The organism is candidate division WOR-3 bacterium, from assembly GCA_011052815.1.
GTDB lineage: Bacteria > Hydrothermota > Tepidihabitantia > SM23-42 > SM23-42 > DRIG01.
Map to the genome: position 1 here is coordinate 1 of DRIG01000085.1, position 57671 is coordinate 57671.

Below are 57671 nucleotides of genomic sequence, written 5' to 3' on the forward strand. Positions count from 1 at the left end.
ATCGACTTATCGTTTATTGTATTAGTAATATCAGGCGCTATGCATCGGAGGGGTTAAGGGGCGGAGGGGAAAGGGGCAAACGTTAGAAGCGTTTGGAGCGTTTAGAGCGTTTGGAGCGTTGGGAGCGTTAGGAGAAACGGGGAGCGATGCTGGAAGGGATGCACTTCGTGCATGGAAGGGAGCGGTGCTGGAAGAAAGAGAGATTCTTCGTCCGCCTGCGGCGGACTCAGAATGACAGAAGACAAAGCGTTTAGAGCGTTTAGATCGTTGAGATCGTTTGGAGCGGGGGAAACGGTAGGCGATGTGGGGTCAGATCTTCACACTTCACAAATCCGAAAATTGGGGTTATCTGCAATGCAGGAGTGTCAATGTGGAGTCGCCTATGGAAAAATCACAGAACGAATTACTCGGAAACAGTTCTGAGAAAACCAGGAGTGTGGGCAATGAGTCTGAAACTTTCATTTCAATTTGTAATTAGATGCAAAAATTATGTTACGATGTAGAAATTCATTTGTCAAAATCCGTATAGAGACTAAATACCTTACGGAATTGGAACCACGCTTGGGTTTTGTACCTCTTACGGAATTTTCCGGATTTCATGATATTATAATATGAACATTGAACTTCGAATTACAAACATAAATCCTTCAAGTCATTTTTTGCAGTCTATTGAAAAACTTTTGGGTTACTGTATATAAAAAATGATTATGTTCCACTGGCTCCGCATCTTTTATTGCCTCATTATCTGAATGAAGAGACAGAACGGGACCTTGCTTTATTACATGGACTGGTACTGCTTCGAGGAACTGATGAGCTATGGATTGTCTCTGATGTTATCAGTGAAGGGATGCAGGGAGAAATTGAAGAGGCAAAGAGACTGGGAATTCCGGTTCGCAGAGTTGATCCGCTCAGTCTCAAGGTATTAGAAGTTTTGTGAGGTTTATTGGATGGTCTCCAATTATTGCAATAAAATCTCTAATAAGAAGGGCTTTTATTATATTTGGAATGCAAATCGTGTCTCAAGAGGACACAAAATGCAATTTAAATATAATTTTCCTCTTGACAATGTTATATTATTAATGTAGAATGTGTCTTAGGAGAACACGAAATGCATTATAAAAATAACAAATTAAAAACATTGGGAACTCAGGCTGCTCATTTAGTTACCACACTTTATGAGCAAAATAGACCTATATTTTGCCTGAAGGAAGTGCAGAAGATTCTTCGTTTAGATGAAGTCTCTTCACGTAATTTCGTTCGCAAGCTTGTGAACAGAGGAGTTGTTACGCGCTTAAAGCCAGGACTTTTTATATTGGTCCCATTTGAACTGGGGAAAGAAGCTGAATATATAGGAAACCCCTTCGTTGTAGCCCGAGAGATTGTGGGTGGAAAAGATTACTATCTTTCCCATGTCACAGCTATGGAAATTCATGGAATGATTACTCAACCTCAATTAGTTGTTTATATCACAACTTTGAAACCGCGCAGGTCTATTACTGCACTGGGTATAGAATTTCGATTCATTCATAGCCAGAAGAGATATTTCTTTGGTTTGAGCGATCACTGGGTAACAAAACAAGAAAAAGTAAGAGTTAGTGATTTGGAGCGAACAATTATTGATGGTCTTAAGCAACCAGAATATTGTGGTGGTCTAACAGAAGTAGCTAAAGGGCTTTGGATGCGCTACCAAGATGTAAATATAAACCGACTTACCAGGTATGCAATAAGGATTGGTGTAGGTGCTGTTATCCGTAGACTCGGATTTTTACTTGAACTTTATAAGATTGGTAATTCTGAAGATTGGGAGATTCTTCGTTCACATTTAACAGAGACTTATGTGCGATTAGACCCGCTTTTGCCGTCTGAGGGGAAATTCCTGCGAAAGTGGAGAATCCAACTTAATGTATCTCCTGAAGAACTTCTATCTGTAGTGAGGACATAGCCAATGATACCCCAACGAAATCTTTCATTACTTTCTAATCGACTCGCCAGAGGAGGAGGGCGACGTATCCCAGAAACAGTCCTTGAGCGTGACTATTGTCTTTCCTGGTTTTTGATAGGATTATCTTATAGCCCTCTTAAGGATATTCTCCTATTCAAAGGTGGTACATGTATCAAGAAGTGTTACATACCCGACTATCGTTTTTCAGAAGATCTTGATTTTACCTTAGCAGAAGAATGTACTTTTGAGGATATCCAGAAGCATCTTGATATTGCCTTTAAGCACACACATTTATCCTCAGGCGTCAAACTGTATTTTAGCCATTACGATCGTCATACCCATGAAAATACTTATACCTTTTTCTTGGGATATGAGGGTCCCTTACCCGCTGTTTCTGGTAAGGAAGTTAAGGTGGATATTACAATAAGGGAAAAAATTGTTTATCCTGTTGAAGAGAAAATAATTCTTAGAGGATATGAAGGATATGAAGATTTACCTGAGGATGCAGCGATTCGTACTTACTCTATTGACGAGATAGCTGTAGAGAAGGTTGTTGCTTTATTAGATAGAGCACGTAACGAACCACGAGACCTATATGATATATGGTATCTGACTTCTAATCAACATGTGAATCTTGCTGAGTTAATCGAAGCTGTTGAAGAGAAGTGGAAATTCCGGGGCAAAAAATTAACTGATGTAAGGGAAGAATTTCTGCGTAAAGAAGCCCGCCTTAAAAAACTCTGGAAAATGCGTCTTTCCTCTCAAGTTGCTTTACTACCTGAATTCGGCCAAGTTTATCGAATAGTACAGCGAGAGCTTAGACAGGCAGGTATGCTGAAGCAAAGAAAAATCTGATTTTGTTATGTTAACTTCCTGCCCCTAATTTTAGGATATTGTTGTAACAAATATTAGTACAGAGTTCTTCTTTTGCCAGAGGCAAAAGAGGGGAGAGTGGGCGATGTGTGGTCAAATCTTCACACTTCACAAATCCTAAAAATGAACCCTCCGTTCAACTTCCACTTCGTAAGTGGAAGTAAAGATTGCCTGATTTATCCATTATGGTTAAATATCTATTGGCATATTATCTATTATAGATAAAATATAGAATTAAGGAGGAAAGATGCCAAGCTTAGGTGAAAGGTTGTGCAAAAAACGTGAGTCACTGGGATTAACCAGAGCCCAAGCCGCACGGATTACGGGTCTTGAAAACCAGCAGACTTTATACAAAATTGAAAAAGGGCTGCGAAAAGTTCAAATTGATGAACTTATAGCACTCTCCAAAGCCTATGCATTTGATGTGAATCTATTTTTGCTATCAGATCAGCCAACACAAAATGCAAATATATTCTGGAGGGCCGAAAAAAAACCGTCTAAACCAGTAAAGAAAAAATTCGAGTTAAAGTTAAAAATGTTTTTAGATAGGTTTATTCACTTACAGAAAATACTGGGTAAAGAGAAAATAGGAACAAAGTTATCAAATATTACGCTACAGTTATCTTCATTGGATGATGCTGCAGAAACAGGAGAACAGTATAGCAAAATGTTAAATCTTGGAGACCGGCCGGCATTGGTTTTCAAAGAGATTCTTGAGGAAGAATATAATTTACCCATCTTCTTCCTTGATATGCCTGATAGAACGTCTGCGATTTCGATAATAACATCTGAATATGCTGCAATATGTGTAAACAAAAGAGAGGTTGCCTGGCGAAGAAATTTTGATATTGCTCATGAATTGTTTCACATATTATATAAACAATTTCCGCCAAAAAATTGCGGCGGTCTTAATAAAGATACTCAGGAAATTTTTGCAAATGTTTTTGCCTCGGCCTTTTTACTGCCTCGTGTATCTATTGAGAAAGAGATTAAAAGACGCAAAGGGAAAACAAGATTAAGTATTATTGATTTAGTAGTTATGGCCTGCGATTATGATGTTTCATTAGATGCCCTACTCTGGCGGTTAGTAAATTTGGGATATTTAAAAAGAGATAAGGCAGAGGCAATAATGGAGTGCGATGCACTGAAACAATATTATAAAAATATTAGGAGATCCGGATTGGAAAAAATACCTTATATATCTAAAAAATATGTATGTTTGGTATTTGATGCATTCCGACGAGGATTAATCTCTGAAATGAGAGCTGCTGAATATCTTAATGTGACAGTTAACAAAATAAATAAAATATTTGCGGACATAGGACTTATGTGGAAGGACGATTCGGATTTTGAAATTACTATGTGATGCGGTTATTGTAATTGAGTCCCATAATTTAAAAATCTGGCAATACCTGCAGAATCGTCATGAAATTTTCATCAGTTCAGTCGTAAAAGATGAATGCCTTCATTGTTTCACCCAGGGAAAAAGACAGTTTATAGATATGGAAAAAGATATAAAGCGAGGATCAATAAAGATATTAACCCTTGAAAACTCCAGGAGAATAAGATTACCCTATAAATGTACTGAAAAGGCTCTAAGAGAATTTGAACGCGAGGCACTGCAAAATTTCGGCACCACAAGAGAATGTTAGAGGAGGAACAATTTACCAAATAATACTTGACAATGCTAAAAATATATATACAATTTTTATATGCCACAATGGATTAAAGCAAAGCGGATGAGCGCATTCACCTCACTGCCGTATGCGGGCAACCCGGCGTGGGTTGTTCTGGGCGCTGAAAACCTGTCAGAGCGTCAGATGCAGAAATTAGCCTATGATCTGAATCCGCTCTCTGATACTGCATTCGTGCTTCCCGAATCGACGAAAGAGGCTGATGTTTTCCTGCGTTTCTTTACCGGCTCCGGTGAGGTGAATTTTTCCGGACATGCAGCAGTGGCGACCTACTTTGCATTGAGTGGAGAAAAGATTCTTCCGATTCAGGAGCCCAAGACAACGATAAGGATGCGCACCAAGGCAGGTATTCAACAGGTGGAAGTGAGGGTGAAAGGTGATAAGATTACACGCACCACGGTTCTGCTCTCAAAACCCAATTATATGACCATCGACATCAATCCTGTAGCGGTCGCCAAATTCCTGGGTCTTACCCCAAGCGACCTTGCCGCCACCGGCCTGCCGTTCGATATAATATCCGTGGGTTTCTTTGATTTAATCGTACCCCTGAAAAGACTGGATGATTTGAGGAACATCCAGCCCAATTTTTCTTTAATGGACAGTTTCTGCACGAGATTGGGAATCCAGGGGGTAGTGGTATTCTGTATGGAGACGTTTGAAGCCGGGGACACCGCGTTTATGAGACATTTTGCTCCTTCACTCGGTGTTAATGAAGATCCCATATCCGGCGCATCTGCAGGAAGTCTTGGATGTTATTTAATCAGGAATAAATTGATTGAGCCGTCCAATTTTTCACGGATAATGATCGAACAGGGTTATCTCCAGGAACGGCAGGGCCGGGTCTATGTTCATATCGAATGCACCAGAGATCAGATCTTAAGGGTGAAGGTCGGCGGTAATGCGGTCCTCACCTTTACCGGCTATATCCTTACTCCAGAACCATAAATTACACAGAATAGAAATCTAATTTAAAATAAAATTAAAGGGGATTTTTCAGTTTTTTTTTGAATTTTTCTCTTGTTCGCTGATCAGGTGTTTAACGAATATCTTGACGATGGCGGGATCGAATTGATGACCGGCGTTTCTTTTTAATTCCTCGATTGCTTCTTTTTTTGTCATTGCTTTGCGGTACGGCCTTTTTGAGGTCATCGCATCATAGGCGTCTGCAACAGCGATTATTCTGCCGATGAGGGGAATTTCTCCTTTCATCAGTCCTTCTGGATAGCCCGAGCCGTCATAATATTCGTGGTGGGTCTTTATTCCTTTGAGTGCTTCAATCAATTCACTGAAGCCAGCCAGCATATAATAGCCGCGCATCACATGCATTGTTACTTCATTCTTTTCCTGACGCGTTAATTTTCTCGGTTTCAAGAGGATCTGTTCGTCGATACCGATCTTCCCAAAATCATGCAACAAAGCAGCGACTTCAAGAATAACCTTTTCGCGTTCGGAAAAACCCAGGTCATCGGCGATCTTGAGACAGTAGTCGGTCACCCTGAGGCTGTGTCCGTCACGGTAAGGAACCTTACTGTCGATCTCAGCTCCGATTTGTCTCAGGTCTTTTAATGCTTCCCTGGGGTTCTCCTGGAGAGTGGTGGCGACAACACTGAGGCAGCGGATTATTTCGTCGAGGTTAATGCTTTTATCGCTTTTTGGGTCCATACTTAAGTATAATAAATTTTTATTGATTGTCAAGTATTGCTTGACTTACTTCAAAAATTGGCTATACTAACTACCATGTTTACGGGATTTTCCGGTGGAGTCCATCCCCCAGAAAATAAAGACACTGAGAATTTAGCCATTGAAGTAATGCCCGTTCCCAAGAGGGTTTATATTCCTTTTTCACAGCATGCTGGTAAACCCGCAAAGCCATTGGTCGAAAAAGGGGATGAAGTGAAGATCGGAACCAAGATCGGAGAAGCTGATGGATTTATTTCGTCAGCGGTACATGCCAGTATTTCAGGCAGGGTTGTTGATGTCAGGTCCCACCCTCATCCGGTGCTCGGTTCTTCGCTTTGCTGTATCATTGAATCGACCGACGGCGAGGAATGGGAAAGTGGAGTGAAAGAAAAGAGTGATTACGAAAATTTATCGAAAGAAGAGCTTATTCAAATCGTCAGGGACGCCGGAATCGTGGGACTCGGCGGCGCCGCTTTTCCGACCCATGTGAAGTTATCACCTCCCGAGGACAAAAAGATCGACACCCTTATTATCAATGGTTGTGAGTGTGAGCCCATGCTCACTGCTGACCATCGATTGATGCTTGAATACCCGATCGGCATTATTGAAGGTGCACGTATTTTTCAAAAGGTTGTTGGAGCGGAAAAATTGATCTTCGGTATCGAAGATAATAAGAAAAATGCAGCGGAGATTTTAAAGAAAGAAGGTGTGGAGGTCCGGCTTTTGAAGACGAAATATCCTCAGGGTGCGGAGAAACAGCTGATTAAGGCGTTGTTGAATCGTACGGTACCAAGGGGTGGATTGCCGATGGATGTGGGTTGTCTTGTGCAGAACGTCGGCACCTGTTATGCAGCGTTTCAGGCGGCGAAGTTCCGCAAACCGCTTATTGACCGGGTCGTCACGGTGACCGGAGACGGTGTTAAGGAATCAAAAGTTCTCCTGGTGAGGATCGGCACCCGGATGATTGATATAATCAATTTCTGCGGCGGATATGTCAGTCAGCCCAAAAAAGTTATTTTCGGCGGTCCTATGATGGGTATTGCCCAGTATTCCGAGGAAGTGCCGATTATTAAAGGAACCTCAGGAATTCTTGTCTGGCTGGATGCTTACGAAGAAGAAGAAGGACCCTGTGTGCGGTGTGCGGCATGCGTTGATGTATGTCCTATGGGGTTGATGCCCACGGAGATTTATAAATATGTGAAGAACAAGAATTTCGACGCTGCCAGGGATTACGGGGTCCTTGATTGTATTGAGTGCGGTTGTTGCGCCTATGCCTGTCCGGCGAAGATAAAGCTTGTCCACTACATAAAATTCGGTAAGAGTGAAGTCTGGAGAAAGATGAAGAAATGAAAGAACTGTTCGTTGTTTCCGCATCTCCTCATATTAGGGGCAAAGGCAGTATAGACAGAGCAATGAAGCTCGTCATCCTCGCCTTGATGCCGGCTTTTGCTTTCAGTGTTTATCTGTTCGGCATACGGGCCCTTTTGATAACCCTCGTCAGTATTATCGTATGCCTTTTAAGTGAAGCGGTAATGCAGAAATTGCTTGGCAAAAATATTACAATAACCGACGGCAGTGCATTGCTCACCGGTCTCCTGCTGTCTTTTAACCTTCCACCCGGTGTTCCTCTGTGGCTGCCCGCGGTGGGAAGCATCTTTGCGATAGTCTTTGCAAAACAGTTATTCGGCGGCCTTGGTTATAATTTCATTAACCCGGCGCTCGCCGGCAGGGCGTTTTTGATGGCATCCTGGCCGTCGCTCATGACCAAGGAATGGCTTGCTCCCACAGGCGGTTCAATATCAGGCATTGACGGAGTTACAAGTGCCACTCCTTTGACCCTGCTCAAGAATCCGGCGAATTTCGGTTCTCCTGAGGTGATTATTAAACAGTTGAATGACATTACCACGATAAAGAATCTTTTTATCGGAAAAGTGGGTGGTTGTATCGGCGAGACTTCAGCTCTGTTCCTCTTAGTGGGAGGAATATTTTTACTTATTATCGGAATCATTGATTATCGGATAGTGGCGGGATATCTGGGAAGCTTTTTCCTGCTGGCACTGGTGCTGCCGACAAAGGCGAATATCTTCTTCCATCTCTTCTCGGGCGGACTTTTCCTGGGTGCCTTTTTTATGGCGACTGACTGGGTGACTTCACCGGTGACAAAGAAGGGGAGGTGGATTTTCGGTGTCGGTTGCGGAGTTCTCACCGTCATCATACGAATCTGGGGTGGTTATCCCGAAGGTGTATCATATTCAATCCTTCTTATGAATGTTTTCACGCCGGTTATCGACCGCTTCACCAGAGAAAAAGTATTCGGCACTTTGCGGTCAAAGAAGGAGGCTGTTAAATGACCAGTACAAAACAGATGATAATAATGCTTTTTGTCGTTGCAGCCGTTTGTTCCATAGTACTTTCTTTTGTTTATTCATATACGGAGCCGCGTATTGAAGAGACCAAAAAAGAGATGACGCTCGCCGGTCTCAGAGAGGTGATTGAAGCACAGGAATTTGTTGAGGTGCTGCCGGACACCCTGTGGCGGGCTCTGGACAGCAATGGTGAGTTTACCGGTATCGTCTTCAGGGTTTTTCCTCAGGGGTATGGCGGTCCGATTCCCATTACTGTGGGGCTTGACCGCAACGGTATCATCACCGGGATAAGAATCGCCAGTGCCGCCGAAGGTTTAAAAGAAACCCCGGGTCTGGGAGCGAAGATAACCGAACCTGCTTTTACCGGACAGTTTATCGGTAAGTGCGCCGCAGCGATCCAGATTAAAAAAGACGGGGGCGAGATTGATGCAATTACGGCGGCGACGATTTCCTCGCGGGCAGTGTGCAATGGAGTCAAAAACGGCATCGAAACCTATAAAAATTATCTGGGAACTCCAATCGATAAAAAATGTGTTTTTCGTGACGCCCGGGAATTCATTGAAATAATCAAAGATACACTCTGGTTTGCAACAGCCGATTCCGATACCCTGGGTATTGTGTTTATCGGCGTCACTCAGGGGTATGCGGATGATATTAAATTCATCGTCGGTCTGGACAGGAAAGGTAAGATCACCGGTGTTGAAATCCTCTACTCGAATGAGACGCCGGGGTACGGAGAAAGGATAAAAGAGAAAGATTTCCTCGATCGTTTCAAAGAAGGGATTCCTGAAGCGATAACCGGTGCGACGATATCATCACAGGCACTTATCAATGCGGTCAAAGAGAATATTGAAAGGTTCAAGGAGTATCTCAAATGAACAGATGGAAAGTTTTTACAAGAGGCCTGGTGAAAGAGAACGCCGTGCTCATTCTGATGATCGGCCTGTGTCCCGCCCTTGCCACCTCAGCGACTGTGCGTGATGGTTTCGGTATGGGAATCGCCGCCACTTTTGTGCTGCTCTTTTCCAATCTTATTATTTCAATAATGAGAAAAACGATACCGAATGAGGTGCGGATTCCCATATTCATTCTGATTATTTCCACTTTCGTGACGATCATCGATTACTTTATGCAGGCGTTTCAGCCTGATCTCTATCGCGCCCTCGGTGTTTTCGTTCCTTTGATCGTCGTGAACTGTATGATTCTGGGAAGGGCAGAGGCGTTTGCGTCGAAAAGTTCTGTTATCGATTCGGTCCTCGACGGTCTTGGCGTCGGCCTGGGATTCACTCTCGCCCTGACTGTTATGGGCACAATCAGAGAGATTCTCGGTAACGGCACATTTCTGGGGATGACGGTCTTTGGTGACGGTTTCAGAAAATCACCGGTGATATTTATGATTCTATCACCGGGCGCGTTTCTTGTGATAGGAATTCTGAAGGCGCTCATAAACAAATATATCAAAAAGGAGAATCAATGAAGAATCCGGCATTGATATTCTTAAGCGCCTTTCTCGTGAACAACATCGTACTGATGCGTTTTCTCGGATTGTGTCCTTTTTTCGGCGTTTCGACGGCTGTGGAGACGGCGACCGGTATGGGAATGGCGGTCATCTTTGTTATGACCCTCGCCGCCTGGATCACCTGGTTTATTTTCCATGCAGTGCTTCTGCCGCTCAATCTGGTCTTTTTGAGAACCGCGACGTTCATTCTTACGATCGCTTCTTTGGTCCAGCTCGTTGAGATGTTTTTGAAGAAATATTACAGGACATTATACAGCGCGATGGGTATTTATCTTCCATTGATCACCACGAACTGCGCGATTCTCGGTATTACCTTTCTCAATATCGACAATAAATTCAATTTCCTGAACGGGACGATATTTGCGATCGGTACAGGACTTGGATTTTCGTTGGTGATAATCACCTTCGCCGCAATCAGGGAACGGCTTGATCTTGCTCCCATCAATCCTTCATTACGCGGCTATCCGATTTCTTTCATTGCAGCTGCATTAATGGCGCTTGCCTTTCTGGGGTTTTCCGGCCTCTTTGGATTGACTTAAATCCAGCTGATGAATGTTTTTGAAGCGATAAAATGGCGCCGCAGTGTGCGCAGGTTCGCCGCCAGGAAGATCGAACGGCCGAAGATCCTGCGGCTCATGGAGGCGGCGCGTCTTGCTCCGTCTTCAAGCAATCGCCAGGCATGGCACTTTGTGGTTGTTGACGACCCCTCAATCATCGCCCGGATTCCAAAGCAGGTGACACCCGGAACAAAGGGAATAATCGATTGGATGGAACAGGCGCCGCTGGTCATTGTCGGCTGCTACACAAAAGCACTCACTCATTATGTGGCGCAACTGTTCGGCCATCAGAATCATCTGATCGACGTCTCGATCGCCATGACCCAGATATGTCTCAGTGCAACTGAACTGGGTATCGGCTCATGCTTTGTGGGCTGGTTTAATGAGAAAGAGCTTAAGAAACTTCTCGGTATACCCCGTAGATACCGGGTTGCACTTCTTCTCGCTCTGGGTTACCCTCTTGATGAATCCAGTGAAGAGGGGATCGCCGGTATCGCTCCGCGACCTCGCAAAACACTGGACGAAATCGTTTCATATAATAGATTCGGTGAAAAATTTTAATCCGTCTCGACTATAGAACAGGCAGATATTTTTCTATTTCATAATCAGTAATTACCTTGCGGTAATTATCCCATTCGATTTTTTTATTTCCGATGAATTCTTTGAATGCATGCTGGCCGAGCACCTCTTTCACAACTTCACTCTTTTCCGTTATCTGGATTGCTTCGATCAGACTGCCCGGCAGGGACCTGATACCTCTCTCTTCACGTTCCTGGTCGGTCATCTGATAGATATTGTCTTCAATCGGTTCCGGAGGTGTAAGTTTTTCTTCGATGCCCTTGAGTCCGGCGCGCAGTAAACAGGAGAAGGTCAGATACGGATTGCATGCAGGGTCAGGCGCACGATATTCAATACGGGTCGCTTCTTCTTTACCCGGTTTATACATCGGAACACGAATCAGGTCTGATCGATTCTTTTGTGCCCAGGAAATATAAACGGGTGCTTCATATCCCGGGATGAGTCGCTTGTAGGAATTCACCCATTGTGCAATGATGGAACAGATGTCCGGGCTGTACTTTAATAAACCGGCGATGAACTGAAGGGCTTGCTGTGAGAGAAAATACTTTCCTTCTTTAGCCCAGAAGATATTCTCTTTTTCCTTAAATAACGACATATGAGTATGCATTCCCGAGCCGTTCTGGCCGAAGAGCGGTTTCGGCATAAAGGTTGCGAACACTCCATTTCTGAATGCAATCTCTTTGACGGTAAGACGATGGGTCATCACGATGTCAGCCATTGTCAGGGCGTCCTGGAAATGGAGATCGATTTCATGCTGGGACGGCGCGACTTCATGGTGGGAGTACTCGACCTTGATTCCCATCTCTTCCAGGGTGAGGACTGTTTCTCTTCGTAAATCGATTGCTTCATCCCGGGGGATTAAATCAAAATAACCGCCGGAATCAAGGGTTTCCGGTCTTTCCGAATTTTTGAAATAGAAGAATTCCAGTTCAGGTCCGATAAAGAAGTTATATCCGAATTTTTCCTTAGCATAGGCGAGATTCCTTTTAAGGATATATCTGGGGTCTCCGGCAAAAGGTGTTCGGTCGGGATTAAGAATGTCGCAGAACATACGAGCCGTTCCTCTTTCCTTGGGGCGCCAGGGAAGCACAGTGAAAGTGTTGGGTTCGGGAACCGCAATCATATCACTTTCGTCGATTCTGACAAATCCCTCGATTGAGGAGCCGTCAAAACCAACCCCTTCTTCAAATGCTTTTTTCAATTCTTCTTTGGGGATTGTGAAACTTTTAAGATATCCCAGGATATCAGTAAACCAGAGTTCGATGAACTTTATGTTGTTCTTTTCAACAAATTCTTCTACAGCCCGTGCATCCATTCCATTCATTTCAACTCCCTATTTTTTTCTCTTTTTACTCTTTTTCTTTTTTGAGCCCTTTCTTTTCTTTTTGCCGATATATTCACAGATTGATTTGGCCTGGGTGAAGAGAAGGAGATAATCAGGACCTCCTGCCTTTGAGTCGGTACCTGACATATTGAAGCCACCGAATGGCTGGACTCCGACAAGGGCACCGGTGCATTTTCGATTGAAATAGAGATTACCGACATGTACTTCTCTCTTTGCCTTTTCTATCTTCTTTCTGTTCTTTGTATAGACGGCGCCTGTTAAGCCGTATTCAGTGTCATTCGCCAGTTCTATCGCATGTTCAAAGTTCCTGGCGCGGGTTACGGCAAGAACCGGTCCGAATATCTCTTCCTGGAATATCCGGTGTTGCGGCTCAATGTCGACAATCACCGTAGGTTTGATGAACCAACCGTCACCCGGCGCAGGTTCACCTCCACAGATGCAGTTGCCTTCGGATTTGCCGATCTTGATGTATTCCAGTATGGAGTTGTAGGCGGTCTCGTTTATAACCGGACCCAGCCAGTTTTCGTAATCTTTGACCGGCCCGATCTTTATCGCCTCGACTGTGGGAATGAATTTCTTCATAAATTTATCGTATATCTTATCATCGAGGATCAAACGGGAACAGGCAGAACATTTCTGTCCCTGGAACCCGAACGCCGACGTTCTTACACCGGCGACGGCACTGTCGATATCGGCTTCAGAATCGACGATGATCAAATCCTTACCACCCATTTCAGCAATCACCCGTTTTATCCACTTCTGACCTGGCCTTGTTTTGCCTGCCTGCTCGACAATATAGAGTCCCACTGCCTTTGACCCTGTGAAACAGATGAATCGGGTCTTTGGATGTTTGACCAGATGGTCTGCTGCCGGTTTGCCATGGCCGGTCATAAAATTAACAACACCTACGGGTACCTTTGCTTCTTCAATTATTTCCATAAACTTCGCTGCAATAGTAGGGGAATCTTCTGATGGTTTCATAATGACAGTATTACCGGCTGCAAAGGATGCCGTGGTCATACCGCATAAAATCGCAAGAGGAAAATTCCATGGTGCAAGTACAAGTCCTACACCAAGAGGTATATAGATTTGTTCATTCCGCTCGCCCGGGTACTGGATAACCTTTGCTCCTTTGTCATATCGTAATGCTTCACGTGCATAATATTCGCAAAAATCAATCGCTTCGGCGACGTCGGCGTCTGCTTCCAGCCAATTTTTGCCCGATTCAAAAACCATCCAGGCGGCTAATTCAAGACGCCTTTTACGCATAATTTTAGCAATTTTAAGAAGATAGTTTGCCCGTATTTTCGCCGGCGTAAAGCGCCATGATTTAAATGTTTCCAGGGCGACCTCCATTGCTTTTTCAGCAGTAGATATATCGGCTTCTTGAAAAGTTCCAACAATTTCACCCTTTTTTGAAGGGTTGTATGAATGAAATTTATTATCTAATCTAATCCTTTCACCACCTATTATGATACTGTATTCTTTCCCGAACTGGGCTTCTACTTCTTTTATTGCTTTTTCCATCTTTTTCCTGATTGACGGTTTGGTGAAATCATTATATTTTTCGTTTCTGAACGGTTTCATTTGACCTCCTTCTGGCTCATTATAGTCAGAAAATTATTCAAGTCAAGGAGATGATTCTTGACTTTATCCGCATTATGGGTATAGTTTTTTATGAAGAAAAAAGTATTTATTTTCATAATCGTCATCCTTCTGATTTCGTGTTCGGCGATTAAAGAACGCCTGGCAGTCAAAGAGTGCAAATTTTCTCTTCAATCAGTGGCGCCCCACAGTTTCACCTTTAAGAACCTGAAACTCGATTTCAAGATCAAAGGTGAGAATCCCAATAAGGTTGATGCGGTTCTGGACAGGCTTACCTACACATTCTTCGTCAATGATCAGGATGTTTTTTCCGGCACGACAGGGAAAGGGATCAAGATACCATCAGGCAAGTCCACGAGTTTCCTGACCACGATCACCTTAGAATACAGTAAGATAGGCGAAGCATTGAGTACAGCGATTAAACTTCAAAAGGCTTCCTATAAAATAAAAGCAAAGGCATACATCAATACAATTATTGGTGAAATAAGTTATCCGATTGAACTTGAGTTAAAAAAGTAGAATAAAAAGCCGGTCCACGGATTATCGGTCTTATTCACCTCCCTGGTTTTGCACATTTTTTGTGCAAAAAACCACAAATTTTGTGCTTTATTCAATTTTTCCCCTGAAATTTCGAGATATTTTTCTGGCACAGAAATTGCACTATAATCCAGCAGAGGTGAATTATGAAAAACTATAAACTCCTTTTTTACCTTCTTTTGCTTACCAGTCTGTTCCTGCTTGCGGGCTGCTGTTATGATGGAGCAGACAATGAACCGCCTTCTGTTCCGGTCGGGCTGCGGTCGATCACCGGTGACGGCGAGGTGCTGCTTGTGTGGTATGAAAACACCGAGCCGGATCTCGCCGGGTATCGCATCTACCGTAGTTTGACGCCGGGCGGTTATTACTATGAGATAGGAGAAACAAATCTTGATTACTTTCTGGACTTCGGACTTGTCAACGGTGAAACCTATTATTACGCGATAACCGCTTTTGATATTCATGGAAACGAGAGTGACCTTTCTTACGAAATAGTATATGATACACCGCGTCCTGAGGGGTATGACGAAAAACTTTTTGACTACACAGAATATCCAGACTACGCGGGCTGGAATTTCAGCGCTTATTCAATCGTCGGATACGACCATCCTGCCTGTGATTTTTATTTCGGGTATGACGATTATAATGAAGCATTTTACTTTTATGTCGCAAGACCAGGAGGGTTGATTCAGGATTTCGGTTATACCGAATCTCTGGATGAGATAACCTATGCTCCGGAAAACGGTTGGTCATCAACCGGCATAGTTGAGGCGATCCTGGGCCACACATATGTATTCTGGACATGGGATAATCATTTTGCGAAATTTCGGGTAACTGCAATCGGGTCGGATTATGTGGTCTTTGACTGGGCGTATCAGATCGACCCGGGTAATCCCGAGTTGGTGATTAATAAATAAGAGGAGGTCAAGATGAAACGTCTATTATTATTATTATTAGCCGCCATACCGTTATTCGGTTTCAGTGTCAATTTCATATTTTGTGATTATGACTATTATGAAGATGAATACTGGTATGACGAGTACTGGGATGATTACTACTGGTATGACGGTTACTGGGTGTATTATCCACATGGATACTACTGTGTACATTATGTCTGGTGGTATCCCTGGTGGTGGGATTATTATTGGTGGAGGGCACATTGGTGCCATCACTTCCACTGGGATTTCTTCTACGGTGGATTTTATGTGGTATGGTATGAAAACGGCTGCTGGTGGTTCAGGCCCAGATACGGCAGATGGGTGAAGTATAAACTGCCCTATTCATATTATGAAATAAGACACCGTGCCAGAAAACATGGTATCTATCTACCGGAAAAACCGCCGCGCGAATTGAATATACCGTACAAAGAGCACGAAATAAAGAAGCTCATTAAACAGAAAGATCCTGAGTTGTTCAAGAAGGTAGAGAAGAAACATAAAGACGGCACCCTTGAGAAAATGAGAAAAGAATATGATACCAGGGTAAAGCAGGAGATTGTGAAGAAAAATATCGAATACAAGAAGACAGTTAAGAAAGGAAATTATACAAAGGATTTTGAGAAAAAGGGGTATGATGTTAATAAATGGCAGAAATCTTCTGAGGATAAACATACCAAAGATTTGTATTATAAAAGCTCGTATGATGACGATGAGCGCAAGTCGCACATCGTGAAAGAGAAGAAGAGTAAGCCGACGCTCCGGAAAAAGGGTTCGTCCGATGAACACGATGATCAAGAGTATTATAAAAAGAAGAAGCCCAAGAAATTCGTCTACGAGAGTTATGAAGAGAAGAGAAGCCATAAATCGGATGGTGATGCCGGTCCTTCGAAATATAAGAAGAGTAAATCTTCCTATAACGACAGGAACGATCGGGGATATAATTCCGATCATCATAAAAAGAAGAGGTAAGTCATGTTACTCACGACTTTACTTGCATTACTCACTTTATACAATGGTGCGCCGGACATCGAGATATGGGTTGATCGGGACGAACCCGTTTATCAGGCGGGTGAAAATTTGAAAATCTTTTTCCGCGTTGACCAGGACTGCTATGTCGCGATCTATGATATTGAGGTCGGGGGGAGGGAGACTCTTCTCTTTCCCCCTGAACAGGAGGACGGCTGGGTGGAGGCAGGTCATATTTATGAGCTGCCTCCTGAGAACGCCGATTATGACTATGTCATAAGCGGTCCTGAAGGGGTCGAAACGGTCATCGCACTGGCTTCGACCGAGCATCCACCTGTACTGGACGATGAAGAAGAGAACATCAGCCGGATGAGTTTAAGTATTCATATTGAAGAACCGGAACCGGCAAAGCTGCGCATTGTCTCGACTCCGACATACGCTCGAATTTATCTGACCAATGTAGAAACCGGCGAAAAAGAATATATCGGCAGAACACCGCGCACCATGGTTATAAGACCGGGTGAATATATCGTGAAAATCAAAAAGCCGGGTTTTCATTCATTGACGCGCAGGATCTGGCTCGAACCGGGCGATCGACGCAGGGTTTTTGTCAAACTGATTCCCTATTGACATGAGCAGCAGGTTCATTATAATCAAGGAGTAAATTATGAAGAGATTGATGATATTGATATTGATCGCGGGTTTAATGTTTGCGGTAAAACCGGTGCCGCGGAAAGACCATAACAAAGAAAGCAAACAGAAGTCCAAATTCAGTATCGAATCAGTTATAAAAGAACTCAAAAAGATCGTCGACAAGAAAGGCGATAAAGAAAAGGATGATCACTTTCAGGACGCCGATTCCAATGGAGTAAACGACCAGCGTGAAGATGATTTTCAGAAGATAAAGCAGTTGAAGACGAAACATAAGGACAAGGACTCCAGGGGGACCCAGAAGAAGACCGTGAAAAAGAAGTCAACGGTCAGTCCCAAAAAGAGTAAAGAGAAAAAAGACAAATAGAATTCAGTTAAAAGAGGTCTTTAATCGCTCTCCAGAAGATACGCGGGGAGGAGTAGAGCACCTCTTTTACTATCTCCCGGACGTTTATGTCCCGGGTTGTTTTACCTTCAAAGAGCTTTTTACCGATATTAAAGATGATTCTGTATTCTTCATCATTTAATTCTACATAAATATTCCTTATTTTTAGATGATATTTTATCTCTTTTAAAATCTCCCTTTTTATCTCCGCTTTGAAATGGTCTTTTTTTCCTTTTAATTTCAAAACCGCATTTCTGCCGGCGATGACCCCGGATTTTATGCCGTTCGCGATACCGGCGCCGCTTAAAGGGTCGGTGAAACGCGCGGCGTCGCCCACCAGGAAGAAGTCGTCACCGGAAAATTTTTTCAGAATTTTAGCCGGAACTCCGCCGAATACCTTTCTTTTGGTTTTCGCTTCGGGAAATTCTCTCTCGATCCATTCATCGAGAAATTGTTGCGCTCTTTTTTTTGTTTTCAACGGAGAAATTCCCAGTCCGACATTCGCCGTGTTGTCGGATTTGGGGAATATCCAGGCATAGCCGCCCGGTGCATAGCAGCTGCCGAAGATCAGATATGCATAATGGGTGTCGACATTAATATCCTCGAGGAGATATTCAGCACATACCTCGATTTCGTTTAAACCCAGACGAGTATCGATTCCCTTCCAGGAGCCGACACGGGAGAGCACGCCGTCGGCGCCGATTAAGAATTTAAATCTGTATTCTCTGATTTGACCTGATTCCCTGACAATAACTTTATTGTTTTCTACACCTATCGCTCTGGTCGATTTCTTGATGACGGCTCCTTTTTCTTCGGCGTATTCTGCCAGTGCCGCATCGAATATTGTGCGGTCCAGAACCCAGCCCACGTCGGGATATTCTATCTTGAATTCTTCGTGGTCCGGGCCGCGGATTATCGCACCTTTAAGCCTGCGGGAGATCCATTCGGGTTTGATGGAGAGATAATCTTTGATTGTACTTCTTGATAGACCTTCGGCACAGCTCACCGGTGTTCCGATCTTTTCGTGTTCTTCAATCAACAGGACAGAGGCACCGCTTTCCGCTGCAGTATAAGCAGCGGCGCTGCCCGCCGGTCCTGCGCCTATTATTACAATATCAAAACAAGGTGTTTTCATTCGTCTTTGAGATATTTTTTACCTTTTAGATTTTCAGGCATATATTCCTGCTCCACTTTTGCATCGGGATAATCATGGGGATATTTGTAGCCTTTGCCGTAGCCGAGTTTCTTCATCAACGGGGTCGGTGCATTTCGAATATGCAGAGGGACCGGTTCAGCCAGGGTCTTGAGGGCGTCTTCTTTTGCGGCTTCATAGGCAAGGTATATTTTATTGCTCTTCACCGCCTTTGCCAGATACACGACACATTCAGCCAGGGCAAGGTCTCCTTCAGGCCTGCCGATGAACTCGACCGCTTCTTTCGCCGCAATTGCGACGACGAGTGCCTGGGGATCGGCTTCGCCGATATCTTCAACCGCAAAACGGACCAGACGTCGGGCGATGTAGAGAGGGTCTTCACCTCCTTCGAGCATGCGCGCCAGCCAGTAAAGTCCGGCATCCGGATCAGAACCCCTTAGTGATTTATGGAGCGCCGAGATCAGATTATAATGCTCTTCTCCTTTTTTATCGTACTTCAGGGCTTTTTTCTGGACTACATCTTCAGCGGTTTTGAGGTCGATATAGTTATCTTTTGCCGAGAGGGTGCAGAGCTCAAGGGCGTTTAAAGCGACTCTTGCGTCTCCGTCGGAAATATTTGCGAGAAAATCAAGGGCTTCAGGGCTCAATTTGAATCTATTCCCCAGTCCTTTTTGTGAAGTCAACGCCCTTTGAATTATTTTCTTCATATCTTCAAAAGAAAGAGGGCGGACCACATAGACCTTCACCCGGGAGAGCAGACTCGAGTTTAATTCAAACGAGGGATTTTCAGTCGTGGCTCCGATAAGAATGATTGTTCCTTTTTCCACATAAGGCAGGAACGCATCCTGTTGTGCTTTGTTAAAACGGTGGATCTCATCGATGAATATTATTGTGTCCGTGTTATATAATTTTTTGCGCTCCTGCGCTTTGCTCATAAATTTTTTTATTTCGGCGATACCGCTTGTGGCGGCGGAAAAAGAAACAAATTCGGCTGAAAACTTTTTGGCAAAGAGTCGGGCGATGGTGGTCTTGCCGCTTCCCGGCGGACCGAAGAGAATCATCGAAAATAATTTTCCTTTTTCAATCTGTTTTTGAATGGGACAGCCCGGACCAAGAAGATGGCGTTGTCCGAGTACTTCATCGAACGTTTCCGGTCTTACACGGTCAGCTAAAGGAGTTCCTTTCATTGTTATCTTTAAAACATTATTGTTGTAAAATCAAATATAGATAAAAGAACGGGATGGTGAGGATCAATGAATCCAGACGGTCCAGAAAACCACCGTGTCCCGGGAATATCTTTGATGCATCTTTCAGATTGACCTCTCTTTTCATTCCCGATTCAAACAGGTCTCCGATGGTCGCCATCGTGCCGATGCCGAGAGTGATCAACACCGTATCCAGGATATTGAAGGAAGGCACCCAGAGTCTGCTGAACAGGAGGGTGAAGGGATATGTCAGGGGGAAGGCAAGGAGTGTTCCTTCCCAGGATTTCTTCGGACTTATCTGTGGAGCGAATTTATGTTTACCGAATCTCGACCCGCTGAAGTAGGCGAATGTGTCATATAACCAGGTGAGCAGCAGCGGTTGTAATGCAATACTGAAACCCATCTTTCTCAGGGGGATGATGGCGGAGGGAAGTAAAGAAATATATATGATGCCGAAGATTGCGGCGGTTGCCTCAGCCAGGAAATTCGGTTTACGGCGGGAACCAGGAAAGCGCATAATGGAAAGGAGACATACGAAGACGAAAAATATCGCAAACGGCAGGAGAAGCGGGACTTCATAGTAGATGAGCAGGGGGATTGAAAACCCCGGTAAAAGCACGGCGAGGGTATGGGGATATATGTCTTTACGGTGCCAGAATCGGAAATATTCATTGGTTGCAAAGGCGATGAAGAAGATCAGCACGATCGCCAAGAGCACCGTATCGAACCAGAGCGCTCCGATGGTGATCCCGGCGAGTACCATCCCGGTTATAACCCTGTTTTTTAATTCCTTAGACTGCACCAAAAAGCCGTTCCCTTTTTTTGAAAGATTCAATCGCCTTAATATATTCCTTTTCTTTGAAGTCGGGCCAGAGGGTTTTTGTGAAATATATTTCTGTATAGGCGATCTGCCAGAGAAGAAAATTCGAAACCCTTTCCCGTTTTTCCGCACCGGTCCTTATCAAAAGTTCGGGCTCAGGAAGTTGAGGATCATACAGAAATCTGGCGAAATATTTTTCATCAAATTCATCAAGGTTTATATGTTTTTTTCTGTCTTCCAATAATATCTTCTTGACGCTGTCCACGATTTCACTTTGACCGCCGTAGTTCAAGCACAGGGTCAGCACAAGTCCTTTGTTGTTGCGGGTGACGGACAGCGAATCATCGAGGGCTTTTTTCGCATTGGGGGCGAGTTCTTCCAGTCTGCCGATGGCGTTTATCCTGACCTGATTCTCGTGCAGTTCCGGCGTTTCTTTGATGAGCATTTCTTCAAGCATCGCCATCAGGGTGTCGACTTCTTTTTTCGGTCTTTTCCAGTTCTCGGTCGAGAAGGTATATAAGGTCAAAAATTTTATATTCATTTTCCGGGACGCCTTGACTATTCTACGGACCGTTTCGACGCCGCGGCGGTGTCCGACGACGCGCGGCAGAGCCCGTTTTCTCGCCCACCGTCCATTGCCGTCCATTATAATGGCTACGTGTTTCAGTTGCTGCATCGTCTATTATATCATAAAATATTATGGAGTCAATAGCCCTAAGATCTGATTCCTCTACACTACGTTTAGATCGTTGAAAGCGATGGAGAAATGGGAAATGGAGAAACGGGGAAATGGAGAAATGGAGAAGGGGGGAAATGGAGAAACGGGGAAACGGAGAAAGGGGGAAATGGAGAAACGGGGAAACGGAGAAAGGGGGAAATGGAGAAGGGGAGAAACGGGGGATTCCTTGATTTTTGAATAGGTGATTTTACTCATAAAAGTGCTTGACATAGCCCGACTTTTTGATATAATCATATAATGAAACAACCGATCGATATTATATTTATTTCGAAAAAACATAACTTTTTACGGAGTATAAAACTACCCGGTTATCTGCTGACCTTGCTGTCATTGGTACTTGTAGGAATAGTTGTTTTCACCGTGATTCTGGTCAGCTATAACACCCGGGAGATTTTTATCGAATTAAATATTGCCAGGAGTGAAAAAGAACATAATCTTTTACTCCATCAGCTGGACTCATTGAACGCCTTGATAGATTTTACCCATAAACAATTTGACAAATATATCGCCCAGGACAACAGGGAACGTACTTTCTGGCAGATGGCATATATTCATCCGGATATCTGGTCCATGGGTGTCGGTGGTGAAAAGCCTCTGCTGGATGAAAAGTATTTATCCGGCAGGGTGCGGGAAAGACTTAATGAAATGTATGAAGTCCTCGATGTCTTAAAAGGAAAATGCTATTTGAGAAGTTCAAGCCTTAATGACATCGAGGCTCAAATCAAAGGCAAAATCACATTATGGTCGCATAAGCCATCAACCCATCCTGTACCGGGAAGGCCTCTGGGGTCAGGTTTCGGCTATCGTGTCGATCCAATCGACAAGAAGACCATCAGAATGCACTGGGGGGTTGATATCGGCGCACCCACGGGTACGGACATTCTTGCCACCGGCGACGGAGTCGTATCATATACCGGCTGGCGTAAGGGATATGGTTTGACCGTAGAGATTGACCACGGTTTCGGTTTTAAAACACGCTATGCACATTGCAGCAGTATCGTGGTGCAGAAAGGAGATATAGTGAAACGCGGTCAGACAATCGCCAGGGTCGGTTCCACAGGAAGAACGGTCGCGCCCCATCTTCATTATGAGGTCCATGTATCCGGAGTTCGTGTCAACCCTGTGCCGTATATTGATCTGGCGAACGTCGTCTTTGATTAATATCCCGCCGCGGAAAATCCTGATTGTTTTATTATTCGGAACTTTTCTTTTTTCCGATTCATTAACCGTCATTGCAGTCGGCGATATTATGATGGGTTCGACATATCCGACAGCCGATCTCCCGCCTCATAGAGGTAGGGAGTTATTTAAAAATCTTGATTCAATCCTGCTCAGCGCTGATTTGACAATGGGTAATCTGGAAGGAACTTTATTAACAGGAGGAATCTGTACCAAAAAGGTGAAAAAGGGAAGGTGTTATGCCTTCAGAACACCGCCTGATTTTGTACAGAATCTGGTGGACGCGGGTTTTGATTTTATGAATCTCGCCAATAATCATATGAATGACTTCGGTGCCGCGGGCATTGCGTCGACAATCAGGGTGCTTGACAGCGCCGGGATCAAATCGGGTGGAGCGTACGGTAAAACCGCTGCTTTTGTGATTGACAGTTTAAAAATAGCCGTACTCTGTTTTTCCACGTCACCGAACACCAATACAATCTTTGAGATTCAGGAGGCACAGCATAAGGTTGCTGAAACAGCGGCGGCGAACGATATCGTGATTGTTTCTTTTCATGGTGGAGGCGAAGGGTCAGCCTATTTGCACACCCGTGATACAATGGAGTATTTTCTGGGCAACCCGAGGGGGAATGTCGTCGAATTCGCTCATGCAGTGATCGACAGTGGAGCGGATTTTGTTTGGGGACACGGACCTCATGTTCCCAGGGCTCTTGAACTTTATAAAGACAGACTCATCGCGTACAGCCTCGGAAATTTCTGCACCTGGGGGTTTAATCTTCGGGGTGAAAAAGGATATGCTCCGCTCCTTAAGGTGGTTCTGGCGCCTGACGGTGGATTTAAACACGGAAGGATTATTTCCGCGATACAGAGACCATACGAACCGCTGATGCTCGACAGCCTTGATCAGGCGGCGAAGCTTATCAAAGAGCTGAGTGCCGCAGATTTTCCCGACTCCGCACCCGTGATAACAGAACAGGGGATGATTCTTTCTTTTCACAACACCGGCAACGATTCTTTGAAATTCAAAAAAGACAGTTATTAGAAACCACCGATGATCTCTGTCCGGGTCGCATAAGTTGCTTGACCTGTAAAGATATTTTAGTAGAATATATTAAACGGAGGTAATCATGCAAAATTTGATAGTCTTGCTTTTATTGGCTAATCCCTGGAATTGGACATTCGTCGGCCCGAGAGGCGGTGAATTTTTCTGGGCACTCAGCCATCCTGATGCAAACAATTTCGCCGCCGCTCTTTCAATGGGTGATGTGTGGCGTACGACCGACGGCGGAGTGAACTGGGAACTGTCTTTTGAAAACAGTCTGCCGGTCGCCGGAATGTTTTCTTCGCCGAATGCCGGCATAATCGTTGATTACACCGGTGAGGTATGGGTGACTCTTGACGCCGGAGTGAACTGGACGAGTGTATTGACGACCAATCATTTCCACGCAGCGAGTTTCGACGTCATCGACACGGTGATTTATCTCGCCGACAGCATTCCTCCCAGACTCTGGCGCAGTACAAATTCCGGTTTGACCTGGCAGGTTATTACTGTTTTTGATTCATTATATAGTGTTGACCAAATCGCACATATCCCCGGTTCACCCAGTACTTACTGGCTTGTAGGCCATACTCAGGATAATGACACTCTGGCATATATTTACTTTTCCGGAACCTCTTCTTTCGTTGATACGATAGTCGCCGGAGAAGTCGATGATTTTCAGGAGAACCCTGCTGATATCTGGCATACACTCATCGCAACGGATCACGGAATATATCAGGCAACTTCTGGAACAGGTCCCTGGGTGCAGCTGGCAGAGCCTTTTGCCTATGGACTGTACCAGCCGATAGATATTGAATTTACCGGAGACGATACCATCGTCGTCTCAAGTATGTTCAATCCCGGTATATTCAGGGGTGTGAGGATCGCCGGTGTCTGGATCTTTACCCAGACCGAAAACCGGGAAGGCTGCGGCTATATGAATTTCGGCGGCGCGACCACACTCTACTGCGGATCCTTAGGAAGTGGTGTTTTTAAATCGACTGATGATGGGAATTCCTGGACTATTCAGGACGGTCTTTATGGACATTTACTTTTAAGCGCCGGTGCCGTGAGCGAGATTATAGATTCCACTTTTTACTTCATCGGATTCGGAGGAAAACCGTTCAAGACCACAGATTGGGGGACGACCTGGACACCGCTTTCCCACAATTTTCTTATATACGGTTCTGCCATTGAAGTCGCTCCGACCAACCCCAATTTTCTCATTGTTTCCGCAATGGACATCGAGACGGTCGGCAGCCCGCCGATGACGATATATCGTTCAACAGACGGCGGCACCTCGTGGTCACCGGTCGATTCAACTTATGCCGCGGCGGATTTTCTTATTACAAGTAATCCTGATATAATTATGGGAATCACGGATACAGTTGTGATTCGTTCCACATCAGGCGGTAATGGCTTTTCACCGGTTTTGACGGCTGCAAACAACTTTTATAATCTTACAGGAAGAGATACGGTCTTTGTTGCTTCCCGAGACTCGACATATGTCAGTTATGATCAGGGAGCGACCTGGTCCTTCCTTGTTGATCGCGGCGGTACGTTGACCTATGATAGTATAAGAGATATACTCTATATTGTTGCGGAACAGGGTTTCTACACTTTTGATGTAAATACCGGCACACTTGACAGCCTGTCCTATAACTGTCTCACCGCTTCGGTATCACCGAACGGCAATCTCTATTTCTTATTTGTCAGTGATACTCTACGCATCGCAAGGTCTTTCGACGGCGGCAATACAATAGAAGAAGAAGTTTTCCCGATACCATTCTCCCTTAGTGGAGGAATCAAAGCCGGTGATGACGGTGTTTTCTGCTACCAGGGGATCAGAGGTCTGTGGGTGAGCAATGATATTACTTCAGGCGTTGCTGAATCGAAAGAGGAGGTTTGCGCCGGTACCCTGACGTTTGCTCCGACAATAATCAAAAAGACACAGAACGGGAAACTGCGGTTGACGCTCAATACAAACCAGCGGGTGGAGCTGAATATTGTTGATCTCACAGGTAGAAAGATAGAAGAACTCTACAATGGCAGACTCGAAGCCGGGACCCACGAATTCAATCTTTCCGCGGAAAAGCTTGCGAACGGCGTCTATTTTATCCTATATGAAACCGCTCAGAACAGAGCTACAAGAAAATTTCTTGTGATTAAATAACCGAAAGGAAAGGATCTTTCAGGCTATTGACTTATAGAAAAATCCTGTTATAATACGGCTATGAAAAACGTCGCTGTTCTGGGTGCTACAGGTCTGGTCGGTGAAACAGTCATAAAAATTTTAGAAGAGCGGAATTTTCCGGTGAAAGAACTTTTTCCCTTTGCTTCAACCAGGAGTGAAGGACAGCAGATAATATTTAAAGATACGGAAATAGGTATTTACACTGAGATCGATGATTTTCTTAATCAGGTCGATATCGTCTTCGGCTGTCTTGATGCTCCCCTGTCACGCGAACTTATTCCCAGGTTCAAAGATAAAGCGGTGGTGATTGATAATTCAAACGCCTTTCGTATGGAACCCGATGTTCCGCTCGTCGTGCCGGAGGTCAATCCGGAAAAGATAAAAGAACACAGCGGTTTGATAGCGAATCCCAACTGTTCGACGATTCAGATGGTTGTCGCATTGTATCCACTTCATAAAAAAGCAAGGATAAAGAGGGTATTCGTGGCGACCTATCAATCGGTTTCCGGCTATGGAAAAGGTGCGGTTGAAGAACTTCAGTATGAGATTGAATGTCTCGGTATGAATGAAGAGATAAGAAAATATGAAGACAGTGTATTTCCGCTTCCGATCGGCAATAATGTCATCCCTCAGATCGGTGGTTTCAATGAAGAGGGGTATACTACTGAAGAGATGAAGATGGTGAATGAAACCCGTAAGATTTTCGACGACCCCACCATTAGTGTTACATCGACCTGTGTGCGTATCCCGGTCTTTATCAGCCATAGTGAAGCGATATCGATTGAATTCGAGCAACCCCTTTCTCCGAATGAGGCAAAGGAGATTCTGCGGGAGGCTCCAGGGGTGAGACTCTTTGAAAAAGAAGATAAATACCCGGTGCCCTATCATGCTTCAGGAAAAGACCTGGTTTTCGTCGGAAGGTTGAGGAGGGACCTTGCGTTTGAAAACGGTCTTGCGATGTGGGTCGTAGCCGACAACGTTCGCAAAGGAGCGGCACTCAACGCAGTGCAGATCGCCGAACTGTTGTAATCAGAGGAGTTCATTTTCCGGTGATTCTTATCAAAAAAAATATGGAGGACGGTTTTTTTTGAATAGATGAATATTATAGGCTGGGCAGGTATTGTCATATCCTTGGTCTTTATTCTGGTTGCGGCACGCCGGAGCCTGCCGTTGGCGCTTTTTTTAGGCGCAGTCATTCTCGGTTTATTCACGCTTCCGGTTCCGGAAATCTTCAAGAGTATTCTTCGCACCCTTTCAGACCCTTCGATTATTCTTCTGGCGCTGGCAATGGGTGTTATTCCGATGATCGGTGGAGTGATGAAACAGAGCGGCCAGATGGACGACCTCGTCAAAAATTTAAGGATCGGAAGAAAAGGGCTGATGGCTCTGTCACCGGCGATTATGGGGCTTCTTCCTATGCCCGGCGGTGCATTGCTGTCCGCACCGATTCTGGAAAAAGGCGGAGAGGGTGTTTCTTCGGAGCTGAAGGTTGCGATAAATGATTGGTTTCGTCATCTCTTTGTGATGATATATCCGCTCAGCTCCGCGCTTATCGCTTCCGCGAAAATTTCAAGCCTCAATGTCTACACAGCCGCCCTTTATCTTATGCCGACATTCTTCTTCGCGCTGGCGCTCGGATATATCTTTTTCATAAGAAGAGTGCACGGTTCCATCACTTATACGGAGGAATTTTCACTGAGAAGATTGATTATACCGCTGGGTATTATTCTCATTGCACCGTTCCTTGATTTTACCTTAAAGAAGATATTTACGCTTCCGGTAAAAGAACTGGCGACATTCATCGGGGTGAGTGTCGCCTTTGCTTTTTCCTGGAAATTGAGCACGGTTGAACTGAATATAAAGAGTATTGCAAAGAGGATGAAACCCTGGAATTTTACTCTGATCATTCTGGGGATGTTTGTTTTTTTACATATATTTCAATCATCAAATGTCGCCGAACTTATCGCGGCCATTCCGCTTACACCCGCCACCCTTTGTGTGGTAAGCGGTTTTATTCTCGGGTTCGCCACGGGCAGGGTGTTGCTGCCGGCATCGATAATCCTGCCGGTGTATCTGACCGCGGCACCGATGACCCCGGTGATCTTCGCGATTATCTACACGAGTATATTTTTCGGTTATGTAATATCTCCGGTCCATCCCTGCGTGGGGGTTTCCCTGGAGTATTTTAAAGTGCCATTAAAAAATTTCTTTCGGCTTCTATTGATTCCCACCTTCATAATCTTTATCGTCGCTTTGATGATCTCTATTTTTTGTATTTAATCGCTTGACAAAAAAAATTAAGAGACTAAAATAGTAATAACAGAGACAGAAAATGTTTGCGCTGCTTTTTTTAATCTCTCAATTTTACAGTGATGAACCCGCGGGTTATTTCAGAACCCCCGTATTTACTGCATACGGAATAGTCGTGACCGATGATCATTATTCGACGCTGTATCTTGTCAGGAAGAACACCTTAAAGAAGTTGGTCGAGGCGCCGGGGTGCGGTCGATATTATACCGTGTCAGGTGACGGGCGGCTCATCGGTTTCAAATTGATTTCAGAAGACGGCTTACAAAGACCGGCGATATATGATTTGAAACAAGAAAAAACGAAACAACTCCACGGCCCTGTTTTTTGTGCGGGGCAGGTGTCATTTTCTTATAATAATAATATAGCATTTACAATCGGTGAACAATTTTTTCTGCAACAGGATGATGGAACGGACAGCTATTTGATTGGTTATTATTCAAATCTTGCTCCGGTATCACCGGATTGTCGGTATGTGGTTTATAATGATGAAGATGACAGGCTCTGGGTTCTTCGTTTAAGTGATGGAAAGCGGGTATGTATCACCGACCATAAAAAAGGCTGTTTTGCACCAGTCTGGTCAAATGGCAGCCGGTATCTTCTTTATTCAAGCCTTGACGGTTTTATCAAGGTGTATGATATCGTCGAACAGAGAACCTTTGATATTGATCAGGGCTATAGTCCGGCATGGTCGTTTGATGATAAATATATAATTTATTACAAAACAAAGACTGATGATCATCGATTGACCGGCTCTGACTTATTCCTTGCAAAGTTTGACGGCACTCAGATTATTCAATTGACCGCTACTCCGCATATCCTGGAGATCGATCCAAAATTTTATAGTAAAGAGCATATCATCTTTACGGTCTATGACCGGAATGAAATTTTTACTGCAAGGATTTTTCAGGATAAACTGGTTGATATTGAATTACTTTATCAAAGAAAAAATCCGCTGTCCGTCAATCATGCAGCCGTGAATCCCGACTACAGAATGCGCGACTCAATCGATGTGCCCTATCTTCATCAGGTCTATGATGTCCCGGACTGGTTTAACGGACACTGGGCGTGTGCACCGACAACCGCAATGATGGCGATCGCCTATTATTATAAACTGCCTTACTGGGACTGTTCCTGTTCTCTGCCGTATAATCATACCAGCCATTATGGGCGGTATATCTGTGAGCGTTACCACTACTATGAGGTTGACTATAACTGGTCAGCCCAGGACCCGAGCGGTAACTGGGCAGAGGGTGGTTACGGTTATATGTGGTATGACACAAATCGTCCATACACCCATATGGCTCTTTATTTGAATAATCACGGGCTCAATTCCTGGCGGGACGATTCTCCCACCTTCAATGAAACGGTCGCTGAACTTGATTCAGGTTATCCGTATGGAATGTGTGTGGGATTGACTGCAGCTGGTCATCTTGTGCTTGCCGTGGGTCAGGTTTTAACCTGGCACACGCTTATTTTCAATGACCCCTACGGGAATAAGAACACAGCCGGTTATCCGAGTTATGACGGAAAGTATGCACGATATGATTGGCCCGGTTATAATAACGGATACGAAAATCTGAATAATGTTTACTGGTGTGTCGGAGCAAGGGGCGGGTGGGAGATCGCCGCAGATACGATTGTCGATGATCTTCAATTTAACAGCGGTTTTTATCTTCATACAGAAGAGCCGTCTTCAATGGCATTCTGGTGGGACAGATTAACCGGTTTTCAAGGACATACATGGTGGACATATACCACGGCTGCAGCGGGTCAGGACACCTGCTATGCAATATGGACACCGCACTTAGCTGTTGCCGGCGATTATGAGGTTTTTGCTTATATCCCTTCAACCGACGGCCAGGCAACCGGGGCTCGATATCGGGTGTTCTATAACGGCGACAGTCAAACAGTCGTTATTAATCAGGCAAACTATGTGGATCAATGGGTGTCACTGGGTGTATATCCATTTGATACAACCGGTGGATATGTGTATCTTGGTGATGCGACCGGTGAGCAGGGGCAGCACATCGCCTTTGACGCAGTGAGATGGAGTTATCAGGGGGCAGGGGTTAAAGAACGTGCCGTTCTGAAATCAACCAGAGATTGGATTATTACCTTCGGCACCAACCCGGTAAGGGATAATATAATTTTAAGGCTTAAACTACGTACGGCAAAAGAATCTGTTTTTTCAATCTACAACAGTGCTGGAGCTTGTGTGTATAAAGAAGAAAAAGGGTTTTTAAATAAAGGTAATCATATTATTAAAATAAATGTCTCGACATTCAGCGCAGGTGTTTACTTTATTAAGGTAAAACTCGATTCCCAGAACACAATCAGAAAGATTATAATTTTATGATTTTTTCCAGGGTGTATATTTTGTTAAACTCGGCTTGAGTAATCAGTCTATCGTGCAAAAAGTTGTGCTGGTAAGATAGTTATTGACAAGCGGTAAGAAAAGAGGACAGGTTGAAAAAGGTTGACTTTAGAGTAAAGTTAATTATAATTCAACATCGGGGTCGTAGTTCAGCCTGGATAGAACGCCTGCCTGTCACGCAGGAGGTCGCGAGTTCAAATCTCGTCGGCCCCGTTTTTTTATTCCCTATCCATCTTCAGGTTGACAGAGTATTATTTTGCCGTATACTTAGATGAATGTTTTTTCTTATTCCCGTCGGTAGTGAAGAAGGTGTAAGAAGACTGCCCTATCTCACGATCGGTCTGATCGCCTTCAACACTCTGATCTATTTTATAACAAGTATGGTGCTCAATAATCAGGTGCACCGGTTGAACCAGATAAATCAGCAGCTTTTTGATATTGAATCAAAATATATGTACCGTATCATCGAAGAAGATCCGGAAATGCTGCAGCACGGCACAATTGATCAACTGCGTGAAAAATTCGCCGATGACGGGATTATACCGCTTGAGAGCGAAGACTATACACGCTGGCATTTGTTATACAAAGATTATAAAAGACAGCGGGCTGAACTTGTATTTGAGCGCTGGGGATTTGTTCCGAAGAGATTTGATGTTCTTAAAATACTTTCATCAATGTTTATTCACGCAAATTTCTTCCACCTGTTATTTAATATGTTGTTTTTATGGCTCGTCGGATGTAATATTGAAGACGATTGGTCGTGGAAGCTTTTTCTCGGATTGTATATATCCGCCGGTATCGTCGCTTCGTTGATACATACGGCGGCTTTTCCTCACAGTGAGGTGCCTCTTATCGGCGCTTCGGGCGCCATCGCCGGGGTAATGGGTGCGTTCATGATACGACACTACAAGACAAAGATCAGGTTCGCCTACTTTTTATGGTTCTTTTTAAAACCATATTATGGAACATTCTCGATCTATGCGGGTATTGCATTACCCTTCTGGTTCCTGCAGCAGATCATCGGTGCGAGCTGGAGTGTGGAAAGTGGTACAGCATACTGGGCGCACATCGGCGGTTTTGTATTCGGAACCGGGGTCGGTGCTGCAATGAAATTTTTCGGTCTTGAACAAAAGTATATCGCTCCGATGGTTGAAGAAAGTTTTGAGAAGTTGAAGGTTTCTCCGAAGATGAAAGAGATCTATAAAAAGATGGACGCAGGTGATACCGCGGGAGCGGTTCCATTGTTACTTACGATATTGAACGAAGAACCGCAGAATTTTGATGCCCCACTGATGCTCGGCAGGATATATTTTGAAAAAGGACATCTGGACGACGCCGGTCTGATGTATAGCCGGGCATTACAATCCATTATTCGGCTTGATGATATAGAACTGTTGATATCGACCTTTGAAGAGATGGAAGAAAAAAAACTGGTTGATAAAATCAACGAAAAACTATTATACGAACTCGCCGGATTTTTAGAACGACACAAAAAATACCAGCTGGCGGTCAGGGCATTCGGTTTTTATATCCAGCTCTTTCCTCAAAGTAAAGTAAGACCCAAGGCGATCTACCGAACCTATATTCTCTTTAAAGATCGGTTGAATGATCCGAATATGGCGCAACGCGCCTACGCCTTTTTGAAAAAAGAATACCCTGACTCTCCTTTTTAAGGAAAAAATACTGACTTGTTGTTTTTTTAAATTTGTGTATAATTAAGAGTGAATATTGTAAAGCAGGTGTTGACGACGGTTGAGAATACCATCAAGAAATATAAGATGTTCGACGGTGTGGATTGCGCCGTGATTGCATTCTCCTCAGGACCTGATTCAGTCTGTCTGCTTGATGTTTTACACAGAATTTACGGCGGAAAGATAAACTTCCACCTTGTTTATATAAATCACGGTTTGCGGGCGTCCGAATCTTTAAATAAAGAGGAGAGGTTGACAAAAAGATATGCGGAAAAATATAATCTGGATTATAAAATAATCAAAATTAAGGTGAAGAAGACCGGAACCGGTATCGAGGATGCGGCACGCCGCAAGCGATACGACGTCCTGCTCGATTATATGGAGGCAACCGATTGCCGGCGGATCGTGCTGGGACATAATTGTGATGATCTGGTCGAGACCTTTTTGATGAATATGATCAGAGGAAGCGGGGCACGGGGTCTGCGTTCAATCCCGGCGGTGCGCCTTCCTTTTGTAAGACCATTAATCGATCTCAAGAAAGAAGAGATTCTTGAATATTTAAGAAAAAAGAGGTTGTCCTTTACACGCGACAGGACAAACCGAAGTATAATTTATCGAAGAAATTTTGTCCGGCGCAGAATAATTCCGGAAATTTTGAAGATAAATCCGGAGTTTCATAAAACCATAAAAAAAGAGATTGAAATACTGAAAGAGGATGATGATTATCTTGAGAGGGAAGCGGAAAGGGTTTATCGTTCCGCGGTTGTGGAAGAAACAGACCATATTTCCCTTGACATCAAGAAAATTCTTCGGTATAATTCAGCGGTTACCAAACGTGTAGTGATGAGAGTGATAAAAAGATTACACGGAGACCTGAATGGTTTTGAAAGTAAACATTTCGAAGAGATTCTGGGTCTAAAGATCAGGGAAAGCGGTAAAAAAATAGATCTGCCCAAGAGACTGTACGCCCGACGGGAATACGACAGGATTACGATCGGGATTGCGCGACCGGCTGACTTTACGTTCATTCCGCTCGACGTTGATAAACAGGGGAGTATAGCAGCCGGTGATTATCTGCTCAAGTTCCGGGTGGTTGCGGAATTTTTGTTGAAGCGGCGTAAATCCAATGTGGAAGTTTTTGATCTTGATAAACTTGAACTACCGCTTTTTTTACGGAACAGAAAAAGAGGAGATTATATTGAAACAAAGGTCGGAAAGAAAAAATTCAAGAAGATATATAATGAATTCAAAATTCCCCGGCATAAGCGGGACAGAATGCTTTTACTCTGTGATCAAAAAGGGGTTTTGATGATTCCCGGATTTGTGCGTGCCTATCGGGCGTTTATCGACAAAAAGACAAAGAGATTTCTGGTGGTGGAAGTTGAATATACTGGTTAAAGAAAAGACAATCCAGCAGCGGGTGAAAGAACTCGGCAGACAGATCAATAATGACTATCGGAACAAGACACCGATACTTGTCGGGGTTCTGAAAGGTGCGTTTGTTTTTATGGCTGATCTGTTAAGGGAGATAGATATCCCGGTTGAGGTCGATTTTCTTTCGATCGCCAGTTATGACGGCAGGGAATCAAGCGGCGTCGTACGCTTGAACAGTGATCTCTCTTTGAACATCGAAGACCGTGATGTGATTCTAATCGAGGATATCGTGGACAGCGGCAGGACGATCAATTATATCATTAAAAATCTGAAGACACGTAAACCGCGGAGTTTAGCTGTCTGCACTTTACTTAATAAGAAAGAAGAACGTATCGTCGATGTACCTTTAACCTATGTCGGTTTTGATATTCCGGGTGTCTTTGTGGTGGGTTACGGCCTCGACTATTTAAACAGATATCGTAATTTAAGAGACATTGGAGTACTGAATGACAGGTAAACAGCCAGTTAAGAAACGAGCGTGGCAGACCGTGATAATCTGGTCGATACTTATTATCGCCGTATACGTAATCGTCTTGCAGTTGCTCAATCGAGGGGGCAAGGCGGTGGATATTCCTTATTCGATTTTTTTACGTGAACTGCGGCAGGACAACGTATCCGAGGTTACCATTACGGAGAAATCCATCAGGGGTAAATTCAATACGTCGATTTCATATCAGGACAGAGGGAATTTTTCCGAGTTCACGACCCTCATACCTTTTGAGGATCCGCGGCTTGCGGATGAGTTGGTCAAGCACAATGTAGAGGTCGTCGCAAAACAGAAATCAGGCTGGGGCAACATTGTGATAAATATTGTACCCTGGCTTCTGTTGATCGGCGTATGGATTTTCTTCATCAGACAGATGCAGTCGGGTCAGAATAAAGCACTCGGGTTCGGACGCAGTCGGGCAAAGGTTATCCTTGAAAATAAACCGTCTGTGACGTTCAAGGACGTAGCCGGTGTTGAAGAGGCGAAACAGGAACTGCAGGAGGTTATCGAGTTTCTCAAAGAACCGAGGAAATTTACAAGGCTCGGCGGCAGAATTCCGAAAGGAGTTTTGCTTCTGGGACCCCCTGGTACGGGCAAGACCCTGATGGCACGTGCCGTCGCCGGTGAAGCAAGGGTTCCTTTTATGTCAATCAGTGGTTCAAACTTTGTCGAGATGTTTGTCGGAGTCGGTGCTTCGCGTGTACGCGACCTCTTTGACCAGGCGAAACGGAATTCACCGTGCATCATCTTTATCGATGAAATCGATGCAGTCGGAAGATTGAGGGGAGCAGGACTCGGCGGTGGTCATGACGAACGGGAACAGACCCTGAACCAATTGCTGGTGGAAATGGATGGTTTTGAGGTGAATGAAGGAATTATTCTTATGGCGGCGACGAACAGACCTGATATTCTTGATCCCGCACTTTTAAGGCCGGGACGTTTTGATCGGGTCGTGGTACTTGATCGACCAGATGTGCGTGGAAGGATGGGAATACTCAAGGTGCATACCCGTAAAAAACCGCTTGCTGAAGATGTGGACCTTGATGTCCTGGCACGCGGTACCCCTGGTTTTTCCGGAGCCGACCTCGCCAATATGGTGAATGAGGCGGCGCTTCTCGCCGCACGCAGGAATAAAGAAAATATCACGATGGCTGAGTTTGAAGATGCGAAGGATAAGATCCTGATGGGGGTTGAACGGAAGAGCCTTTTGATTTCCGACGATGAGAAGAAATTAACTGCATACCATGAATGCGGTCATGTGCTTGTTGCGAAGTCACTGCCGGGAATGGACCCGATTCATAAGGTGACGATAATCCCCAGAGGTATGTCACTGGGAGTGACCCAGGCGCTGCCGATCGATGAACGCCGTACCTATTCAAAGTCCTATTGTAAAAACCAGCTTGCATTTATGCTCGGCGGCAGGGCGGCTGAGAAGATCGTGCTCGGCGACCTTTCGACCGGAGCGGGTAATGATATTGAAAAGGCGACAAAACTCGCCCGCAAAATGGTCTGTGAATGGGGGATGAGCGATCGTTTGGGTCCCCTTACCTACGGTGAGAAACAGGAAGAGATATTCCTGGGTCGGGAAATCGGTATGCATCGGGATTATTCTGAAGATACTGCCCGTGAAATAGACGAGGAAATCAAGAAGATCATAGAAGAAGCCGAACATCGGGCTGAGCAGATAATAAAGAAAAATTTGAAAAAACTCAAGAAATTAGCCGGCACCCTGCTTGAAAAAGAGATCCTGACCAGTGAAGAGATTGATAAAATATTAGGAGTCAAACGTGCCGAAAAAAGAGCAAAAAAGAAATCCCGTAGTTAAATCCCGCGATAAAAGAAAGGGGAGTAGGATGGACAAAAAAGAGATTGAGAAGGCGGTGAAGATTATCCTCAAAGCGATTGGTGAGGATCTTGATCGAGACGGCCTTAGAGATACACCGCGACGCATCGCCCAGATGTATGAAGAGATATTTTCCGGATTAAAAAAGGACCCGAAGAAAGAGCTGAAGACATACACCGCCAAGAATGAAGATGAGATGATAATCATCAAGGATATTCCTTTTTATTCGGTTTGTGAACATCATCTGCTGCCTTTTTTCGGAAAGGCACACGTGGTTTATATCCCCAAAAGGAATAGAATCACGGGTTTTTCAAGTCTGGTGAGGGTCATCGACGTCATGGCGAAACGTCCCATTGTTCAGGAGCGTTTGACGCACGAGATCGCCGATTTTTTCATGGAACATCTTAAACCGATGGGGGTACTTGTGGTGATTGAAGCCGAACATCTCTGTCTTTCCATGATCGGTGTAAAAAAACCCGGGACCCTTACCGTTACTTCAGCGATCCGCGGGGCGATGAGAAGACCGGCGACCCGCGCCGAGGCGTTTTCCCTGATAAAAGGAAAATAGACGAAAAAAATGGTTGTTGATTAATCTACTGGATTCGACGCCATTTCTGCACTTCACCGAAAAGTTTTGATTCCTTGGCAAACTTACGGATTACCAGAATACCGTCACTCTGCAGGGTGAAGTAGACGTCCTTATACTCGATAGAAGTAATGTTTCCGTCCATATCTACTTTTTTAATTAAATCTTTTCCTTTCCATTTATTCGTTCCCACCGGCTCGATATCACGCCATTTTATGTCGTTCTCGGCGAAACCGAGATAATTGAGGATGCCCGCAGGTTTTATCAATTTCCCGTGATACATCTTACCGACGACCTCGACCTGCACAATGGTTCCTTCAGCGTCATCGCCGAATCTCTCCCACTGGCCGATTATCGGATCTTCAACACAACCGAACAAAAACAGTAAAAATAAGACCGTAAATATGATTCTTCTCATTTTATACTCCTCCTCTTTGCTTGCTTAAACATTACTAAAAATTTATTATAGCCGTAAAATAAAATTAGTCAAGAATTTTTGTAATTTTTTTTTGTCAAAAGAACCAATTACTACTTCAGCAACACCATTTTTCTAATTTCACTCAAATTTCCCGTATTGAAGCGATAAAAATAGACACCGGCTCCGACATTGTTACCAGCATTATCCTTACCATCCCAGGTAACTTGATTGAATTGTTTGATATACGAATAGTCAAACCGTCTCACCAATCTCCCACAAACATCGTAAATTTCCAGATTAACCCTGCTGTTACCGGTTAGCTGGTATTTGATTTTCGTGGTCCAGGTGAAGGGATTTGGGGAGTTCTGAAACAGAACACAATTCAAACCCTTCACTTGAGAAGCATTTTCCGCAATGCCTGTAAAGTCCTGGAACATACCCCAGATGCGCATTGTATTTGCCGGCCGTGCACCCAGGCTGTCAGTAAACCCTGTATAGGTGATCAGAAACTTATTAAAGCCTTTTGTTAAAGCCGGCTCAATCTGCAAATTAGCCTGATCTGAAACGATAAATGTATCTATTACAAAACCCGAAGGGTTTACATAACAACCGTAAATATCTGTATAATCACCATTACGCCAATCCTCCCAGATTACACAGTAATTCTGACCGTCAAATTTAATCTGGGGAGCGTATTGACAAGAAGGTGCGGTACATATAGCAATAGCATTGGTATCCAATACAACTCCTGCTGTATCTACACGGGCACCGTAGATATCAACATAAGCATAGCCGTTACGTTGATCTTCCCAAATAACCAAATAATTTACACCATCAAAGGCAATTGACGGATACCATTGTTTATAAGAACCCGTGGCAATTGGTATTGAGATCGTATCTAAAAGCACTCCTGTAGTATCAATACGTACCCCATAAATATTAAAAGTACTTTCATGGGTCCCGTAATGCCAGACCACAAAATAATTCGTGCCGTCAAAGGCAATTGAGGGATGTCTATCATAATATACACCATTTGAAATTAAAATGACAGTTGTATCTAAAACTGAGCCTGTTGTATCTATTCTAACTGCACAAATATCATTGTTGTATTCCCATGCAACAAAATATCTTGTACCGTCAAATATTATTGATGGGTTATCGCCACCATTTGTAAAGACATCAATTGTATCTATAACGGTCCCGGCGGTATCAACCCGTACTGCTTTGACACCGCTACATACTACTAAGTAATTAGTTCCATCAAAAGCAATCACTGGATTAGCTCCTTCAATAAGAGGAATCCCGTATGGTTCTAAAACTGTCCCGAGAGTATCTATACGAGTTCCATATATACAGGAAGACGAACTGTCACGATAATCCTCCCAGACCGCGAAATAATTTGTACCGTCAAATGATGCTGAAGAAAAGCGCCCCGGATATGCTGACATGGATAAAAGAATCGACACAGTGTCGATAACAACTCCTGAGGTATCAACCCGTGCACCATAGATTTCATCATCACTGAATTGACCTGTATGCCAGGTGATAAAATAATTTTCACCATCAAAGGCGGCAGCAGGGCTGCCAGCAGTATCCGGTGATACAACCATTCCCGAGGGGTCTAAAACTACTCCTGCTGTATCTACACGGGCACAATAAACTGTAGTATAATCTGACCAGACAACAAGATAATTAGTACCGTCACAAGTGGTTGATGGATTATAACCCCGATCAGATGATATCATAATGCTATTGGTATCTAATAGGACTCCTGCTGTATCTACACGGGCACCGTAGATATGAGCACCAGAACCACTGCCGTCCTGCCAGACGACAAAATAGTATGGATCACCGAATGTAACTGAACAATAGGATTGATCGCCCGGTGCGGTACATATAGCAATAGCATTGGTATCTAATAGGACTCCTGCTGTATCTACACGGGCACCGTAGATATCATCCCATGTCCCCCAGACAACCAGGTAATTGTTGTTGTCAAAAGAAACAGATACAGAGAGGCATTCTCCTGTGGCTGATATTAAAATGCCATCAGGGTCCAAAATCGTACCATCAGGACTCACCCGGCAACCATAAATACCAGCTGGAACTCGCTGATCATACCACACTACGAAGAAGTTTGTGCCATCAAAGGCAACAGCAGGTGTAGCTTGCAGGGTCGCTGGTATCGCAGAAATCTCAAACCCATCAGGATCTAACACAGTTCCATTTGTATCAGTGCGCGCACCATAAATATCGCCGCCGAGACCCTGGCGAAAATCACTCCAGGTGATAAGGAATACACCATCTCCATAGGCAATGCCAGGTGTGCATGGAAGATACCCAGCTATTAGGACATAGTAGGATACAAATATACCTGCAGAATCCAATAAAACACCTTCGGGAGTTACACGACAGCCATAAACATTCAAATAACCACTGTCTTCATAATGATAGGGTATTCCATTACGCCAGTCAAACCAGACCACAAAATAATTCGTACCATCAAAGGCAACCGCCGGATAACTTTGACCAGAAAAGGCGGAAATATAAGTAAGAGTGGTGTCGAGTAGAAATTCATTATCCTGTGTAAATAATAGAAATCCACATGCCGTACTCATAATAATTATTACGCTAAAAACTTTCATAATTTTCACTCCTTAAATTTCAAGAAAAAACAATCCGCAGCATAATTTGCTATTTTATAATAACGAACTTTCTTGATACCTTTTCTTTACCCTCCCTGAGGATAATAAAATAAACACCGCTGGATAAATTTCTGGTATCTATCTTCTTTTGATGATAGCCAGGGAATAGATTCTTTTGCTTTATTAGTTGTACTCTTGTACCAGCCGCGTTATAAAATGAGATTGTTACATTACCTTTATGAGGTACTCCGTAGCTTATGACAGGATCGCTGCTGAAGATTGTAGGCATCTGCGTAATGCAGAGGTGGTCTGGTGTGATGTTTTTTGAACCTATAGACTGCTCGCCACCTCCTCCAGCAACAATCTCACAGATTGTCTGAGAAGGAAGATATTGGGAATAATCAGGTGTATTATGGTATCTTGTAACAGTTATCTTAATGGTGCCGGTGGTTTTGGGGATGACGTAAAAAGTTATCTGACCATTGGAATTTGTAGCACCAACTTCATAAATATCATTCGGTTTATTCAAACAAACCTTGGCATATTGTAACGGAGCAGGCGGGAATGTACCGGCGTCTTTCACTGTTACTGTAAAGTCTGTCGGGACTCCTTGAAAAATGGTACCTGGATGGCTGACAAGGAAATTCCCTGGGACTTTTGTCCAGGCAGGCGTCGTTGGTGAGCCGAAAAGATTTGTGGCGTAGCAAACCCATCTATGGTACTCATCGGGCCACCACATGTGACTTTTTGCCTGAGCTAAAGCAACACCGATGCGTTCACTACTTACTTCGGGGGGTGCCGGTCCTACATGGGGAGAGAAGAGTAACACATAGTATTCTCTTTGAAGACTATGCGAGTAGCTACTCAAACTGTATCTTGTATGTTCTATAGAAGCACAAGCACCGACTGGTAGATCGGTATCATAATCTCGATAGCGTGTAGTAAAAGACTCGGCTATACATTGAAGAGATGGATCATCAAAAAATCCGGTATGACATCCTATACAATAATGTATAAAATAATTATTGCCGTTGGTTAACCAGTTTAATCCGGCTCTATAATAATCCGGTGATGGTGGTGATGTCGTGTAGTAGTAAATTTCGTGTGGTGGATTTTCTGTATTTGTAAAGAACCCAAGGATAGAACCATGAGTTTGTGCATGTGTAAATCCTTGTTCACCATCAATTACATTGAATGCCTCGTACGCGGTTGGGTCTGTGTATATAAAGTGTGTAAAATGATCAGGAAACTCATCAATAGCATTGCCCATTGGCCACGTACTTTGATTTATCCATTTAACATCATCAAGGGCATTGATATTTGCTGGTGACTTTTCATAATTCAACGCTTTATAGCACCAATTACTGACTTCTTGAGTATCTCGGCATAGGATTCGCCCTACATAGACTTCAGGGAATTGGTCAACATCATCATTCATTTCACCCCATACCGCATCACCATCAGCATTCCAATCACCGTCGAGTGCACAGAAATAATGATCGCTCGGGATAGTATCATAATGTGGTGGTTCTTGAGGAAGAACGTCAACACAAAAACACCTTCTTGCTGGTAATTGATGAGGTATTGGTGTATTGAATCTGCTGTCCATACCACCCAGAATAAAATAGGTTCCGCCGGCGTTTGCATAACAATATTTAATATAATTTCTAATTCGTTCAGCGTCGTCTCTACCTGAAAACCGATTATAAATCGTTGTTGGCGAAATTATGTTAGCACGAATGCCCTGATCAGTTAACCAGTCCACATAAGGTTGAAATAGATTAAAAAATACTGAATCAGTAATTATCATTGCAGGAGCCGCCGGGAATGGTGCAAGTTGTCCTATTTGATTCTCTTCAACTATTGTTGGCTTTATATAATATGCCGGAATTTCATCGTCATTCATAATAACATTTCTGAACATAGCATCGTATATTAATTGTTCGAATTTACCTCTGATAGATGGTCGGACTTCAGGTAAGGTATTTGTACCAAAGGCTATTTCAAAGTTGATATGAGATATAATGAGTAACTGTTTTGACTTTGGCCGATATTGAAGAGGATGAACCGCAATCGTCACAATACGTGCACCATCTATGACGCCTTCATTGATAACTTCAAGGAAGTTAGCAGGATATTTGTTATCCGAATTATAGATTAATGTATCAGGGGGAACCCAGGGCACTGTTTCACCAGAGATAACTGGTGGTTGTATGGGATAAACAAGAAATTGTCCAGGAATTTCATGAGCATTATGCTGTTTGATTATCAGCGACTCCACTTTAGCATTTGGTGGAATAATGTAGGTTAGATATACTGCCGGCAACTCAGGTGTGCCTGGTTTACCAATAAAAGTAAACCCTTTTGCCCTTATCCGATCAAAACCATTCTCTTTATAAAAAGAGAATTCTGTAAGAGAATAATCAAGCGTATACCCCCCCCCCTCAGTAGTGTAACTGAGATAAACATTAATAATGCAATTTTGATTATACGTATCATCTCATCTTCCTTTCTATATTATGTTGTGCTTATTTACACAAAACACCAACCATGTAAACTCGTAATTACTGCGAATTACCTTACCTTACATAATATTATATAAAAATACTTAGAAGTTGTCAAGAGATAATGAAAAAAGAGAGGAGTTAGTTAATTGTAAGCTTGACTTTTTTTACATTTTAAATATACTGTCGGTATGTTATCAAAAATTATTTCATGTGCCACATTCGGTATCGAGGGGTATCTTGTAGATGTTGAAGTGGATTTAACCACAGGCTTACCCGGTTTTACTACAGTGGGATTACCGGACAACGCGGTAAAGGAATCAAAAGACAGGGTGTATGCAGCGATCAAGAACGCCGGTTTTAGATTTCCTTCCCGGAAGATTACCGTGAACCTTGCACCTGCGGATATAAAAAAAGAGGGTTCAAGTTTTGACCTGCCTATTGCAATCGGAATATTGTCCGCATCTCAGACCATCCGCAGCGCCCATCTGAGACGTTATGCACTGCTCGGTGAATTATCCTTAGACGGCACACTCCGTCCTGTAAAAGGAGCGATCTCTGTTTCCCTGGCGGCGAAGGCGAACAAACTTGACGGCTTGATTATACCGCGGGCGAATGCTAAAGAGGCGGCGATCGTCGAAGGCATCGATGTTTACGGCTTTGACAATCTGGTTGAAGTCGTTGCTTTTTTGAACGGCGAAATGGATCTTCAACCGACTGTCGTGGATCGGGAGAAGATATTCGAAACGGTTTCCCGATACCCGGTGGATTTCGCCGAGGTGAAAGGTCAACACCATGCCAAGCGCGCTCTGGAGATCGCCGCAGCCGGGGGTCATAACATCCTGATGATCGGTCCGCCGGGTACGGGTAAGACCATGCTCGCGCGCCGATTGGTTACAATTCTGCCGAAGATGACGCTGGATGAGGCTCTGGAAACGACCAAAATTCATTCAGTTGCCGGAGTACTTTCAATGAACGATTCATTGGTCGGCACCCGTCCTTATCGGGCACCCCATCATACGATTTCCGATGCCGGAATAATCGGGGGTGGGCATGTGCCCAAGCCGGGTGAGGTGTCCCTGGCGCACAACGGTGTGCTCTTTCTGGACGAATTGCCTGAGTTTCACAAAAATGTGATTGAGGTGTTGCGTCAACCCCTGGAAGATGGTTCAGTGACGATCGGCAGAGCAAAAGTGACCCTGACTTATCCGGCGAGATTCATGCTCGCCGCGGCGATGAATCCCTGTCCCTGCGGTTATTTTACTGATCCTTATCACGAATGTCGCTGTACTCCTCAGCAGATCCAGCGCTACCATTCAAAGATCTCAGGTCCTCTTCTTGACCGTATCGATATCCATATTGAAGTACCGTCACTCAAATACGATGAACTGAAATCGACTCAATCGGCGGAATCATCCGAAAAAATCCGCAACAGGGTGAATCGGGCGCGGGAAGTGCAGATTGCGCGTTACAATGGAAAGAAGAAGGTTTATTGCAATGCCCATCTCGGTTCAAGAGAGATCCGAAGATTCTGTGCGATCGATGATGAATCACAGTCATTGCTTAAGACCGCGATCCAGAAGTTCGGGCTTTCTGCCCGTGCGTACGATAAGGTTTTGAAGGTGGCGCGGACCATCGCTGATCTGGAAGGAGAAGGAGATATAAAGGTCCAGCACGTCGCCGAGGCGATTCAGTATCGTTCCCTCGATAAAAACGTCTGGCACAGATTGTAAAGAGAGCAGAGTAGAATCAGAACGACGTAAGGCAGACGGGTTTTTCGTCAGGTTTGGACACTACCACAAGCTGGTATCCTTGACAATACTAAAAATATATTTATAATCAGTTAATTGAAGATTGTTGGTTAATAAAATACAGATAAAAACGGTGTGTAAGAAGGAGGATTTATGAAGAAGATTATAATCGTGGTATGTGTACTTCTATTCTACAGCTATGCTGCACCACCCATGTATAATGACTTTGTCTATATTGAGGCGAACGGCAGTGCAATCACTGTGAGCGGCGGACATGCAGATCCCTGCGTCGTTGATTGGGACGGCGATGGACTGAAAGATCTTTTACTGGGTGAATTCACCGGCGGCAGAATTCGTTTCTATCCCAATTCAGGAACGAACAACGCACCTTACTTCACGACATTTTCATATCTTGAAGCAGACGGAGCAGTGATTCAACTCCCTTACGGCTGATGTACCGGTGCGACGAATCCGCAGGGTGTGGATTTTAATAATGACGGACTTCTGGACCTTATCGTCGGTGACCGCAACGGTTATGTAAACTATTTCAGACGACTTTCCAATGGAACCCTCACTGAAGAACCGGACCTTATTGCAAATGGCGTAACCATAAATGTGGGTTTGAATTCAGCACCACAGATCATCGATTGGAATGAAGACGGCTTACTCGACCTCATCATTGGTAATGATGCTACTTCTGGTGAGCGCATCAGACTGTATTTGAACAGCGGTACACCTTCGCAGTACCTTTTTACGACTTACTCGGAGCTTCAGTACACTAATGCAACCTATATTTCATTCAGCCGCTGCAATCCTCATGTTACAGATTTAAACAATGACGGCAAAAAGGATCTTGTGATCGGAGAAGATTACGGCCATGTATATTATCTGGAGAATGTCGGAACAAATGCAGCACCACAGTTCAGTGAAGCCGTAATGCTCGAAGCCAATGGTTCACCCATTTCATTTCCCTCTGGTTATACTGATTTAAAGGTGTGGGTAGATGATTGGAATGAAGACGGAACCAAGGATCTGATTGTCGGTAATTATAAAGATAGCGTTCATCTTTATATCGCCTATCCGATAGGCGTGAAGGAAGAGGAGAAGAGTTCAATCAGAGATGTCGTGTTCAGGGCGGTTCCCAATCCAGCATCAACCGGGACGGTGATTCATTACCAGGCGGTTAACAGCGGTGCGGTGAATCTTTCCGTCTATGACATTGAAGGAAGGTTGATAAAGACGATAGCCGCCGGGTATCGAGAACCCGGTGTATATCAGGTTTTCTGGAATGGGATGGATGAATCCAATAATCCGGTGGGAAACGGCGTCTATCTTTACCGACTTTCGACAGAGGATGGAGTATACGTTAATAAATTGATTGTCTTGAGATAGAAGAGGATTTGTTTCCTCGGTGCTCTGTCTTTTTATAAAAAGACAGAGCACCGTTCTTTTTTTACCCCGTCGCACTGTTGACATAGATAAAAATCAGAGTAGAATATTAGATTATGGCGCTTTTGATCCGAAATGCTTCAGAAATTCTTACCATGAAAAACGGGCTTGGAGTTTTGAAGAACAGCTCGTTACTCATTACGGACAGCAGGATTAAAAGTCTCGGTAATCTGAAGAAAATTCCGGGAAAGGTTAAGGTGATTAATGCAAAAGGATGTGTGGTCTGTCCCGGTTTTGTTGATTCCCATACCCATCTTGTCTTCGGTGGTTCACGGGAAGATGAATTCGCCATGCGTATTTCCGGAGTGAAGTATGAGAAGATCGCCAAGGCAGGGGGCGGCATTGCAAACACCGTAAGGATGACGCGCAAAGCGGGTGCGGAAGAACTTTACAAGTCGGCGACGGCAAGATTGAAGAACCTCGCCCGGCATGGTACCACCACCGTGGAGATAAAGAGCGGATACGGTTTATCCACTGTTGAAGAGACGAAGATTTTAAAGGTCATAAAAAAGCTGCAAAGGAATTCTGAACTTGATGTCATCCCCACGTTTCTCGTCCACACGATTCCTCAGGATATGAAGAAAAGGGATTACGTCGACCTTGTAATCGAGGAGATGATTCCCGAAATTGCAGGTAAAAAATTGGCGGTTTTTTGCGACATCTTCTGTGATAAACTCGCATTCAGCAGAAAAGAGAGCGAGAAGATTTTACGTTGCGCCCGGGACTTCAACTTTAAATTAAAGATACACGCCGATCAATTCTCCAACAGCGGCGGCGCCCAGCTGGCGGCGGAACTCAAGTGTATTTCAGCGGATCACTTAGACTATACCACAAAGAGTGAACTCAAGAAGATGAAGAAGGCAGGGGTTGTTCCGACATTGCTCCCGGGAGTTTCTTTTTTCCTCCAGCTCAAGAAAAAACCTAATATCAAGGCATATCAGCAGACAGGAGTCCATGCGGCACTTGCTTCGGATTTCAACCCCGGTTCCTGTATGATATATGCCATGCCGAAGATAATCTCCTTTGCATGCCTCATCTTTAAGATGCCGATAGAAGACGCTCTGCTGGGAGCGACGAAATATGGTGCAAAGGCACTTGACCTTTTTGATAAAATTGGTAGTATTGAAGAAGGAAAGCAGGCGGATCTCGTGGTGTTGTCGGTTGATAATTATAAAAAAATTCCTTATTATTTCGGTGAAGATATTGTTAAGTATACAATCAAAAAAGGAAGGATAATATATGGAAAAAATCGTTGAATGCATTCCCAATTTCAGTGAGGGAAGAGATCAATCAAAACTCGATCAAATTTTAGAAGCGATAAAGAGTGCCGGTGTGGAATTGCTCGATCAGGAAAAAGACCCTGACCATAATCGGGCGGTTGTAACGTTCGTCGGCACTCCTGAAGCGGCACTCGAGGCAGCGTTCAGAGGTATTAAAAAGGCTTCGGAATTGATTGATTTGAACAAACACAAAGGTGAACATCCGCGTATGGGTGCGACTGATGTGGTACCGTTTGTTCCGATTAAAAACGTTACAACCCGGGAGTGCATAGAGCTGGCGAAACGATTGGGTAAGCGGGTTGCCGAGGAGCTCAAGATCCCCGTATACCTTTATGAAGACGCCGCCACCCGGCCCGACCGTAAAAATCTTGCAAATATCCGCAAAGGTGAATTCGAAGGTTTAAGGGAAGAGATTGAGACGAATCCGGATCGCCGCCCTGACTTTGGTGAACCCAGGATACATCCCACCGCCGGTGCTACGGTGATCGGTGCACGGTTCCCTCTGATCGCCTTTAATATGAATTTGAACACCTCGGACGTTTCGATCGCCCAGAAGATCGCCAAGGCGATCAGATTCGGAAGCGGTGGTTACAGATATGTGAAGTCACTCGGTTTTATGCTTAAAGAGGAGAATCGCGCCCAGATTTCCTGTAATATGACCAATTATACGAAGACCCCTCTCTATCGGGTATTCGAGACCGCCAAACGTGAAGCAGAGAGATACGGCACTTCAATCAAAGAGTCAGAGATTGTCGGACTTGTACCTGAAAAGGCTTTGATCGATACCGCGATATATTATCTGCAGCTTGATCGCTTCAGCGAAGACCAGATCCTTGAATATAAGCTCCACGGTAAAGGAACCAAGCAATCGATAATGGATTTTTTGCATGTCCTTGCGCTTGCAAAACCGACACCGGGCGGTGGAAGCGTCGCCGCGCTCCAGGCTGCGCTCGGGACCGCACTGCTGTCCATGGTTACCGGCATTACCGTAAACAAAACCAAAGACAATGAATTAAAGGATTTTCACGGTTTCTTGAAGTTGAGTGTCTATGAGTTTTACCGCTTCATTGACAGAGACAAGGAAGCCTTTGATAAAGTGCTTGAGGCATTCAGGTTGCCGGAATCGACTGATTCCGAGAAGCAGGAAAAAGAGGTTGCGGTTCAGGATGCCTATAAACACGCGGCTCAGGTGCCTTTTGAAGTCTGCAAAAAGATACTCTTTATCCATCCCTATGCCAGGATTCTCGCTGAAAAAGGATTAAAGAATGCAATTTCAGATGTAGGGGTGGCGCTCTATTCACTCCACAGTGCTTTCCTCTCCGCCCGTCTCAATGTTTTAATCAATCTCAATTCGATCACTGATAAAGAATTCACTGAGAGCATCAAGACCGAACTTGATTCTTTGAAAAAACAGGAGGAAAATTCCTGCGGGGAAATTGAAAATATCTTCTTGACAAAGTTATGAAAAAGGTTATAATTTCAGAGGTAGGTTAAAATGGAAATGGAACTTTTAGAAAAAAGCAGGGAGTATATACGGGAAGGCCAGATGGAGAAGGCTCAAATTATTCTACGCAGAATTCTCAGTGAAAATCCCAACGAAGCAAAGGCGTTAGAAATATCGGGCGATCTCGCTCTCAAGCAGGGCAGAATCAATGAGGCGATTCAGCGTTATGACAACGCCAGCAATAAATATACCAATGACAATCGGTATGCCGAAGCGATAATCTGTCTGGAAAAGATTAAGATGCTCGACAAAACAAACGAAGAGGTCTTTTCCCGTCTCGCCGATCTCTATAGATTCTACGGTTTACCGAACAAAGCGGTTACCACGATCCTTGATTTGTGTGGCTGGGCGATTGAAGAAAAGAAGGATGCTGTTTTCGTTTCTGCTCTGCGCAAGATAGTTGAACTCCAACCTAAAAATCTTGAGCTGAGGTTCTCTTTTGCGAAGATTTTACTTTCCATTGAACGGACACAGGAAGCAGAGGATGAGTTGAAGAAGATAAAATCTCTTGCAGAAGAAGCCGGAAAGAGCGAACTGGTTGAAGAAGTGGCTAAATTACTTCCCCAGACCGATGGAGGAGAAGAACTTGATCCGAAGAGCCGTATTGAACTTGGCAATCTGTTGTACGAAATCGGTTCAAAGGACGAGGCGCTCGTTGAATTCAACAAAGCGGTGAGTGATCTGCTGGAGAGCGGTGAGACTGAAGACGCCCTTAATGTCCTTAATCGAATCGTGGAGATCGATCCCAATAACAAAGAGGCGATTAACAAAATAAAAGAGTTGACCGGCGAATCTGTCGTTGAGGAACCTGAACAAAAGGAAGAGGAAGAGACCTCTGAAGCAGCGACCGAAGAGGAGATTGTCGCTGAGGCACCTTCAGAAACACCCGAGGAGGTGGTCGAAGAGTCTGTTCCTGAGGCAGAGGTAGAGCAGGCTCCTGAGGCGGGTGAATCAGAAGCGCCTCCAGAAGAAAAAACAGAAGAAGCGGCTGAAGAACCTTCTGCAGAGGCAGAAGAACCGACCGGAGAAGCGATGGAAATGTTTCAAGACCTCGGTCAGGATATCGAAGGTTTTGTTCCAGCTACTGACTCTTCAGAGACCGCGGTTAAAGAAGAAGTGGCACCGGAAACAGAGACAGAGGAGAAACCGGATGATGAGATCTCGAAGTTAGAGGGGCAGATTGCAGATATTGAATTTCTTCTCAAAGAGACAGAGACAATCGCCAAGCCGAAGTTCGAGATTGCAAAGGAATTCGATGATTTCAGAAACAGGATTGTATGGCAGGATGAAGATTTGAACAAGAAACTGAAACTTGCCGAGACGGCGTTCAATAATGAGCTGTATGAAACCGCACTGGCGTATATTCAGGATATTAACAGTAATAAAGAAACCTGGCCTCTCTCTTTAGAAATAACCGGCAGGTGCCTGATAAAGCTGGGGCGCTATAATGAAGCCAAGAAGAGCCTGGCGGGATTTTTACTCATCGATGAAATTTCCGAAGAGGACAAGATGGAATTGCGTTATCTGCTCGCTTCCGCCTATGAAGGATTGGGTGATTTTGATAATGCAATGAGGGAGATTGAGCGGATATTGAGTATTAATCCGAATTACAAAGACGTAAAAGAAATCTATGCACTTATGGGCGGAAAGGAATTCGAAGTACCTGAAAAAACGGTTGAAAAGGTTGTTGAGCAAGAACCCGCGGTCAGGGAAGAGATTCCGCAACCTGCACCGGAACCACAGACACCACCGACCGAGCCGACGGCACCCCGAATTACCGAACCGGCGCCTCCCGAAGAGAACTATCCGACGATCATTGAAGAAATTCCTCAATATCAAGAACCGATCACTCAACCGCCTCTCTCGGAAAAACCTCAGAGGAAATTAAAAGAGGAGATACCTGATATTGAAGAACCAAAGGGTGAGAATATTGCATTTCTCTAAAATAGGAGGATAAGTGGGATATCAGGAATTTTACGGGCTAAAATTTGAACCATTTGCTAATCATCCTGATCCAAAATTTTATTTTAATTCCCCTCAGCACGCTCTGGCACGTGAGTATTTGATTCATGCTGCTCGTGGCACAAGGGGATTGGCTGTTCTTTTGGGTGAAATAGGAACAGGTAAGACGACGTTGTCGCGTAAGATTTTAAATGAATTATATACGCTGGGTAATTACCAGGTCGGTTTGATCGTCTTGACCCATTCGGATTTTGCACCGGGCTGGCTGTTTACCAGAATAGCGAATTTGATCGGGTTGAGGGATTTCGGCAGCTCGACGACCGAGATAATAAACCGGATATCGCAGAGGCTCCATGAGATTTATCGAAGGAACGAGAAGACGGTGATTATAATCGATGAGGCGAATAAACTCCGCAGTCAGGAGATACTGGAAGAGATTCGCGGGTTATTGAATCTCGAGATTGCTGATACACGGTTGATTTCTTTTATCCTCAGCGGTCTTCCTGAGCTGGAACATTTTTTAGCATCAAACCGGGCACTCTATCAGCGTATTGCAGTCAAGGTTAAGTTGAAACCGATGGGCAGTGATACGATCCGGGCATATATCAACCACCGATTGAAGATCGCCGGTGCAACCCGGGAACTGTTTTCACCACGGGCGGTTGATTTGATCTGCCGTTATTCAGACGGCAGGCCGCGGCTTGTGAACATCACCAGTGATAATGCCCTGTTAGAGGGTTATGTACAGAGAAAACAGACCATTGATGAGTCGATTATCGAAAGAGTGGTTACAAATTTGGGTTTAAAATTTGAATAATGTCAGGACTTGGTGAAGCAAAAAGAAAAGTTGCTGAATTTGAAGCAAAGGGTGATGTAAAGAAAGCCATAGAAGAATTAGAAAAGGCTATTCAGGATTTCCCCAAAGAGGGTTCATTATTTAACAAACTCGGTGATTTATATATCAAGGTTAACCGTAAAGAAGACGCCCTCGATATATATGAAAGAGGCGCCAGGGTCTTTAAAGAAGAAACATACTTTCCCAATGCCATCGCTCTCTGCAAGAAGATATTGAGATTGGATAAAGAGAGAACAGAGGTATACGGGCTGCTTGGTGAACTTCATAAAGAGCTGGATCAACGGGGAGAGGCAGCCAATTACTTCCTGGAATATGCAGAGAGAAAGATGAAAGCCAATGATGTGGAATCCGCCCTTGAAACCTATAATATGATTAAAGAGCTGGTTCCCAACAATCCCAAAATTCTTGAGACGATATCCGCCATCTATGAAAAGGTCGGAAAGAAAGAAGAAGGAGCTGAATTTTTAAAAGAGGCGCATGAGCTGGAGACCAAGCAGGAGAAACTCAGAGAATCCCTGGTCGCCGAGGAAAAGATAGAGAAGAAGGTCGAGAAAAAAGAAGAAGAGAAAGAGAAAAAGGTTGAACCGGAGGAAGAAGAGGCGGCAGAGCCCGAAGAGCCGGTAAAAGAAGAGGAGCCGGTGAAAGAAGAGCCGGTAAAAGAGGAGCCGGTGAAAAAAGAAGAGGTGATCGAAAAACCGGAACCGGCTGAAGAGAAGGTCGAAGAAGCGGTTGAGGTGGAAAAAGAAGTGGAGGAGGAAGACGTCGGAGAGTCGGTTGAAGTGAAGGCGGAGGAAGAAGTAAAAGAAGAATCAGAAGAAGCTGAGCCTTCACTGGAAGACCTGGTTTCTCCTGAGGTAGCGGAATTACTGAAAGACGATCGTGAACCGGAATCTGAGCCGGAAAAAGAAGAAGAGGTCGCGGTGGAAGAAGAACCGCCCGAAGCCCTTTCTGATATTGATAAAACCATTGAACTCGGTGAACTTTATCTCAATCTGGGGTCAGAAGAAGAAGCCGTGGACTGTTTTCGAAACGCCGCTGAAGAGGCATGGGAGCAGAAGGATTATGATACTGCCCTGACTCTTAATAAGAAGATCGCCGATCTACGGCCGTTTGATTTAAAATCGCGGCAGCATATGGTCGAGATCGCCCAGATAAAAAAAGATAAAGAGCTTGAAATAAGTTCTCTGCTTGACCTGGCTGAGTCTCTGATGCGGCGTGAGGCGAAGAGTGAAGCCCGTGCCGTATACAAGAAAGTTTTGAAACTCGATCCGGACAACACTACTGCAAAAGAGATGTACGCCGCGTTCGAACAGCCCAAGGATTTCATTGATCTCGGTGAGGTGTTGCGGGCTGAAATGGCGGATGAGAAGAAATCCGAGAGCTTGCAGAGTATTGAAGGGCTTGTATCGCAGTTCAGGCGGGAGGTTTTTGAGTCGATCGGCGAAGGTGATTTCCGTTCACGCTATGATCTCGGGGTTGCATATAAAGGAATGGGTTTGTATCAGGAAGCGATTGAAGAGTTCGAGATCGCCAGTAAAGACGAGGAGCTTAAACTCAAGGCGCTTGAGATGATCGGTTCCTGTTTTCTGGAGAGGGGTAAGATCGATGAGGCGATCGGAACGCTTCAGGAGGCGTTGAAGGTGACGGGTCGTCCAACAAAGGAATACTTCGGGATCTATTTCATGCTCGGTAATTGTTACGAAGATAAGGGTGATATGAAGACCGCACTCAAACATTATATGGCGGCGTTCAAGATTGATAAAACGGTTCCTGAATTGACCAAGAAGATCAATGAATTGAAGAAAAAATATCTTGCCGTGATGAAAAAGGCGGAGAAAAAACCTGCTCCTGGAAAGATTCAGAAGAAAACAGCCGCGAAGGCTGTTAAGACCAAAAAAGTTGCGGCAAAGAAGTCAAAGATAACATATTTATAAAAAACTATGGGATACGAAAGTTTTTATAAATTAAAAGAACACCCCTTTAGTTTCACTACAGATGAAAAATTTTATTATGATTCCCCGCAACACTCAAAGGCGTTGATAAAATTGTCGCATGCGGTTGAGACCGAAAAGGGATTGGCGCTTCTTATCGGTGATATCGGAACGGGTAAGACGACGTTGTCCCGTCGTCTTCTGGACCAGCTCATCGACAAAGATGTCGAGGCGACGCTTCTTGTTATAATCCATTCGGAAATCACTTCCTTGTGGTTTTTAAAGAAGATAGCACTTATGCTCGAAACACCGGTGGATTCCGAAAACAAGATCGACATAATAACTGCTGTATACCACCGGTTGCTCGATTTGACGGGTAAGAACAAAAAGGTCGTGATTCTCGTCGACGAAGCGAACATGCTTCAAAAGAAAGCGATAATGGAAGAGATCAGAGGGTTGCTTAATCTGGAATCAGAACGCGGCAAGCTTTTGAACTTTATCCTGTTCGGCCTACCTGAGATGGAGGATTATTTGAAACTTGATCCTCCGTTGTATCAAAGGATTGCTGTCCGCTGTGTTCTCGACGCCCTCGACGAAAATGCGACCTATAATTACATCGTTCATCGACTGCGCGTCGCCGGATGCACAAAACCTTTGTTTACAAAAGAGGCCCTGAAGAAAATATTCGTTTATTCAAAAGGCATTCCCCGTACAATCAATGCGATATGTGATAATGCTTTATTGGAAGGTTTTCTTCTGAAGAAACAGATAGTCGATCAAAAAATAATCGATGATGTATCTCAAGATCTGGGACTTGCTGCACAAGAAAGCTGAGCGAGAGAAGTTTGGAAAAGCCGAATTTTTCCCTACAAAAGAATTGTTATGCTGATCTTCATATTCATTCAATATATTCAGACGGCTCTCTGACACCTTTCGAAATCATAAATATCTGTAAACAGCTGGAGTTGAAGGTCATTTCGATTACGGACCACGATACTGTATCCGGACTCGGTGAAGTATTCACCCTCGCCCGGGGGGACGTGGAGATTATCCCGGCGGTGGAGATGAGCTCGAATATCGGATATCTGGATATCCATATTCTGGGATATTATATTGACTATAAAAATGGAGAGCTCCTTGCATACTTAGAGGATTTCAAAAAACACCGGATCGAGAGGGTGAAGAGGATCATAAAGAAACTCTCGGATGACGGTATTCAACTTGAATTTGAACAGATTAAAGCCGTCGCCCAGAACTGTTCCCTGGGCAGACCGCACATCGCCGAGGTGCTTGTGGAGAACGGCTATGTCAGGTCAATAAACGAAGCATTTTCACGCTATCTGGGCTACGGCCTGCCCTATTATGAACCTAAAAAGGATGTCCATCCGAAAGAGGTTATCAATAGAATAAAGAGAAGTCACGGTATTCCGGTGATTGCACATCCCGGTACGATAAATGATGAGCAGATTATTTATTCACTGATTATGCACGGCGCGCAGGGAATAGAGGTATGGCATCCTGAACACAATCAAAAGTGGCAGCAGCAGCTTTATGAGATTGCTTTGAAGAACGGATTGTTGATGACCGGTGGTTCTGATTGCCACGGCAGACGCGGAGGTTTTCAGATCGGTTGCATCGGATGCAGTGAGGATGATGTTCTTATGATGAAGAGACATCATCAGGAGATCTGTAAGAGCGGCTGACAGATACAGAATATTTAATAACAAACAGCAGGAGAAACCATTATGAATATAGAAGAGATAAAAGAGATTTTACCGCATCGGCCGCCGTTTCTGTTCGTCGATGAAGTTATTGAAATCGCGGATAAGAGGATAGTTGCAAAAAGACACATCCGCCCTGATGAATTCTTCTTTGCAGGCCATTTCCCTCAGGAACCGATAATGCCCGGGGTCCTGATTGTCGAGGCACTCGCTCAGACAGCCGGGGTTATGCTTCTGCGGAAATATAAAGGGGCGATTCCTCTTTTTATGGGGATTGATAAGGCGAGGTTCCGGAGAATCGTCAAACCCGGTGATACACTCCTTATGGAAGCCGAGGTGATCCATGATCGAGGGAAGGTCGTTAAGATTTCAGGCAGGGCAAAGGTCGGTGACGAGACCGTGTGTGAGGCGGTTATCCTTGCGGGTATAAAGACTTAATTTCTATTCCGTTATTCAATTTATAAATAATATGAACAACTCCCTGATCAGTAAAAAAGCCCGAATCGGACGGTCTGTGGTGTTCGGTCCTTATGTGCTTATCGAGGATGATGTCGAGATAGGCGACCGCAATATAATCGGAAGTCATGTTGTGATCAGAAACGGAACCGTGATCGGCGACGACAACAGGATTCATTCCGGAGTTCAGATCGGCGTCGATCCACAGGATTATCACTTTAAAGGGGAATATTCCCGTTGTATCATCGGAAACAATAATATAATCAGAGAATACGCCACGATTTCACGAGCAACGGGAGAGAACAGCGAGACCGTGATCGGCGACAATAATTTTATTATGACCTATGTTCATATCGCCCACAATATCACAATCGGCAGTAACACCGTCATTTCGAGCGGCTCCCAGCTTGGCGGTTATGTTTCTATTGCTGACTTTGCGAATATCGGCGGGCTTGCAGGGATCCACCAATTCTGTCGGGTCGGCAGATATGCGATGCTCGGTGCGAAGTCTTATTTGAATAAAGATCTGCCGCCTTATCTCCTGGCACGCGGAAATCGGGCGAAGATCTATGGAGTGAATACAAGGGGATTGAAGTTCCATTCGTTTTCAGCGGCTGACATCGAGACGATAAAAGAGCTCTTTAATTTTTTGTATAATTCGGCGAAGAACATCTCTGAGTGCGTTGAGCTATTAAAGAAGAAAAAAAACCAGGATCAATTCACCCTGGAAATGGTGAAATTCATTGAATCCTCAGAACGAGGCATATTGCTTAAAATATCTGATTAAGATGGATTTATGAATTCTATCTCAACTTTTTCTTATGGCGATCTCTTTTGCGTCTTTTCTTCAATTTATGTTTTTTAATCTTTTTCAATTTTCTCTTTCTGCCGCACGGCATATCAGAACCTCCTTTCGATTCAATTATACTCGATAGAAGTTATTAGTCAAGAGATGTAATGGAGAGAAAGATTATAGTTTCGACCGATAACGGTCTTTAAGCTCTCCTTTCTTCCCTTTATTCCAGCCCGAGACTTTTGTGAAATATCCGGTGACCCTTGTTATATGATCAACAAAGGTGCTTCCGCAAAAAGGACATTTTTCGCGCAGACCTCTGGAAGTCTTGAAACAGTCGTTGCATGTGGTGAATTCCGGTGAAAAGGCGATTTGGGCGTTTCTGGTGTTTCTGAACGTCTTTATGACGAAGTTCGCAATCGACTCCTTGGGCGGCTGGGTGTCACCGAGCCAGACATGGGTTAAGGCGCCGGCTTCTATCAGATCATGGAATTTACCTTCCACCTTCACCCTTTCAATGGGGTCTATCGGAACACCGACATTGAGATACGTCGAATTGGTGTAATATATGGAATTGGTTTCCAGATTTCCTTTGACGGTTCCGGATGCCTCGGTGGGAAAGTGTTCGATGTCCAGACGGGCGAGGCGGTGGGCGGCGGATTCCGCCGGAGTCTGTTCCATAACAAGACGCATATCATGGATTTTTGAGAGCGCTTTGATTCGTAGATACAGATATGCCAGCACCTTCAGACCGAAACGGAGTGCGCTTTCATCTTCGTGCATCTCTTTACCGGTGTGGAACTGGACGAGTTCGTTCAAACCGAGGAGTCCGATGAGATAGGTCGCGCGGTAGAGCCGCAGGTATTGTTCTCCATCTCTTTCCATGGTCAAAAGTGCGAGCGGCCCTTCACCCTTCAGGGCGATGATTCTTTCAATGAAATTCTTTTTCTGGATATGTGCCTTTACGGCGAAGTCCAGAAGTTCATCCAGTTTTTTGAAGAGCAGCTCATCGTCGTGTTTTGCCAGATAAGCGGCACGCGGCAGATTGAGGGTTACATTCTGCAGGGCGGTGTAGCGCATCTTCCAGGGTGTGTGGGCGTCCTTGAGGTCTGATTCTTCGAGTTTAAAGGATAATCTGCAGCATTCGGATATTTTGGCGGTTTCTCCGCGGTCAAAGACATAATAGGTATTACCTCTCACAGAACTGACATTTGAGATGTGATTGAGGAAATCCTCCCATCCCGGGGTCTTGAAGAAATCTTCGGTGATATGGACCAGGGGTTTCGGGAAAAAGAAGGGTCTGCCCGTACCGTCACCGTCCATATATATATCAAACAGAGCCCAGGCAAAACGCTGTGCTTCTTCTGAATACTCGCCGTACTTCTTGCCGGTGTACTCGCCACCAGGACCGATTGCTTCCACATCCCGGAAGTGTTTTGGAATCTCCCAGTAAAGATTCAGGTCGGAGAAGATCGCCTGGCCGCCGCGCGCTACTGACTGCTGGGAGTATTCAAATATCAGCATCTGGGCGAGTTGATGGATCGCACGGTCATTCATATCCGTAAGAAAAGGAGCGAAGAAGATATTCACTGCATCCCAGCCGATTGCTCCTGCAAAGTGTCCCTGAAGCGCCGCTGAGAACTTCACCATATGGGCGAGCAGGGTGTCGGCGTGTTTCGCCGGTCTTGCAATCGACAGGGCGTTCGGCAG

50 protein-coding genes and 1 tRNA gene (1 of these 51 running past the window's edge) are annotated in these 57671 nt (G+C 44.4%); 40 read left to right on the forward strand and 11 right to left on the reverse strand.

The genetic code is table 11. From position 1 onward, the window contains the following. The first annotated feature begins 1108 nt into the window (after positions 1–1108). The 5 genes from ENI34_07695 (at position 1109) to ENI34_07715 (ending at position 5454) form a co-directional block, all read left to right on the forward strand. Positions 1109–1942: a transcriptional regulator gene (locus tag ENI34_07695; protein ID HEC79005.1), complete on the forward strand. Its 834-nt coding sequence runs from the start codon at positions 1109–1111 to the stop codon at positions 1940–1942. 3 nt (positions 1943–1945) lie between these two features. Further along, positions 1946–2797, forward strand: a complete 852-nt coding sequence (locus ENI34_07700) for a nucleotidyl transferase AbiEii/AbiGii toxin family protein (GenBank protein HEC79006.1) — start codon at positions 1946–1948, stop codon at positions 2795–2797. A 265-nt stretch (positions 2798–3062) separates the two neighbouring features. After that, positions 3063–4181 carry an ImmA/IrrE family metallo-endopeptidase gene (locus ENI34_07705; GenBank protein HEC79007.1) on the forward strand — a complete coding sequence of 373 codons (1119 nt, stop codon included), beginning with the start codon at positions 3063–3065 and terminating at the stop codon, positions 4179–4181. After that, entirely contained in the window at positions 4165–4467 is a 303-nt protein-coding gene (locus ENI34_07710; protein HEC79008.1) for a hypothetical protein, read from the forward strand. Before ENI34_07705 ends, ENI34_07710 begins: the two co-directional genes overlap by 17 nt. A gap of 60 nt (positions 4468–4527) precedes the next feature. Continuing rightward, positions 4528–5454 (forward strand): PhzF family phenazine biosynthesis protein, encoded by a 927-nt coding sequence (locus tag ENI34_07715; protein HEC79009.1) that lies wholly within the window; start codon positions 4528–4530, stop codon positions 5452–5454. A 48-nt stretch (positions 5455–5502) separates the two neighbouring features. Here the strand turns inward: ENI34_07715 and ENI34_07720 are convergent, their stop codons facing one another. Then, complete coding sequence (locus ENI34_07720) at positions 5503–6171, reverse strand: HD-GYP domain-containing protein (GenBank protein ID HEC79010.1); 669 nt, start codon at positions 6169–6171, stop codon at positions 5503–5505. Between the two features lie 75 nt (positions 6172–6246). Between ENI34_07720 and rsxC the strand changes: the two genes are divergently transcribed. Genes rsxC through ENI34_07750 form a run of 6 tightly spaced genes read left to right on the forward strand, consistent with a single transcriptional unit; the run spans position 6247 to position 11192 of the window. Next, positions 6247–7539 carry an electron transport complex subunit RsxC gene (gene rsxC, locus ENI34_07725; protein ID HEC79011.1) on the forward strand — a complete coding sequence of 431 codons (1293 nt, stop codon included), beginning with the start codon at positions 6247–6249 and terminating at the stop codon, positions 7537–7539. Next, the gene (locus ENI34_07730) at positions 7536–8540 is read left to right on the forward strand and encodes an RnfABCDGE type electron transport complex subunit D (GenBank protein HEC79012.1); all 1005 of its coding nucleotides are present in this window, start codon (positions 7536–7538) and stop codon (positions 8538–8540) included. The genes rsxC and ENI34_07730 overlap by 4 nt, the downstream gene beginning before the upstream one ends. Further along, positions 8537–9433 carry an RnfABCDGE type electron transport complex subunit G gene (locus ENI34_07735; protein HEC79013.1) on the forward strand — a complete coding sequence of 299 codons (897 nt, stop codon included), beginning with the start codon at positions 8537–8539 and terminating at the stop codon, positions 9431–9433. The genes ENI34_07730 and ENI34_07735 overlap by 4 nt, the downstream gene beginning before the upstream one ends. Beyond that, positions 9430–10032, forward strand: coding sequence for an electron transport complex subunit E (locus tag ENI34_07740; protein ID HEC79014.1), 603 nt, complete (start codon positions 9430–9432; stop codon positions 10030–10032). Before ENI34_07735 ends, ENI34_07740 begins: the two co-directional genes overlap by 4 nt. Then, positions 10029–10613: an RnfABCDGE type electron transport complex subunit A gene (locus tag ENI34_07745; GenBank protein HEC79015.1), complete on the forward strand. Its 585-nt coding sequence runs from the start codon at positions 10029–10031 to the stop codon at positions 10611–10613. The genes ENI34_07740 and ENI34_07745 overlap by 4 nt, the downstream gene beginning before the upstream one ends. A gap of 9 nt (positions 10614–10622) precedes the next feature. After that, complete coding sequence (locus ENI34_07750; GenBank protein HEC79016.1) at positions 10623–11192, forward strand: nitroreductase; 570 nt, start codon at positions 10623–10625, stop codon at positions 11190–11192. 10 nt (positions 11193–11202) lie between these two features. Here the strand turns inward: ENI34_07750 and ENI34_07755 are convergent, their stop codons facing one another. Together ENI34_07755 and pruA are read right to left on the reverse strand one after the other, a co-directional pair. Further along, positions 11203–12534 carry a glutamine synthetase gene (locus ENI34_07755; protein ID HEC79017.1) on the reverse strand — a complete coding sequence of 444 codons (1332 nt, stop codon included), beginning with the start codon at positions 12532–12534 and terminating at the stop codon, positions 11203–11205. 9 nt (positions 12535–12543) lie between these two features. Next, on the reverse strand, positions 12544–14142 hold the full coding sequence (pruA, locus tag ENI34_07760) for an L-glutamate gamma-semialdehyde dehydrogenase (protein ID HEC79018.1): 1599 nt from the start codon (positions 14140–14142) through the stop codon (positions 12544–12546). A 90-nt stretch (positions 14143–14232) separates the two neighbouring features. Between pruA and ENI34_07765 the strand changes: the two genes are divergently transcribed. The 5 genes from ENI34_07765 to ENI34_07785 all read left to right on the forward strand — a co-directional run bounded on the left by ENI34_07765 (position 14233) and on the right by ENI34_07785 (position 17619). Further along, positions 14233–14679: a hypothetical protein gene (locus tag ENI34_07765; protein HEC79019.1), complete on the forward strand. Its 447-nt coding sequence runs from the start codon at positions 14233–14235 to the stop codon at positions 14677–14679. Between the two features lie 164 nt (positions 14680–14843). Next, on the forward strand, positions 14844–15614 hold the full coding sequence (locus tag ENI34_07770; GenBank protein HEC79020.1) for a hypothetical protein: 771 nt from the start codon (positions 14844–14846) through the stop codon (positions 15612–15614). A 12-nt stretch (positions 15615–15626) separates the two neighbouring features. After that, complete coding sequence (locus ENI34_07775) at positions 15627–16604, forward strand: hypothetical protein (GenBank protein ID HEC79021.1); 978 nt, start codon at positions 15627–15629, stop codon at positions 16602–16604. Between the two features lie 3 nt (positions 16605–16607). Continuing rightward, a complete protein-coding gene (locus ENI34_07780; GenBank protein ID HEC79022.1) occupies positions 16608–17231 on the forward strand; it encodes a DUF4384 domain-containing protein in 624 nt (207 codons plus the stop codon). A 37-nt stretch (positions 17232–17268) separates the two neighbouring features. Further along, a complete protein-coding gene (locus ENI34_07785) occupies positions 17269–17619 on the forward strand; it encodes a hypothetical protein (protein ID HEC79023.1) in 351 nt (116 codons plus the stop codon). A gap of 7 nt (positions 17620–17626) precedes the next feature. Here the strand turns inward: ENI34_07785 and ENI34_07790 are convergent, their stop codons facing one another. The 4 genes from ENI34_07790 to ENI34_07805 are packed head-to-tail and all read right to left on the reverse strand — an operon-like array spanning position 17627 to position 21491. Continuing rightward, the gene (locus ENI34_07790) at positions 17627–18772 is read right to left on the reverse strand and encodes an NAD(P)/FAD-dependent oxidoreductase (protein ID HEC79024.1); all 1146 of its coding nucleotides are present in this window, start codon (positions 18770–18772) and stop codon (positions 17627–17629) included. Continuing rightward, positions 18769–19977 carry a replication-associated recombination protein A gene (locus ENI34_07795; GenBank protein HEC79025.1) on the reverse strand — a complete coding sequence of 403 codons (1209 nt, stop codon included), beginning with the start codon at positions 19975–19977 and terminating at the stop codon, positions 18769–18771. Before ENI34_07795 ends, ENI34_07790 begins: the two co-directional genes overlap by 4 nt. Before the next feature lie 16 nt (positions 19978–19993). Then, positions 19994–20797, reverse strand: coding sequence for a hypothetical protein (locus ENI34_07800; GenBank protein HEC79026.1), 804 nt, complete (start codon positions 20795–20797; stop codon positions 19994–19996). Beyond that, positions 20787–21491, reverse strand: coding sequence for an isoprenyl transferase (locus ENI34_07805; GenBank protein HEC79027.1), 705 nt, complete (start codon positions 21489–21491; stop codon positions 20787–20789). Before ENI34_07805 ends, ENI34_07800 begins: the two co-directional genes overlap by 11 nt. A gap of 300 nt (positions 21492–21791) precedes the next feature. Between ENI34_07805 and ENI34_07810 the strand changes: the two genes are divergently transcribed. The 12 genes from ENI34_07810 (at position 21792) to folE (ending at position 36673) form a co-directional block, all read left to right on the forward strand. Beyond that, positions 21792–22715 carry a M23 family metallopeptidase gene (locus tag ENI34_07810; protein ID HEC79028.1) on the forward strand — a complete coding sequence of 308 codons (924 nt, stop codon included), beginning with the start codon at positions 21792–21794 and terminating at the stop codon, positions 22713–22715. After that, a complete protein-coding gene (locus ENI34_07815) occupies positions 22642–23775 on the forward strand; it encodes a CapA family protein (protein HEC79029.1) in 1134 nt (377 codons plus the stop codon). The genes ENI34_07810 and ENI34_07815 overlap by 74 nt, the downstream gene beginning before the upstream one ends. A gap of 85 nt (positions 23776–23860) precedes the next feature. Further along, entirely contained in the window at positions 23861–25945 is a 2085-nt protein-coding gene (locus ENI34_07820) for a T9SS type A sorting domain-containing protein (protein HEC79030.1), read from the forward strand. Between the two features lie 60 nt (positions 25946–26005). After that, entirely contained in the window at positions 26006–26995 is a 990-nt protein-coding gene (locus ENI34_07825; GenBank protein HEC79031.1) for an aspartate-semialdehyde dehydrogenase, read from the forward strand. A 66-nt stretch (positions 26996–27061) separates the two neighbouring features. Further along, positions 27062–28246 carry a DUF401 family protein gene (locus ENI34_07830; protein HEC79032.1) on the forward strand — a complete coding sequence of 395 codons (1185 nt, stop codon included), beginning with the start codon at positions 27062–27064 and terminating at the stop codon, positions 28244–28246. A gap of 52 nt (positions 28247–28298) precedes the next feature. Continuing rightward, a complete protein-coding gene (locus ENI34_07835; GenBank protein HEC79033.1) occupies positions 28299–30632 on the forward strand; it encodes a T9SS type A sorting domain-containing protein in 2334 nt (777 codons plus the stop codon). 156 nt (positions 30633–30788) lie between these two features. Continuing rightward, a tRNA-Asp gene (locus ENI34_07840) sits at positions 30789–30863 on the forward strand. Between the two features lie 62 nt (positions 30864–30925). Further along, complete coding sequence (locus ENI34_07845; protein HEC79034.1) at positions 30926–32323, forward strand: rhomboid family intramembrane serine protease; 1398 nt, start codon at positions 30926–30928, stop codon at positions 32321–32323. Positions 32324–32371: 48 nt separating this feature from the next. Further along, positions 32372–33739 (forward strand): tRNA lysidine(34) synthetase TilS, encoded by a 1368-nt coding sequence (gene tilS / locus ENI34_07850; protein ID HEC79035.1) that lies wholly within the window; start codon positions 32372–32374, stop codon positions 33737–33739. Then, positions 33723–34232, forward strand: a complete 510-nt coding sequence (gene hpt / locus ENI34_07855; GenBank protein ID HEC79036.1) for a hypoxanthine phosphoribosyltransferase — start codon at positions 33723–33725, stop codon at positions 34230–34232. Before tilS ends, hpt begins: the two co-directional genes overlap by 17 nt. Continuing rightward, complete coding sequence (locus ENI34_07860) at positions 34222–36087, forward strand: ATP-dependent metallopeptidase FtsH/Yme1/Tma family protein (GenBank protein HEC79037.1); 1866 nt, start codon at positions 34222–34224, stop codon at positions 36085–36087. Before hpt ends, ENI34_07860 begins: the two co-directional genes overlap by 11 nt. A gap of 28 nt (positions 36088–36115) precedes the next feature. Next, on the forward strand, positions 36116–36673 hold the full coding sequence (folE, locus tag ENI34_07865) for a GTP cyclohydrolase I FolE (protein ID HEC79038.1): 558 nt from the start codon (positions 36116–36118) through the stop codon (positions 36671–36673). 25 nt (positions 36674–36698) lie between these two features. Here folE and ENI34_07870 read toward each other — a convergent pair whose 3' ends face one another. The 3 genes from ENI34_07870 to ENI34_07880 form a co-directional block, all read right to left on the reverse strand. Further along, entirely contained in the window at positions 36699–37109 is a 411-nt protein-coding gene (locus ENI34_07870) for a hypothetical protein (GenBank protein HEC79039.1), read from the reverse strand. Between the two features lie 110 nt (positions 37110–37219). Further along, a complete protein-coding gene (locus ENI34_07875; protein HEC79040.1) occupies positions 37220–39754 on the reverse strand; it encodes a T9SS type A sorting domain-containing protein in 2535 nt (844 codons plus the stop codon). A gap of 49 nt (positions 39755–39803) precedes the next feature. Beyond that, on the reverse strand, positions 39804–42080 hold the full coding sequence (locus ENI34_07880) for a T9SS type A sorting domain-containing protein (GenBank protein ID HEC79041.1): 2277 nt from the start codon (positions 42078–42080) through the stop codon (positions 39804–39806). A gap of 369 nt (positions 42081–42449) precedes the next feature. On the opposite strand from ENI34_07880, the gene ENI34_07885 reads away from it, so the two are divergent. From ENI34_07885 to ENI34_07940, 12 genes are all read left to right on the forward strand, one after another. Beyond that, positions 42450–43991 (forward strand): ATP-binding protein, encoded by a 1542-nt coding sequence (locus ENI34_07885; GenBank protein HEC79042.1) that lies wholly within the window; start codon positions 42450–42452, stop codon positions 43989–43991. Positions 43992–44162: 171 nt separating this feature from the next. Further along, positions 44163–44462 (forward strand): hypothetical protein, encoded by a 300-nt coding sequence (locus ENI34_07890; GenBank protein ID HEC79043.1) that lies wholly within the window; start codon positions 44163–44165, stop codon positions 44460–44462. A 27-nt stretch (positions 44463–44489) separates the two neighbouring features. After that, complete coding sequence (locus tag ENI34_07895) at positions 44490–45401, forward strand: T9SS type A sorting domain-containing protein (GenBank protein HEC79044.1); 912 nt, start codon at positions 44490–44492, stop codon at positions 45399–45401. Between the two features lie 113 nt (positions 45402–45514). Then, positions 45515–46714, forward strand: a complete 1200-nt coding sequence (locus ENI34_07900) for an imidazolonepropionase (protein HEC79045.1) — start codon at positions 45515–45517, stop codon at positions 46712–46714. Beyond that, complete coding sequence (gene ftcD, locus ENI34_07905; GenBank protein HEC79046.1) at positions 46698–48203, forward strand: glutamate formimidoyltransferase; 1506 nt, start codon at positions 46698–46700, stop codon at positions 48201–48203. The genes ENI34_07900 and ftcD overlap by 17 nt, the downstream gene beginning before the upstream one ends. A gap of 30 nt (positions 48204–48233) precedes the next feature. Continuing rightward, the gene (locus ENI34_07910) at positions 48234–50186 is read left to right on the forward strand and encodes a tetratricopeptide repeat protein (GenBank protein HEC79047.1); all 1953 of its coding nucleotides are present in this window, start codon (positions 48234–48236) and stop codon (positions 50184–50186) included. 13 nt (positions 50187–50199) lie between these two features. After that, entirely contained in the window at positions 50200–51021 is an 822-nt protein-coding gene (locus tag ENI34_07915) for an AAA family ATPase (protein HEC79048.1), read from the forward strand. Further along, a complete protein-coding gene (locus ENI34_07920) occupies positions 51021–52994 on the forward strand; it encodes a tetratricopeptide repeat protein (GenBank protein ID HEC79049.1) in 1974 nt (657 codons plus the stop codon). Before ENI34_07915 ends, ENI34_07920 begins: the two co-directional genes overlap by 1 nt. A gap of 6 nt (positions 52995–53000) precedes the next feature. Next, positions 53001–53825, forward strand: coding sequence for an AAA family ATPase (locus ENI34_07925; GenBank protein HEC79050.1), 825 nt, complete (start codon positions 53001–53003; stop codon positions 53823–53825). Positions 53826–53836: 11 nt separating this feature from the next. After that, positions 53837–54694 carry a PHP domain-containing protein gene (locus ENI34_07930; GenBank protein ID HEC79051.1) on the forward strand — a complete coding sequence of 286 codons (858 nt, stop codon included), beginning with the start codon at positions 53837–53839 and terminating at the stop codon, positions 54692–54694. A 39-nt stretch (positions 54695–54733) separates the two neighbouring features. Further along, the gene (fabZ, locus tag ENI34_07935; protein ID HEC79052.1) at positions 54734–55150 is read left to right on the forward strand and encodes a 3-hydroxyacyl-ACP dehydratase FabZ; all 417 of its coding nucleotides are present in this window, start codon (positions 54734–54736) and stop codon (positions 55148–55150) included. 31 nt (positions 55151–55181) lie between these two features. Further along, complete coding sequence (locus tag ENI34_07940; protein HEC79053.1) at positions 55182–55955, forward strand: acyl-ACP--UDP-N-acetylglucosamine O-acyltransferase; 774 nt, start codon at positions 55182–55184, stop codon at positions 55953–55955. 183 nt (positions 55956–56138) lie between these two features. Here ENI34_07940 and nrdD read toward each other — a convergent pair whose 3' ends face one another. Beyond that, on the reverse strand, positions 56139–57671 hold the 3' portion of the coding sequence (gene nrdD / locus ENI34_07945) for an anaerobic ribonucleoside-triphosphate reductase (GenBank protein ID HEC79054.1). 894 nt of this gene lie beyond the right edge of the window; 1533 of the gene's 2427 nt are visible here — the last part of the coding sequence; the start codon falls outside the window, past its right edge; the stop codon is at positions 56139–56141.

Bases quoted from the DNA above. Each gene is read 5' to 3' on its own strand.
- ENI34_07745 (HEC79015.1), top strand. From the start codon at position 10,029: ATGAAGAATCCGGCATTGATATTCTTAAGCGCCTTTCTCGTGAACAAC.
- ENI34_07770 (HEC79020.1), top strand. From the start codon at position 14,844: ATGAAAAACTATAAACTCCTTTTTTACCTTCTTTTGCTTACCAGTCTG.
- ENI34_07940 (HEC79053.1), top strand. From the start codon at position 55,182: ATGAACAACTCCCTGATCAGTAAAAAAGCCCGAATCGGACGGTCTGTG.
- ENI34_07765 (HEC79019.1), top strand. From the start codon at position 14,233: ATGAAGAAAAAAGTATTTATTTTCATAATCGTCATCCTTCTGATTTCG.
- ENI34_07910 (HEC79047.1), top strand. From the start codon at position 48,234: ATGGAAATGGAACTTTTAGAAAAAAGCAGGGAGTATATACGGGAAGGC.
- ENI34_07875 (HEC79040.1), bottom strand. From the start codon at position 39,754: ATGAAAGTTTTTAGCGTAATAATTATTATGAGTACGGCATGTGGATTT.
- ENI34_07740 (HEC79014.1), top strand. From the start codon at position 9,430: ATGAACAGATGGAAAGTTTTTACAAGAGGCCTGGTGAAAGAGAACGCC.
- ENI34_07780 (HEC79022.1), top strand. From the start codon at position 16,608: ATGTTACTCACGACTTTACTTGCATTACTCACTTTATACAATGGTGCG.
- ENI34_07775 (HEC79021.1), top strand. From the start codon at position 15,627: ATGAAACGTCTATTATTATTATTATTAGCCGCCATACCGTTATTCGGT.
- ENI34_07890 (HEC79043.1), top strand. From the start codon at position 44,163: ATGAAGAAGATTATAATCGTGGTATGTGTACTTCTATTCTACAGCTAT.
- ENI34_07860 (HEC79037.1), top strand. From the start codon at position 34,222: ATGACAGGTAAACAGCCAGTTAAGAAACGAGCGTGGCAGACCGTGATA.
- ENI34_07735 (HEC79013.1), top strand. From the start codon at position 8,537: ATGACCAGTACAAAACAGATGATAATAATGCTTTTTGTCGTTGCAGCC.
- ENI34_07790 (HEC79024.1), bottom strand. From the start codon at position 18,772: ATGAAAACACCTTGTTTTGATATTGTAATAATAGGCGCAGGACCGGCG.
- ENI34_07835 (HEC79033.1), top strand. From the start codon at position 28,299: ATGTTTGCGCTGCTTTTTTTAATCTCTCAATTTTACAGTGATGAACCC.
- ENI34_07755 (HEC79017.1), bottom strand. From the start codon at position 12,534: ATGAATGGAATGGATGCACGGGCTGTAGAAGAATTTGTTGAAAAGAAC.
- ENI34_07700 (HEC79006.1), top strand. From the start codon at position 1,946: ATGATACCCCAACGAAATCTTTCATTACTTTCTAATCGACTCGCCAGA.
- ENI34_07825 (HEC79031.1), top strand. From the start codon at position 26,006: ATGAAAAACGTCGCTGTTCTGGGTGCTACAGGTCTGGTCGGTGAAACA.
- ENI34_07705 (HEC79007.1), top strand. From the start codon at position 3,063: ATGCCAAGCTTAGGTGAAAGGTTGTGCAAAAAACGTGAGTCACTGGGA.
- ENI34_07785 (HEC79023.1), top strand. From the start codon at position 17,269: ATGAAGAGATTGATGATATTGATATTGATCGCGGGTTTAATGTTTGCG.
- ENI34_07885 (HEC79042.1), top strand. From the start codon at position 42,450: ATGTTATCAAAAATTATTTCATGTGCCACATTCGGTATCGAGGGGTAT.
- ENI34_07820 (HEC79030.1), top strand. From the start codon at position 23,861: ATGCAAAATTTGATAGTCTTGCTTTTATTGGCTAATCCCTGGAATTGG.
- ENI34_07845 (HEC79034.1), top strand. From the start codon at position 30,926: ATGTTTTTTCTTATTCCCGTCGGTAGTGAAGAAGGTGTAAGAAGACTG.
- ENI34_07900 (HEC79045.1), top strand. From the start codon at position 45,515: ATGGCGCTTTTGATCCGAAATGCTTCAGAAATTCTTACCATGAAAAAC.
- ENI34_07830 (HEC79032.1), top strand. From the start codon at position 27,062: ATGAATATTATAGGCTGGGCAGGTATTGTCATATCCTTGGTCTTTATT.
- ENI34_07720 (HEC79010.1), bottom strand. From the start codon at position 6,171: ATGGACCCAAAAAGCGATAAAAGCATTAACCTCGACGAAATAATCCGC.
- ENI34_07870 (HEC79039.1), bottom strand. From the start codon at position 37,109: ATGAGAAGAATCATATTTACGGTCTTATTTTTACTGTTTTTGTTCGGT.
- ENI34_07815 (HEC79029.1), top strand. From the start codon at position 22,642: ATGAGGTCCATGTATCCGGAGTTCGTGTCAACCCTGTGCCGTATATTG.
- ftcD (HEC79046.1), top strand. From the start codon at position 46,698: ATGGAAAAAATCGTTGAATGCATTCCCAATTTCAGTGAGGGAAGAGAT.
- rsxC (HEC79011.1), top strand. From the start codon at position 6,247: ATGTTTACGGGATTTTCCGGTGGAGTCCATCCCCCAGAAAATAAAGAC.
- ENI34_07925 (HEC79050.1), top strand. From the start codon at position 53,001: ATGGGATACGAAAGTTTTTATAAATTAAAAGAACACCCCTTTAGTTTC.
- ENI34_07920 (HEC79049.1), top strand. From the start codon at position 51,021: ATGTCAGGACTTGGTGAAGCAAAAAGAAAAGTTGCTGAATTTGAAGCA.
- ENI34_07730 (HEC79012.1), top strand. From the start codon at position 7,536: ATGAAAGAACTGTTCGTTGTTTCCGCATCTCCTCATATTAGGGGCAAA.
- ENI34_07810 (HEC79028.1), top strand. From the start codon at position 21,792: ATGAAACAACCGATCGATATTATATTTATTTCGAAAAAACATAACTTT.
- ENI34_07715 (HEC79009.1), top strand. From the start codon at position 4,528: ATGCCACAATGGATTAAAGCAAAGCGGATGAGCGCATTCACCTCACTG.
- ENI34_07750 (HEC79016.1), top strand. From the start codon at position 10,623: ATGAATGTTTTTGAAGCGATAAAATGGCGCCGCAGTGTGCGCAGGTTC.
- ENI34_07695 (HEC79005.1), top strand. From the start codon at position 1,109: ATGCATTATAAAAATAACAAATTAAAAACATTGGGAACTCAGGCTGCT.
- folE (HEC79038.1), top strand. From the start codon at position 36,116: ATGGACAAAAAAGAGATTGAGAAGGCGGTGAAGATTATCCTCAAAGCG.
- ENI34_07805 (HEC79027.1), bottom strand. From the start codon at position 21,491: ATGCAGCAACTGAAACACGTAGCCATTATAATGGACGGCAATGGACGG.
- ENI34_07795 (HEC79025.1), bottom strand. From the start codon at position 19,977: ATGAAAGGAACTCCTTTAGCTGACCGTGTAAGACCGGAAACGTTCGAT.
- pruA (HEC79018.1), bottom strand. From the start codon at position 14,142: ATGAAACCGTTCAGAAACGAAAAATATAATGATTTCACCAAACCGTCA.